At 40.8% G+C, this 47000-nt stretch carries 48 protein-coding genes, 10 pseudogenes and 1 other annotated feature; of the genes and pseudogenes, 34 read left to right on the top strand and 24 right to left on the bottom strand.

Annotated features, from left to right (window positions below; all coding sequences use genetic code 11):
- Window positions 1–634: pseudogene (locus F967_RS13755) on the top strand (IS3-like element ISAcsp5 family transposase); the annotation flags it as partial.
- A gap of 72 nt (window positions 635–706) precedes the next feature.
- Window positions 707–851 (top strand): annotated as a pseudogene (locus F967_RS13750) (DUF2805 domain-containing protein); the annotation flags it as partial.
- Here F967_RS13750 and F967_RS13745 read toward each other — a convergent pair.
- Window positions 848–940, bottom strand: a pseudogene (locus F967_RS13745) (DUF2256 domain-containing protein); the annotation flags it as partial. The pseudogenes F967_RS13750 and F967_RS13745 sit on opposite strands and share 4 nt — an antisense overlap.
- A 174-nt stretch (window positions 941–1114) precedes the next feature.
- On the opposite strand from F967_RS13745, the gene nudC reads away from it, so the two are divergent.
- Window positions 1115–1888 (top strand): NAD(+) diphosphatase, encoded by a 774-nt coding sequence (gene nudC / locus F967_RS07185; protein WP_034431086.1) that lies wholly within the window; start codon window positions 1115–1117, stop codon window positions 1886–1888.
- Window positions 1889–2086: 198 nt separating this feature from the next.
- Here the strand turns inward: nudC and F967_RS07180 are convergent, their stop codons facing one another.
- Both F967_RS07180 and F967_RS07175 read right to left on the bottom strand, forming a co-directional pair.
- Complete coding sequence (locus F967_RS07180) at window positions 2087–2314, bottom strand: hypothetical protein (protein ID WP_004799093.1); 228 nt, start codon at window positions 2312–2314, stop codon at window positions 2087–2089.
- Window positions 2315–2416: 102 nt separating this feature from the next.
- Window positions 2417–2632, bottom strand: a complete 216-nt coding sequence (locus tag F967_RS07175; protein WP_004799092.1) for a cold-shock protein — start codon at window positions 2630–2632, stop codon at window positions 2417–2419.
- A 478-nt stretch (window positions 2633–3110) separates the two neighbouring features.
- On the opposite strand from F967_RS07175, the gene F967_RS07170 reads away from it, so the two are divergent.
- Complete coding sequence (locus F967_RS07170) at window positions 3111–3659, top strand: lipocalin family protein (RefSeq protein ID WP_004799091.1); 549 nt, start codon at window positions 3111–3113, stop codon at window positions 3657–3659.
- A gap of 135 nt (window positions 3660–3794) precedes the next feature.
- Window positions 3795–4196, top strand: a pseudogene (locus F967_RS13740) (acyl-CoA desaturase); the annotation flags it as partial.
- A gap of 4 nt (window positions 4197–4200) precedes the next feature.
- Here the strand turns inward: F967_RS13740 and F967_RS07165 are convergent.
- Complete coding sequence (locus tag F967_RS07165) at window positions 4201–4695, bottom strand: IS630 family transposase (RefSeq protein WP_004760103.1); 495 nt, start codon at window positions 4693–4695, stop codon at window positions 4201–4203.
- A gap of 47 nt (window positions 4696–4742) precedes the next feature.
- Complete coding sequence (locus F967_RS07160) at window positions 4743–5048, bottom strand: IS630 transposase-related protein (protein ID WP_000122230.1); 306 nt, start codon at window positions 5046–5048, stop codon at window positions 4743–4745.
- 27 nt (window positions 5049–5075) lie between these two features.
- Here F967_RS07160 and F967_RS07155 point away from each other — a divergent pair.
- From F967_RS07155 to F967_RS07125, 7 genes and pseudogenes are all read left to right on the top strand, one after another.
- A pseudogene (locus F967_RS07155) lies at window positions 5076–5669 on the top strand (acyl-CoA desaturase); the annotation flags it as partial.
- A complete protein-coding gene (locus F967_RS07150; RefSeq protein WP_004799088.1) occupies window positions 5666–6949 on the top strand; it encodes an NAD(P)/FAD-dependent oxidoreductase in 1284 nt (427 codons plus the stop codon). The pseudogene F967_RS07155 and the gene F967_RS07150, both read left to right, overlap by 4 nt.
- 9 nt (window positions 6950–6958) lie before the next feature.
- Window positions 6959–7747: a DUF1365 domain-containing protein gene (locus F967_RS07145; RefSeq protein ID WP_004799087.1), complete on the top strand. Its 789-nt coding sequence runs from the start codon at window positions 6959–6961 to the stop codon at window positions 7745–7747.
- Window positions 7744–8946 (top strand): SAM-dependent methyltransferase, encoded by a 1203-nt coding sequence (locus tag F967_RS07140; protein WP_004799086.1) that lies wholly within the window; start codon window positions 7744–7746, stop codon window positions 8944–8946. The genes F967_RS07145 and F967_RS07140 overlap by 4 nt, the downstream gene beginning before the upstream one ends.
- Window positions 8947–8969: 23 nt before the next feature.
- A complete protein-coding gene (locus tag F967_RS07135) occupies window positions 8970–9749 on the top strand; it encodes a DUF1295 domain-containing protein (RefSeq protein WP_004799085.1) in 780 nt (259 codons plus the stop codon).
- An 8-nt stretch (window positions 9750–9757) separates the two neighbouring features.
- A pseudogene (locus F967_RS07130) lies at window positions 9758–10608 on the top strand (class I SAM-dependent methyltransferase).
- Between the two features lie 35 nt (window positions 10609–10643).
- Entirely contained in the window at window positions 10644–11966 is a 1323-nt protein-coding gene (locus F967_RS07125) for a sensor histidine kinase (protein ID WP_034431228.1), read from the top strand.
- On the opposite strand, the gene F967_RS07120 is transcribed toward F967_RS07125, so the two are convergent.
- The 4 genes and pseudogenes from F967_RS07120 to F967_RS14170 form a co-directional block, all read right to left on the bottom strand.
- Window positions 11963–12655, bottom strand: coding sequence for a response regulator transcription factor (locus F967_RS07120; RefSeq protein WP_004799081.1), 693 nt, complete (start codon window positions 12653–12655; stop codon window positions 11963–11965). The two genes, F967_RS07125 and F967_RS07120, sit on opposite strands and share 4 nt — an antisense overlap.
- Before the next feature lie 11 nt (window positions 12656–12666).
- Entirely contained in the window at window positions 12667–13167 is a 501-nt protein-coding gene (locus tag F967_RS07115) for a chalcone isomerase family protein (protein ID WP_004799080.1), read from the bottom strand.
- Window positions 13143–13715, bottom strand: a complete 573-nt coding sequence (locus tag F967_RS07110; RefSeq protein ID WP_004799079.1) for a nuclear transport factor 2 family protein — start codon at window positions 13713–13715, stop codon at window positions 13143–13145. Before F967_RS07110 ends, F967_RS07115 begins: the two co-directional genes overlap by 25 nt.
- Window positions 13716–13839: 124 nt before the next feature.
- Window positions 13840–14465: pseudogene (locus tag F967_RS14170) on the bottom strand (hypothetical protein).
- Window positions 14152–14268: a sequence feature (AL1L pseudoknot), on the bottom strand. It overlaps the preceding pseudogene by 117 nt.
- Between F967_RS14170 and F967_RS14515 the strand changes: the two are divergent.
- The 4 genes and pseudogenes from F967_RS14515 to F967_RS07080 form a co-directional block, all read left to right on the top strand.
- Window positions 14413–14559, top strand: a pseudogene (locus tag F967_RS14515) (LysR family transcriptional regulator); the annotation flags it as partial. The pseudogenes F967_RS14170 and F967_RS14515 overlap by 53 nt on opposite strands.
- Window positions 14560–14739: 180 nt before the next feature.
- On the top strand, window positions 14740–16566 hold the full coding sequence (gene atzF, locus F967_RS07090) for an allophanate hydrolase (RefSeq protein ID WP_004799078.1): 1827 nt from the start codon (window positions 14740–14742) through the stop codon (window positions 16564–16566).
- A 15-nt stretch (window positions 16567–16581) separates the two neighbouring features.
- Window positions 16582–20187, top strand: coding sequence for an urea carboxylase (gene uca, locus F967_RS07085; RefSeq protein ID WP_004799077.1), 3606 nt, complete (start codon window positions 16582–16584; stop codon window positions 20185–20187).
- Between the two features lie 6 nt (window positions 20188–20193).
- Window positions 20194–20886: a GntR family transcriptional regulator gene (locus F967_RS07080; protein WP_004799076.1), complete on the top strand. Its 693-nt coding sequence runs from the start codon at window positions 20194–20196 to the stop codon at window positions 20884–20886.
- Between the two features lie 106 nt (window positions 20887–20992).
- On the opposite strand, the gene F967_RS07075 is transcribed toward F967_RS07080, so the two are convergent.
- Window positions 20993–22084, bottom strand: a complete 1092-nt coding sequence (locus F967_RS07075; protein WP_004677392.1) for a 3-deoxy-7-phosphoheptulonate synthase — start codon at window positions 22082–22084, stop codon at window positions 20993–20995.
- 117 nt (window positions 22085–22201) lie between these two features.
- The gene (locus F967_RS07070) at window positions 22202–23089 is read right to left on the bottom strand and encodes a sulfite exporter TauE/SafE family protein (protein WP_004682016.1); all 888 of its coding nucleotides are present in this window, start codon (window positions 23087–23089) and stop codon (window positions 22202–22204) included.
- 215 nt (window positions 23090–23304) lie between these two features.
- Here F967_RS07070 and lpxB point away from each other — a divergent pair, with 215 nt between their 5' ends.
- Window positions 23305–24489, top strand: a complete 1185-nt coding sequence (lpxB, locus tag F967_RS07065) for a lipid-A-disaccharide synthase (RefSeq protein ID WP_004799075.1) — start codon at window positions 23305–23307, stop codon at window positions 24487–24489.
- 29 nt (window positions 24490–24518) lie between these two features.
- Here lpxB and F967_RS07060 read toward each other — a convergent pair whose 3' ends face one another.
- Window positions 24519–25388 (bottom strand): DUF2797 domain-containing protein, encoded by an 870-nt coding sequence (locus F967_RS07060; protein ID WP_034431078.1) that lies wholly within the window; start codon window positions 25386–25388, stop codon window positions 24519–24521.
- Between the two features lie 30 nt (window positions 25389–25418).
- On the opposite strand from F967_RS07060, the gene F967_RS07055 reads away from it, so the two are divergent.
- Together F967_RS07055 and F967_RS07050 are read left to right on the top strand one after the other, a co-directional pair.
- Window positions 25419–25880 carry a DUF6231 family protein gene (locus F967_RS07055; protein WP_004681990.1) on the top strand — a complete coding sequence of 154 codons (462 nt, stop codon included), beginning with the start codon at window positions 25419–25421 and terminating at the stop codon, window positions 25878–25880.
- A gap of 165 nt (window positions 25881–26045) precedes the next feature.
- Entirely contained in the window at window positions 26046–26666 is a 621-nt protein-coding gene (locus F967_RS07050; protein WP_004799073.1) for a YidB family protein, read from the top strand.
- Window positions 26667–26727: 61 nt separating this feature from the next.
- Here the strand turns inward: F967_RS07050 and F967_RS07045 are convergent, their stop codons facing one another.
- The 3 genes from F967_RS07045 to F967_RS07035 form a co-directional block, all read right to left on the bottom strand.
- Window positions 26728–27867: a porin gene (locus F967_RS07045; protein ID WP_004799072.1), complete on the bottom strand. Its 1140-nt coding sequence runs from the start codon at window positions 27865–27867 to the stop codon at window positions 26728–26730.
- Between the two features lie 252 nt (window positions 27868–28119).
- Window positions 28120–28533 carry an HIT family protein gene (locus tag F967_RS07040; protein ID WP_004799071.1) on the bottom strand — a complete coding sequence of 138 codons (414 nt, stop codon included), beginning with the start codon at window positions 28531–28533 and terminating at the stop codon, window positions 28120–28122.
- Window positions 28534–28612: 79 nt separating this feature from the next.
- Window positions 28613–28882 carry a YARHG domain-containing protein gene (locus F967_RS07035; RefSeq protein WP_004758066.1) on the bottom strand — a complete coding sequence of 90 codons (270 nt, stop codon included), beginning with the start codon at window positions 28880–28882 and terminating at the stop codon, window positions 28613–28615.
- A gap of 375 nt (window positions 28883–29257) precedes the next feature.
- Here F967_RS07035 and F967_RS07030 point away from each other — a divergent pair, with 375 nt between their 5' ends.
- Window positions 29258–29461, top strand: coding sequence for a hypothetical protein (locus F967_RS07030; protein ID WP_004677436.1), 204 nt, complete (start codon window positions 29258–29260; stop codon window positions 29459–29461).
- An 88-nt stretch (window positions 29462–29549) separates the two neighbouring features.
- Window positions 29550–29750 (top strand): hypothetical protein, encoded by a 201-nt coding sequence (locus tag F967_RS07025; RefSeq protein WP_004799070.1) that lies wholly within the window; start codon window positions 29550–29552, stop codon window positions 29748–29750.
- Between the two features lie 79 nt (window positions 29751–29829).
- On the opposite strand, the gene F967_RS07020 is transcribed toward F967_RS07025, so the two are convergent.
- Together F967_RS07020 and F967_RS07015 are read right to left on the bottom strand one after the other, a co-directional pair.
- On the bottom strand, window positions 29830–30702 hold the full coding sequence (locus F967_RS07020; RefSeq protein WP_004760066.1) for an NAD(P)-dependent oxidoreductase: 873 nt from the start codon (window positions 30700–30702) through the stop codon (window positions 29830–29832).
- 3 nt (window positions 30703–30705) lie between these two features.
- Window positions 30706–31791, bottom strand: a complete 1086-nt coding sequence (locus F967_RS07015; RefSeq protein ID WP_004799069.1) for an alpha/beta fold hydrolase — start codon at window positions 31789–31791, stop codon at window positions 30706–30708.
- Window positions 31792–31926: 135 nt separating this feature from the next.
- Here F967_RS07015 and F967_RS07010 point away from each other — a divergent pair, with 135 nt between their 5' ends.
- The 8 genes from F967_RS07010 to F967_RS06975 all read left to right on the top strand — a co-directional run bounded on the left by F967_RS07010 (window position 31927) and on the right by F967_RS06975 (window position 38425).
- Window positions 31927–33114, top strand: a complete 1188-nt coding sequence (locus F967_RS07010) for an O-succinylhomoserine sulfhydrylase (RefSeq protein WP_004758072.1) — start codon at window positions 31927–31929, stop codon at window positions 33112–33114.
- Window positions 33115–33125: 11 nt separating this feature from the next.
- Window positions 33126–33455, top strand: coding sequence for a YbaB/EbfC family nucleoid-associated protein (locus F967_RS07005; RefSeq protein ID WP_004677441.1), 330 nt, complete (start codon window positions 33126–33128; stop codon window positions 33453–33455).
- A gap of 67 nt (window positions 33456–33522) precedes the next feature.
- Window positions 33523–34119 carry a recombination mediator RecR gene (recR, locus tag F967_RS07000; RefSeq protein ID WP_004677443.1) on the top strand — a complete coding sequence of 199 codons (597 nt, stop codon included), beginning with the start codon at window positions 33523–33525 and terminating at the stop codon, window positions 34117–34119.
- Between the two features lie 293 nt (window positions 34120–34412).
- Window positions 34413–35555, top strand: coding sequence for a ribonuclease D (locus F967_RS06995; protein WP_004799067.1), 1143 nt, complete (start codon window positions 34413–34415; stop codon window positions 35553–35555).
- 91 nt (window positions 35556–35646) lie between these two features.
- Window positions 35647–35952, top strand: a complete 306-nt coding sequence (locus F967_RS06990; RefSeq protein WP_004799065.1) for a YcgL domain-containing protein — start codon at window positions 35647–35649, stop codon at window positions 35950–35952.
- The gene (locus F967_RS06985; protein WP_004677448.1) at window positions 35945–36331 is read left to right on the top strand and encodes a hypothetical protein; all 387 of its coding nucleotides are present in this window, start codon (window positions 35945–35947) and stop codon (window positions 36329–36331) included. The genes F967_RS06990 and F967_RS06985 overlap by 8 nt, the downstream gene beginning before the upstream one ends.
- A 42-nt stretch (window positions 36332–36373) precedes the next feature.
- Entirely contained in the window at window positions 36374–37225 is an 852-nt protein-coding gene (locus F967_RS06980) for an AAA family ATPase (protein ID WP_004799062.1), read from the top strand.
- Window positions 37226–37237: 12 nt separating this feature from the next.
- Window positions 37238–38425, top strand: coding sequence for a vWA domain-containing protein (locus F967_RS06975; protein WP_004681972.1), 1188 nt, complete (start codon window positions 37238–37240; stop codon window positions 38423–38425).
- A gap of 16 nt (window positions 38426–38441) precedes the next feature.
- Here F967_RS06975 and F967_RS06970 read toward each other — a convergent pair whose 3' ends face one another.
- Together F967_RS06970 and F967_RS06965 are read right to left on the bottom strand one after the other, a co-directional pair.
- Window positions 38442–38855, bottom strand: coding sequence for a type II toxin-antitoxin system VapC family toxin (locus F967_RS06970; protein ID WP_004681970.1), 414 nt, complete (start codon window positions 38853–38855; stop codon window positions 38442–38444).
- Complete coding sequence (locus F967_RS06965) at window positions 38852–39118, bottom strand: antitoxin (protein ID WP_004681968.1); 267 nt, start codon at window positions 39116–39118, stop codon at window positions 38852–38854. Before F967_RS06965 ends, F967_RS06970 begins: the two co-directional genes overlap by 4 nt.
- A 185-nt stretch (window positions 39119–39303) precedes the next feature.
- Between F967_RS06965 and prmB the strand changes: the two genes are divergently transcribed.
- The 5 genes and pseudogenes from prmB to F967_RS13725 all read left to right on the top strand — a co-directional run.
- The gene (gene prmB / locus F967_RS06960) at window positions 39304–40314 is read left to right on the top strand and encodes a 50S ribosomal protein L3 N(5)-glutamine methyltransferase (protein ID WP_004799060.1); all 1011 of its coding nucleotides are present in this window, start codon (window positions 39304–39306) and stop codon (window positions 40312–40314) included.
- 10 nt (window positions 40315–40324) lie between these two features.
- A complete protein-coding gene (gene aroC / locus F967_RS06955) occupies window positions 40325–41416 on the top strand; it encodes a chorismate synthase (RefSeq protein ID WP_004799059.1) in 1092 nt (363 codons plus the stop codon).
- Between the two features lie 158 nt (window positions 41417–41574).
- Window positions 41575–41847: pseudogene (locus F967_RS06950) on the top strand (iron-containing redox enzyme family protein); the annotation flags it as partial.
- A gap of 104 nt (window positions 41848–41951) precedes the next feature.
- Window positions 41952–42774, top strand: a protein-coding gene (locus F967_RS13730) for an IS5 family transposase (RefSeq protein ID WP_155756405.1) whose coding sequence is annotated in 2 segments (ribosomal slippage) — window positions 41952–42329 and window positions 42331–42774 — 822 coding nt in all. Because the reading frame shifts where the segments join, the coding sequence is not laid out codon by codon here.
- Window positions 42775–42876: 102 nt separating this feature from the next.
- Window positions 42877–43109, top strand: a pseudogene (locus F967_RS13725) (helix-turn-helix transcriptional regulator); the annotation flags it as partial.
- A gap of 218 nt (window positions 43110–43327) precedes the next feature.
- On the opposite strand, the gene F967_RS06935 reads toward F967_RS13725, so the two are convergent.
- Genes F967_RS06935 through F967_RS06915 form a run of 5 tightly spaced genes read right to left on the bottom strand, consistent with a single transcriptional unit; the run spans window position 43328 to window position 46882 of the window.
- Complete coding sequence (locus F967_RS06935; protein ID WP_004799057.1) at window positions 43328–44071, bottom strand: adenosylcobinamide-GDP ribazoletransferase; 744 nt, start codon at window positions 44069–44071, stop codon at window positions 43328–43330.
- The gene (locus F967_RS06930) at window positions 44071–44676 is read right to left on the bottom strand and encodes a histidine phosphatase family protein (protein ID WP_004799056.1); all 606 of its coding nucleotides are present in this window, start codon (window positions 44674–44676) and stop codon (window positions 44071–44073) included. The genes F967_RS06935 and F967_RS06930 overlap by 1 nt, the downstream gene beginning before the upstream one ends.
- Window positions 44669–45736 carry a nicotinate-nucleotide--dimethylbenzimidazole phosphoribosyltransferase gene (gene cobT, locus F967_RS06925; RefSeq protein WP_004683802.1) on the bottom strand — a complete coding sequence of 356 codons (1068 nt, stop codon included), beginning with the start codon at window positions 45734–45736 and terminating at the stop codon, window positions 44669–44671. Before cobT ends, F967_RS06930 begins: the two co-directional genes overlap by 8 nt.
- 1 nt (window position 45737) lies before the next feature.
- Window positions 45738–46256, bottom strand: coding sequence for a bifunctional adenosylcobinamide kinase/adenosylcobinamide-phosphate guanylyltransferase (gene cobU / locus F967_RS06920; protein WP_004683800.1), 519 nt, complete (start codon window positions 46254–46256; stop codon window positions 45738–45740).
- A 2-nt stretch (window positions 46257–46258) separates the two neighbouring features.
- Window positions 46259–46882: a 2'-5' RNA ligase family protein gene (locus F967_RS06915; RefSeq protein WP_010589527.1), complete on the bottom strand. Its 624-nt coding sequence runs from the start codon at window positions 46880–46882 to the stop codon at window positions 46259–46261.
- Between the last annotated feature and the right edge of the window lie 118 nt (window positions 46883–47000).

Raw genomic sequence — 47000 nt, 5'->3', positions numbered from 1 at the left:
ATCAAATAGGTCGGCGTAAAGTCCGACGTTTAATGCGCTTGATGGGAATACATGCCTTGTATCCAAAACCCAATACCAGTAAGCCTAATCTTGCACACCGTATTTTCCCATATCTGTTGAAAAACATGGTCATCGATCACTCTAATCAAGTCTGGTGTACAGATATAACGTACATTCCTATGGCTAAAGGCTTTGTCTATCTGTGTGCAATTATAGATTGGCATAGTCGTAAAGTACTGGCTCATCGTGTATCGATCAGTATGGAAACAGACTTTTGCATAGATGCGTTGCAAGAAGCAATTGTGAAATATGGTTGTCCAGAGGTGTTTAATACAGACCAAGGCAGTCAATTCACAAGCGAGGCATTTTTTGAATGAGTTAAAATTGCGAAATATCCGTATCAGTATGGATGGGAAAGGACGATGGATGGATAATGTAATGATTGAGCGTTTATGGCGCAGCTTGAAGCATGAGGAAGTCTATTTGAAGGCTTACGATACGGTTACACAAGCGAAACAATCAATTGCTGAATATTTGGATTTTTTATAACATGATACGTCCTCATTCAAGTTTGAATAAGGCAACACCAAATGAATTTTATGATCAACATTTACTAAAAGTAATGGCAGCATAATTTAAATATTTAGAGCGGATTTATCACTTATAAAACTGAATTGAGTGGTCTAATTAACGGAACCACCTCAGTGTCCGCTTGATGCGGCAAAATATGAAAGCATCGAGTTTTTAAAATGTGGCGTGAACGCGTCACTGGCCGAAAAACCAAACATCTGCAACTGCGTTCACCCGACGTGATACGGGCCTATTGTTCACGCCAATACAAGCGTTTCTAAGCGTTTGATTTTGAAAGCTGCCTGGACTCACGTTTACATCGTTCAGAACAATATTGTACTTCCTCCCAGCAGCGGTGCCATTTCTTGCGCCAAGTAAAAAGTGGTGTGAAAGTTGTGTGATTTTAATCAAAAATATACAAATTATTATGGTTGTAATTTCATTAGTTGGCCCCTAGTATTTTGTTTAAAGTTACTCTATGTAAGCTTCCTTAGTTTTGTCCCATACACCTCTATGTATGGGATTTTTTTAATCAGTGGATGTCATGAGTATGCATTCAAAAGCGTATATTTTTAGACACCAGCAATTACTGGTGGATGAACATTTTCAGTTGCCGCAGGTAGAAAAACTGCAGCACGACTTAGATCTGTCGGAAAATGGCCAAGTCATTGCACGGGATCTAAAAGAAAATGAATCACTACCCGAAGGTTATCAACTGGTCCCGATCCGGCAACTGGTGCAGGTCTGGAGCAGGCCGCAATTTGAACAGGCCAGCCGTGCTGTGCAGTTACTGGAGTGGCGTCGTAACCACCGCTTCTGCAGCAAATGTGGCCATGCTACCCAGCAGCATGTCAGCCAGTATGCCATGATCTGTCCATCCTGTGGCTATAACCAGTATCCGCGGGTGAATCCTTGTGTGATTACTATCATCACCCGCGGCGAAGATGAAATTCTGCTGGCAAAAAATGCTCGCAACAAAACCCAGATGTACAGCCTAATTGCTGGATTTGTTGAAGTTGGAGAAACCCTGGAAGAGGCAGTAAGCCGTGAGACACTGGAAGAAGTTGGGCTGCAGATCAAGAATATTCAATATCTGGCTAGCCAGCCTTGGCCGTTTCCTAGCAACCTGATGATGGCTTTCAGAGCGGAGTATCACTCGGGTGAGATTCAGATTCAGGAAGATGAGCTCAGCGATGCGCAATTTTTTAAATTTGATCAGTTACCCGAGATTCCGTTTAAGGGCAGTATCGCCTATGCAATGATTCAGCATGTGATGCACGGTACTCCTGTAGCAGATGACAGCAAAGAGTGGCTTTGAAATTTTAAAAAGAGCAGGGTTTGAAAGTTTAGATGAGAATTTCTGGCTGAAATAAGAACGGCAATCTAGCTCATCTAGAAAAGGAACTCTCTATAAACAGACACCATTCTGAATAGGCAGGGAATACTTAGATGTACCTTGAATAACAGCAGGAAAGAGAAACCATTACATGGCTTCATCATTCAGAAGTTTTTTTATTTAAATCACTTTATGATTTAGCTTAAATAATTGATTTAAAGACGTATAAAATGTACGACCATCTAAATTTAAATCTACATCAATTCCAGATTCCAGCAGAACTCTTTTACCCACTTCAATTTCTTTAAAACCTTGACGTGTATTCTGCATTTTATTTAAGGGAATTAAAGAAACGATAATTTCAGTACCATTTTTAGATTTTGCAATTAATTCATTAACTTTTAACAATTTATATCCTATTTTTATGATTTTTTCCAATATGGAACAACAACTTTTTCTTTAAAATTAAAAAAGCACTGAGTAGTGCTTTTTCAACTCGTATTTTAGTGCTTATATAGCAACAATATTGACCGCATTCGGTCCTTTTTGACCTTGAGCGATGCTGAATTCAACTTGTTGACCTTCAAATAAGGTTTTAAAACCTGAGTTGGCAATTTCACTGAAGTGAGCAAAAACGTCTGGGCCAGATTCTTGTTGAATAAAACCAAAACCTTTAGTTTCATTGAACCACTTAACCGTACCTTTAACAACATTTGAGTTTGACATAATAAATCCTACTGATTTTTTAATAATTTTAGCCATTTTATTGACTGCTGATAACTTGGAAAATAATAATGAACGAGACTTAAAATCTAAAAAAACGAAGAATTATGAATAAAACGACGATAGTTAACAGAGATTTAATGAAACAAGACTTTTTTCTAGTTGAGTTAACTATACCTTAAAAATAAAATTAATCAAGTTTTTTTATATGTATATTTAATTATCTTATAAAAAAATGACTGGATCAGGAGTTAATATGTTGATCTAGTTGATTTTTTTTAAAAAGTCTATCGACAGCATTGATACATTGAAACAGAAAAAACTAATTTACCGCGTTAAAAGGGGGTCCAAGAATAAATGATTTTCTCCATTTTCTCAGGCTTTAAGATTGAAATTTCGCCTACATTCATCCTGCATTTAATCTTCACACTTTGTTCACATCCACCTGTATCTTAGTCCTGAAATTATTCAAGGCTTAAAAATGAATACTCTATTCAAGTCAGTTTTTGCGGTTACGGCACTGACCCTCATGAGCTTAAGCATGCTGACTCGAGCGGAAACGGTTGCGCCTCAGACAGTCGATCAGGTAGATATCAAGCAGTATGCAGGCAAGTGGTATGAAATTGCGCATTTACCGATGTATTTTCAGCGTAAATGTATAGCTAATATCACGGCAAAATATAGCGTCAATGCCGATCAAACTATCGGGGTATTGAATAGCTGCCGAATTGCCAATGGCGAAATAATTAGCTCTGAAGGTGTTGCGTATTCGCAAAATCAGGGGAACAGCAAACTGAAGGTCAGCTTTTTGCCTACAGGTTTAAGATGGATACCATTTAGCAAAGGTGATTACTGGGTATTGCGAGTAGATCCAGAATATAAAGTGGCACTTGTGGGGGGACCAAGTCATAAATACCTATGGATTTTGTCACGTGAACCGCAACTAGATGAAGCAACTTATCAGTCATATATAGACACTGCGAAAGATTATGGCTATGACGTGACAAAACTTATCAAATTGCCTCATTAATCTGCTAACCTTTTGCCGAACTGATAAATCTCTCTACAGTTCGGTTTTTTTTATTTACTTCACATAAAATTCATATCTGACTGATTAAACTCATCAAATAGAATAAATATAGTTGCAAAAATTTAGGGTGAGTCGATGTTGAAAAGTCTGATGCGATGGGTAGATAGTTGGTCTACACCTTCAGCGCTCAAAACCCAGACTGCTGAAAATAGTAAAATTCAGTGGCTCAGGATCTTACCATTTATCTTATTGCATCTCGCCTGCCTTGCAGTATTTTGGGTTGGAGTGTCATGGTTTGCAATTGGTTTTATGTTGGCATTCTACCTGGTCCGCATGTTTTCAATTACTGCTTTTTTTCATCGTTATTTATCGCATAAAACTTTTCAGACTTCGCGTCCAGTACAGTTTCTGTTTGTGCTGATTGGCACCATGAGCGCGCAGCGTGGTCCGCTCTGGTGGGCAGCGCATCACCGTTATCACCATCGCTATACTGATACCTTGAAAGACCCGCATTCCTCGACGCATGGTTTTTGGTATATAGTCAAACTACTTTATTATTCATACAGGATTCGAAAAAAACTCGAAATAACTCATCGACTGAGTCGATCAACCATTCTTTACGCTTACGTTTAACCCATGCCCACATCTGTTCTATAGGATTTAAATCAGGGCTGTATGCAGGAAGCCAAAGAATTTTATGCCCTTGTTGTTCCAATAATTCCTGAATATCTGCTCTTTTATGAAATGCTGCATTATCCATAACCACTACACTATTTTCAGGTAATGCTGGTATCAGGAATTGCTCAATCCAAAAATGAAAAACATCTGAATTGATTTTGCAATCAAATAAACCGACTGAAAATAAATCCCCTTTATGGATTGCTCCAATGGCATTGGTCTGATTCTTTAATTGCCAATTATATTGCCCTAAACAGGGTACTCCTTTTCGTGAATAGCCATGAGGTCTATAATCATGTGACTTAAAACCACTTTCATCCAGATAAATAATCGGGTGGTTTTTTTCTAATTCTTTCACTTGCTGAATAAATTTATCCCTAAGCCTTGTATCTGCTTTAGGATGGCTTAACGTCTTTTTTTAACTGTAATATTTAAGCGCTTTAATGCAGCACCAATAGATGAAACACCACAATTAAAACGTGCAGCACGTTCATATTGATAAGCATCAGGATACTTTTCAACATCTTCACGTAAAGCATCATCGTTAATTTTAGAAGGTTTACGTACACGAGTTTTTTTAATCTCTATACGTTTCTTCCATTCAACAATGGTATTTTTATTAATTTCAAATTGTGCAGCTACCGCTCGAATAGAATAACCTTCCTCAAGCTTAGCTAAAATTTTACGTCTAAAATGTTCTGAATAACTCATTGCACCATTGTATTAGTTTTATAATGATTTGACTATAGCCATGTTGGTTGGTTTCTGAATGAATATAATTTTGCTACACGTAAAGAAGTCATCAAGGACTGGCTGAAATATCCAGAGCTGATCTGGCTAGACCGTTTCAGTTTGATTGTTGTGCTGCTGACTGCCGGCGGGATTTATGTACTAGGTGAATGGTTGGCAATCACTTGGCCACAACTTGGGACCTCCGGCTTGCAACTTTTGGTCTGGGGTTTTGTGGTTTCCACGGTGTTGTTGATCCATGCGACCTTATGTATCAATTCACTGGCGCATCATTACGGTAGCCGTGATTTTGACACTGATGATCAAAGCCGTAACAACTTATTCCTGTCCATCATTACCTTGGGCGAAGGTTGGCACAACAACCATCATTACTATGCTGGCAGTACCCGGCAGGGTTTTTACTGGTGGCAGATTGATGTGACCTATTACCTTCTAAAAATTATGTCTTGGCTCGGGATAGTCTGGGGCTTAAAGCCAATTCCAGCGCGGGTCTATGACGTCAGTAAAATTGCACAAGCTCGAAAACAGAGAAAACCAGCCAAAACAGGCGCACCTACTATTCATTCTAAGGAATCACCATGAAAATTGCGATTATTGGTTCAGGTATTTCTGGTTTGTATGCAGCTTGGAAACTCAGTAAAGTGTATGACGTTACCATCTTTGAAAAGAATAACTACTTTGGTGGTCATACTGATACTCATCAGCTAAATATCGATGGTGAAAAGGTTGCGGTAGACAGTGGCTTTATCGTGTTTAATGAGCATAACTATCCGCTGTTCTGCTCGATGCTAAAAGAGCTTGGAATTCAATCGCAAAGCAGTGACATGGGCTTTTCGGTGAATAATCAGGTCAGTGGCTTACAGTACAATCCTTCAAAAAAATTCTCGCTGTTATTCCGACCGCAAAACTTTTTTAATGCGGATTTTCGCGCGATGTTGTCGGATCTGTTCCGTTTCTATGCGGCGAATAAAGATCTGGATGTGGAACAGGTCGATGCACAGCTCAGTATTGATGAGTATTTAAATCAACATGGATATAGCACAGCTTTTCGTCATGAACATCTCTATCCGATGTGCGGAGCGCTATGGTCCTGTCCAGTAGAGCAAGCTGGACAGATTCCCTATAAATTTGTGGTGAGCTTTTTTCAGCACCATCGTATGTTGCAGCTGAAAGAACGACCTTCGTGGCTTACGGTCAAGGGTGGATCAGTTCGTTACGTTCGTGCCATTCAGGCCCAATCGAATATGACTTTCCGCAAGACAGGTGTGCTTCATGTATCCCGTAGTGCCAATGATGTAGTGATTGAAACTGGACAGGGCAGTGAACGTTTTGACTGGGTCATTTTTGCCAGCCATGCTGATGATAGTCTGAAATTACTGAAAGACCCTTCTGCTCAGGAGTTGGACGTACTCGGTAAGTTTCGCTATCAGGATAACCGCATGGTGGTGCATTCCGATACTAGTATTATGCCCAAATCTCGTCGCCAATGGGCGAGTTGGCATGTGCATGTAACTTCGAGTCAAGGATCTGAACAGACGCCATTCCAGCATAGTGGCATGCACTATGGTTTTAGCTATTGGATGAACCAGTTGCAAAACCTGAATTGTAAAACCCAAATCTTTGCCACACTCAATCCTAACTTTAACCTCGATCCGAAAAAAATATGGGTAGAACGATATTACCGTCATCCAGTATTTGATGCTGCCGCGATTGAGGCACAACAACGTTGGGCTGAGGTTAATGGCCAGAACCGGACGTCATACTGTGGTGCCTACTGGGGCTGGGGCTTTCATGAAGATGGAGCGCGTAGTGCTTCATGGGTTGTAAATCAGTTGCTGCAACACACTGAGCAAGCGGCTTAGGAGTACAGAATGCAAATGTATCCACTGGCTATGGCTTCTACCGAAATTAGGCATCGTCGCTATTTGCCCAAATCACATGCTTTTGAGGTGAAGCTTAACTATTTATGCTTTGATCCAGATCAACTGGCAAATTTTACCCAAAAGTCTTGGTTCTGGTCTTCTAGTCGCTGGAATTTATTGACCTTGGATGAACGTGACTTTCTAAACATGGAATATGGCTCGATTCGGCAGAAAGTTGCACGGTTACTGATCAAACACGAAAACTATCATTTACCACATGCTGCATCTATTCGTGTACTGGCTTTACCACGCACACTGGGTTTTCGTTTTAATTCTGTGGTGTTTTATTTGATCTTTGATACGACCGATCAACTGATTTTTATACTGAGTGAAATCACCAATACACCGTGGAATGAACGTCAGGTGTACATTCACGATTGTCGGCACAATGAAACTAAACATACGCCTTACCAGAGCCATCAGTTTGACTTTAAAAAGGCCTTTCATGTGTCGCCATTCATGCCAATGTCACTGGATTACCGTTGGCGTTTTAGCTTTTCAGAACAGCAAAATATGATTCATATGCAGTTGTTTGAACAAGAAATATTGCAATTTGATGCCACCATGAAATTTAAGCTGCAAGCCATCACACTTCCTTCACAGCAACATCGATATGCTGTATTAAAAGTTCTTGAGCCCTTTAGGATGGTGAGCGGGATTTATCTACATGCTTTGCGCTTATGGAAAAAGAAAATTCCGTTTTATCGGCATCCTAAAAAAGAAAAAGGAAAGACATGACTATGAAAACACTGTTAATGGGAGAGCATACCGAACTGCCCGTGGTGCTGCGCCACCTGTTGAAATTACGCCATGGTCAGCTGATTTTTAAAGGCCTCTGGAACGGGACAGTTGGTGAAAACAGTGATCTGCAGGCGGTGATACAGGTTCATGATACCCGTCTGATGGATTTGCTGTTCCGTAATGGTGTATTGGGGGCAGCAGAAAGCTTTATTCGTGGTTACTGGAGCAGTGAAGATCTGGTCAATGTAATTCGTATTCTAGCGCGTAATCGTGATGTGCTTGATCGGATGAATCAAAATGTAGTGGCAAAAGCTAGCCAGTTGGTACTTAAGGCTTGGTATAAATCCCGCAAGAATTCAATTGATGGTAGTCGTCAGAATATTGCTGAGCATTATGACTTGAGCAATGATTTTTTTAAATTGTTCTTAGATTCCAGCATGATGTATTCCAGTGCGGTGTTTAAAGAACCCTGTATGAGCTTGGAACAAGCTTCAGATTATAAAAAAGAACTGATCTGCCAAAAACTTCAATTGCAACCGATGGACCATTTGGTTGAAATTGGCAGCGGCTGGGGAGGCTTTGCCATTTATGCGGCTCAGCATTATGGCTGTAAGGTGACCACCATTACCATTTCCAAAGCTCAGTACGATGAAGCACTCGCCCGAGTTGCTGAAGCAGGGCTGTCTCATCGGGTGTCTGTACAGCTTCAGGACTACCGTTTACTCGAAGGTAAATACGACAAATTGGTGTCCATTGAAATGATTGAAGCAGTGGGTGAGCAATATTTACCAACTTATTTCCGAAAATGCCGCGAGCTCCTCAAGCCGAATGGTCTAGCCTTGATACAGGCGATTACCATTGAAGATGCACGCTATGTTAAAGCTTTAAATACGGTGGATTACATTAAGCGTTATATTTTCCCCGGTAGTTTTATTCCATGTATCAGTGTGATGACGCAAACGGCTTCTGAGCAAAAACTTCGTCTCAAACATCTGGAAGATATTGGTCAAAGCTATGCACAAACCTTGAAGTGTTGGCGTCAGCGTTTTCTGGAGCAACGTGATCAGGTGCTGCAACTTGGTTTTGATGAGCGCTTTATCCGCATGTGGGATTTTTATCTGTGTTATTGCGAAGGTGGTTTTAGGGAAGGCGTGATCAGTGATGTTCATTTGCTGTTTGAAGCCAGTGCTTACTAAGCAGAATTAAACAGGAGGGCGACATGCTGCTAGATTTATTTTTGCTCAATGTCTTCATCATGCTCTGTAGCTGGGTGTTGGTGACCTATAACCGCAGAGCAGGGCTGGTCGATGTCGCTTGGAGTTTCAGTATTGCTCTTAATGTGATTATTGCCGCTTGGGCGATTGACAGTGCACCGATGTTGGTTCGGTTATTTCTGGGACTCGCGGGTGGGATCTGGTTTTCACGGCTGACCTGGCATCTGTTACGGCGCTATGCCAATGAAACCCAAGAAGACACGCGTTATGCCAACATGCGCCGAGCGATGGGGGATTATCAGCATCTTGGTTTTCTGGTGTTTTTTATATTTCAGGCAGGTTTGGCGCTACTGTTTTCCTACCCAATGCTGAAGTTGTTAAGTATCTCGACCGAGCAATGGAATGACTGGACTTTGGTCACTGTGATTGTGGCGGGTATGATCATGCTTTTGGCTTTGATAGGTGAAAGCACTGCCGATCAGCAACTTTACCGTTTTAAGCTAGATCCACAGAATCAAGGTAAAACCATGGATCAGGGCTTGTGGAAATACTCGCGCCATCCGAATTATTTTTTTGAATGGTTGCATTGGTTTGCCTATCCAGTGCTCGGTCTGGCACCAGGATGCTATGAATTATGGATTTATCCACTGCTGATGTGGCTATTCCTGTACTACTTTACAGGTATTCCCTTTAGTGAAAAACAGGCGCTCGCCCACCGTGGTGACAACTATAAAGACTATCAACGACGAACTTCAATGTTTATTCCGTGGCCACCCAAAGAGTAGGTAAATACATGGACTTTATGATTCAAAAAACCTTAGAACTGATCGAAAATGGCAAGGTGCCAGACCCAGTGATTCGTGCAGGCATTCGTACTTTAAGCAAAAAACGTTTGGCACAAGAAGGTCGGTTTGACCCCGCATTGGCAGCGCAGCGCTATATGGATGTGCTGACCATGCTGAAAAACAGCGAAATTGCCATTGAGACAGACAAAGCCAATGAGCAGCATTATGAACTGCCGACCGCATTTTTTCAGGCAGTACTCGGTAAGCGTTTGAAATATAGCGCGAGTATATTCAGGAACAAGCCCGTTTAAAAAAACTGGATAACCTGACGGTGATCACTTGTGATGTCAATGTGTTGCAATTTGAACCTGCGTCATTTGACCGTGTGGTATCGGTGGAGATGTTTGAGCACGTGCGTAACTATCAAAAACTATTTGAAAATATCAGTATTTGGCTCAAACCAGATGGCTTATTGTGGTGTCATATTTTCTGTCATCGTTTCTTGCATTATCCGTTTGAAGTCAAAAATGAGTTTGACTGGATGTCGCAATATTTCTTTAGTGGTGGTTTGATGCCAGCAGCCTCAACTTTTCTACATTTTCAGCAGCATTTACAGCTAGAACAGCACTGGCAATGGGCGGGCACGCAGTATGAACGTACCGCAAATGCTTGGCTAGACAATATGGATGCTAAACAGGCCGAGCTAAAGCCCTTATTTGAACAAACTTATGGCGCGGATGCCGCAATCTGGTGGCAGCGCTGGCGGATTTTCTTTATGGCCTGTGCCGAACTGTTTGGTTATGACCATGGACGCGAGTGGGTGATTGGACACTTTCTGTTGAAGAAGAAAGCCGTATAACTGAACAGTGGGATGGGCCAGCGGGGAATGCATCAATGTTAAAGCTGTTTAAGGATAAACGTGATCATCCTCTGGGTGAGGTGTTTAACCGATACTACTGGCTGCAAATCGGATTCATTGCCCTGTCCGTGGTGATTGGGATTGGCTTCAGTGCTTGGGTGATTAAAGGGTCTTTGCTCAGAACAGCGCTAGAACAGGAAATGTCACACTACTGGCAACGATTAGAACGTAATCCTGCCGCAGAATTGCCCGACACCAAAAATCTGTATGGTTATCGCTGGAGCGATGTACCGCCAGTCCAATTTCGCCACATACAGCTTGAGCAAGGGGTGAACCGGCATTTTGTCGATGGCAAGGAGCGCATGACCGTGTATGGTGAAAAAGACGGACAGCATGTGCTGCTGGTGTTTGGCGAAAGCAACGTCAACAAGCTGGTGTGGCTATTTGGTCTGGCACCGCTGATGGTCAGCTTGTTTGTGCTATATAGTGTGCTGTGGTGGTGGAACCGTCGGGCCCGACGCTATTTTTCCCCGATTACCCGCCTGGCCAATGCGCTGGAATATATCGACTGGGAACATCAGAAAAATCAGGCTTCGCCATTTCAGGACATCCGCACCGACTCTAATCTGGAAGCTGAATACCTCAAGCAGGCGCTGGAAAAATATCATGAGGTATTAAGCGAATTTATTCAGCGTGAGCGTGAATTTACCGGAGATGTCAGCCATGAGCTACGCACGCCACTGACCATTTTAAAAGGCAATGTGCAGCTGTGTCAGGCACGCTATGGCGACAACAAGTCCTTTACCCGCCTGCATAACACCATTGAAGACATGCAGCTGCTGGTCGATACCTTGCTGGCCATTGCCCGCAATACCACCAACACTTTAACTGCTGAACCGACCATGCTTTCAGAATGTCTGGACAATCTGGTGCAGGATCTGGAGAGTGTTAGTCATAACAAAGGCATGCAGATAGACCTGCAAAAAGACCTCGATGAACAGCCGCGTAAACTTTATCCATCTATGACCAAAATGGTGTTTGGCAATATTCTGCGCAATGCGCTGAACTATTCACAGGGCACAGAAATTGATGTGATTCTGGAAAAAAATAAAGTGCTGATTGCTGACAATGGGGTCGGCATGCCTTTACCTAACAATTCTAAAGTTCAGGAACTGTCTGGTCAGCAGCTACAACTGGAAATCAAAGGGCATGGTATTGGATTGCAATTGGTGCAAAAGCTATGTAAACAGCTAGGTTGGCGTGTGGAGCTGTTTGACAGGCAATATTATCTTTGCACTCATCAGAATGTTGATCTAGCAATGACCACTGGACTGATTGTCGTTGTGTACCTAAATTAGGCTTCATCTTCGAAAGCAATCTTTAAACCAATCCCAGATATGGTGTGAATCAGCTTTTGTTCAAAGGGTTTATCGACCATTTTGCGTAAATTATAGATATGACTGCGCAGGGCATCACTTTCTGGCTCTTCGTCACCCCAAAGCTGCATCATGATTTCCTGTTTGGTCAGTACTTTAGGAGAATGACGCATCAGTAGCTTCAAAAGTTTAAACTGAATTGGAGGCAATTCAATGTTCTGCCCAGCTCGAGTTAGCTGCTGTGTTGCGGGGTCCAAAATTAGGTCATGAATTTGCAGACGACTGCTGGATACTTCACCCAGGGAGCGTTTAATCAGGGCCTTGACCCGAACCACCAGCTCGTTAAAGTCAAAGGGCTTGACCAGATAATCATCCGTGCCGGAATTGAAGCCTTTGAGTTTGTCATTCAACGTATCGCGTGCGGTGAGCATCAGCACAGGGAGGTCCATACCTTCTTTATTTCGTAGCCATTCACATAGTTCATAACCCGAACCATCAGGTAAGTTAATATCTAAAAGTAAAATATGATAGCGTTGCTGCTTGAGCAATTGGCGTGCAGCATTTAGATTTCGAGCATGATCGACCACAAAACCATGCTCTTCTAGAAACTCGCATAAGGTAGATGCCAGTTCGTAATGATCTTCAACCATCAAAATAAAATGTTTAGACATAACTGTAGAGACTACTTTATTAATTGCTGTTTTAATTTAGCACTAAATGGCTGAGGACCTAGCCATATATTAAAATATTGCTGGGCTAATGGGTTCTGGAGTTGTCCCTGTAGTTTCTGGTTTAAGTATAGGCTTAATGTGTGTGTGGCATGGCTATATTTTAGTTGGTATAGATCTCCTGAGTTCACTGGACGATACAGATCGGTGATTGGATTGAAAACAGCATGCATTTTTTGATCTTTAATATTACGTTTGAGTAGATATGTAGCTGCACGTTTGAATGCCCATTCTGGAATATTCTGCGTATAGGTAAAATCCATCTGCATGTTTTGACCTTGCCAAGGCAGATTACAGTTTTGCGCAAAGTAACTGGCCACACCGACCTGTTTTTGTCCAACCATTAGAGGGCCTTGGCCACAAGCGTTTAAGCTTTGGGCCTGCACCCATGGACTGAAGCCACATGCTATTAGTAACGCCGTACTGATTCCTACTTTTTGAAAGGCAGTACCCATGAATAAGATCCTCCTACATAAGGTAAAGAACGATACAAACCATTAGCGGGATCCCAGAAGTCTTGTTGGAAAATAATCTGATGGTTTGGGTTGACCTTTATTTCACTGATGCCATAGGAATCCATTGTTCGTGTCTTCCCGAACATTTTAAAATCATAAACCATATGCCAATGCACATAGGCTGAGTCTTGATGATAAGAGGTGTTTAACAACGTGACGCTGACCTTGCTGACCCGCTGGTTCATGCCCTGAAAATGTTCAAGCAGTTTTTTACGCGATGAGAATTGCGACAGGGTATCGTTAATGAACAGCTGATCTGCATACAGTGCTCCAGCATTTTCAACGAATTTAGGTGTGCCCAAGGTATTAAATGCCGAAGTGAAGCGGCTACCGATTTCTAGTGCTTTTGCATCATCTAAGGGTATTCCCTGAATACTTGCTCTGGCATTTGCATAATCAGAGGAATAACGAGGAACACTTTTACATCCTGACAGGAAAATCACGGGTAAGGATAAGGCAATTGCCATTAACGTTTTGACTTGATTCATGTTTACTGTCCATCTTCACAGTTTATTTTTACACTTTAGGTGAGTTAAGGTGAACAGAATGTGAAGATAGATGCTAAAGACAGTACTGAACCGTACCGGGTTTGTCGGAGACTTTTTATTTAAGTTAGGCCACCTGACCTAACGGGTTAATATTATCATAGTACATTGCTTCAAACTCAAAAGGTGATACATAACCCAGTGCGTACAGGCTTTTTATTGAACCAATCTACCCAGTTTAGTGTCGCAAGTTGCACATCTGCTAAACCTTGCCAATCTGCTTTTAAATATTCAATCATCTCTATCGACCTGAACTTTCTTTCCAAATTCGTTTAATTTGTTCAGCATGATGAAAGTCATGCAGATCCCGTTTCGCTCGATGTTCCCTTGCGAAGCAATGCTTCTCAACTGTGAGATCTAAAGTCCGGTAATAGGTTGAAAGTGCGATTGGTAAAATTCTACAAATCGCCTCAACACCATATAACGCCTTATTGTTATGGATAAAATCCACCATTATTTGTGTGGGCGGTCGAGCTCCGCCTAGGCGAAAAAAGCAGCTGCTTTACGTAGAATTTCATTCGCACGCTTTAATTCTTTGATTTCACGTTCCATTTGCTTCATTTTTTCTTGATCAGATATCTGTTGTACTTTGACAGGATTTTGTTGATCTAAGTATTTTTGATACCAAACACCTAGAGTTTCAGGTGGAACACATGGTGGTGGTGCGGTTATCACTGAATTGAGGCAAGTGATTCTGAAAAAATTTAGGGCAATGGAACAGCAGGCAGCCAAAGCACTTGAACATAATTTTCAAGAATTATCCAGCTATTTAAAATCACCTAAATAATCTTATGCTGATTTATGGAGCATAGGTATTAAAATGAAGCCATTTTGGCACCAAAACTAAATCTATTCATCAAAAATCAATTAAATAAAAAAATAAGTTATTAATTTATAATAAAAAATATATCTGGCACATTTTCTGCATTGATTCATCCAAACTTGTATACAAGATAGGATTCATAAAATGCATGAAATAAAAACTTTAGGCTGGACAATTTCAGAATGGCAAACGGCGTATTTAAACAATCAGATTCAGCTCGATACTTTAAAGGATTTGGTTGCAGCAATTGATCCTCAAGATAATGCGTGGATTTCGATTGCCACAGTAGCGCAGATTGAACAGCAAATTCAATTTCTCTATGAATTAACTAAGGAAGCTGAGAGTTTAGTAAAACAATTTCCACTCTACGGCGTTCCATTTGCAGTTAAGGACAATATTGATGTGTCTGGTTTTGCAACCACAGCCGCTTGTAATGCTTTAACCACAATTGCAGAGCAAGATGCTGAAACAGTACGTTTGTTGAAGCAAGCTGGTGCAATCGTGATTGGTAAAACCAACCTTGATCAGTTTGCAACGGGTTTGGTGGGAACGCGTTCACCTTTTGGTGCAGTACCAAACAGTTTTAAACCTGAATATATCAGTGGCGGTTCAAGTTCAGGTTCAGCAAGTGTGGTTGCTCGTGGATTTGTTCCATTTGCTTTAGGTACAGACACCGCAGGTTCAGGGCGTGTACCAGCAGCATTTAACAATATTGTTGGGCTCAAACCAACCAAAGGGCGGTTTTCAAATCGCGGGTTATTGCCAGCATGTAAAAGTCTGGATTGTATTTCGATCTTTGCTTTAACCGTTATAGACGCAGATTTGGTTGCAAATGTTTTAGAAGCATATGATCCATTGGACAGCTATTCACGTAAGCATACAAAGAATGTGCCAGCGCATTTCTCTAGCAAATTAAAATTTGCCATTCCAGAGAAACTAAATTTCTTTGGCGATCAACTGGCTGAAAAAGCATTTCAGCAAACAGTTCAATTACTGCAAAGTTTAAATGCTGAAATTATCCAGATTAATTTTTCAGACTTTGAGCAACTGGCGGTGCAACTCTATCAAGGTTCTTGGGTGGCAGAACGTACCGCAGCCGTTGAATATTTACTGCAAACTAATCCTGATGCATTTGATCCAACGGTATTAGAAATTATTAAAAACGGCGAAAAATATTCAGCGGTGGATGCCTACAATGCAGAGTATTTAAAACAAGATTTAGCTCGAAAAATCCAACAAAGACTGGCTGACTTTGATGCCTTAATTGTTCCAACCGCACCTACAATTTATTCCATTGAGCAGCTTCAACAAAATCCGATTGAATATAACGCTCGTTTAGGAACCTACACTAACTTTACCAACTTGGCAGATTTGAGCGCTTTAGCTTTACCAGCAGGATTTAGGGCTGACCATTTACCATTTGGAATCACTCTAATTGCGCCAGCTTGGCACGATGCGGCATTGGTGCATTTTGGTAAGGCATGGCAAAACTATCTTGCTCTCAAATTGGGCGCATTGGATAAAAGTCTGCCTTTAAGTTCTGTAACATCTGTTTCTCCGCATCATATTCGTGTTGCAGTCGTTGGTGCTCATCTAACTGGTATGCCGTTGAATTTTCAGCTTACCACACGTGATGCTGTGCATATCGAAACCACCAAAACCTCTAAAAATTATGCGCTTTATGCATTGAACGGTACCGTCCCGCCGAAACCCGGTTTAGCACGGCAGCAAGATGGACAAAGCATTATTGTAGAACTTTGGGATGTTCCAACTGCTCGATTTGGTGAATTTGTGGCTGAAATTCCGACACCTTTAGGCATGGGCAATGTCGAACTGGAAGATGGGCGCTGGGTGAAAGGTTTTATCTGTGAGCCTTATGGCATAGATGATGCAGAGAATATTAGTCATTTTGGTGGATGGAGAGCCTATATCCAGCATCGTAACAGCCAAGCAGCAAACACAGCGAATTAATTGGGGGAAATCATCATGTTTAAAACTGTACTTATTGCAAACCGTGGTGAAATTGCTGTTCGAGCGATTCGCACACTTAAAAAATTAGGTGTAACCAGTGTTGCTGTGTATTCGGATAGTGATCGTTATGCGCAACATGTTGAAGATGCTGATATTGCAATTGCATTAGACGGTTTAAAGCCTGCCGATACTTATTTGAGTATCGAAAAATTAATTCAGGCAGCTAAACAAACTGGTGCTGAGGCAATCTTTCCTGGTTATGGCTTTCTTTCTGAAAGTGCTGATTTTTCTCGCGCTTGTGAAGAAAATAATATTGCTTTTATGGGACCAACGGCTGAGCAAATTCTAGAATTTGGTTTAAAACACCGTGCTCGTGAATTGGCTGCTGCTGCTGATGTGCCGATGACTCCAGGAACAGGATTGCTGGATAGTTTAGAAGAGGCACTGACTGCCGCAGATCGTATTGGCTATCCAATTATGCTGAAAAGCACCGCTGGCGGTGGGGGTATTGGTTTGACCCGTTGTGATACGCCACAAGCGTTAACCGATGCTTACGAAAGTGTAAAACGTTTGGGCGAGCAGTTTTTCAAGGATGCAGGTGTATTTATTGAATGCTTTATTGATAAAGCACGTCATGTTGAAGTACAAATCTTTGGTGATGGAAAAGGGCAAGTCGTTGCCTTTGGTGAGCGTGATTGCTCTTTGCAACGTCGTAACCAAAAAGTCGTAGAGGAAACACCTGCGGCAAATTTACCTGAAGCGACACGTAAAAAACTACATCAAGCAGCGATAGAACTGGGGAAATCCGTTAATTATCGTAGTGCGGGAACAGTAGAGTTTATTTACGATGCCAATCGAGATGAGTTTTATTTTCTTGAAGTGAATACTCGTTTACAGGTCGAACATCCTGTCACGGAAATGGTCACTGGCTTAGATTTAATTGAATGTATGCTGAAAGTGGCAGCAGGTGACGAACTGGACTGGGACTATTTAAGTAATATTCAGCCGAAGGGTGCAGCGATTGAAGTACGAGTCTATGCCGAAGATCCTGTGAAGAATTTCCAACCGAGTCCAGGTGTATTAACTGAAGTTAGTTTTCCAGAGGGAACTCGTGTCGATACTTGGGTCAACACAGGCACCGAAATTTCACAATACTTTGATCCGATGATTGCCAAGATTATTGTGCATGCTGATGATCGTGCGGCTGCGATTGAAAAACTCAAAACGGTATTGGCGGAAACTCGCTTAAATGGCATTAGTACCAACTTGGATTATGCACGTGCCATCGTTTCAGATCAGCGTTTTGAATCTATGCAAATTTGGACAAGAATGTTGGATGATTTCAACTACACGCCAAATGTGATTGAAGTGATTCAGGCTGGCACTCTCAGCTCGATTCAAGATTATCCAGGTCGTACAGGTTACTGGGATATTGGTGTACCGCCATCAGGTCCAATGGATGATTATGCATTTCAGCTTGCCAATCGTATTGTTGGAAATGATGCTAAAGCCGCAGGTTTTGAGTTTACCTTAGTTGGACCAACCTTAAAATTTCATACAGATACGATTATTGCTTTGGCGGGAGCACGCTGTACTGCGTTGTTAGATGATCAGGTAATTGATTTTTGGCAACCTGTTGAAGTTAAAGCAGGACAAATTCTAAAAATCGGTCAAGTTGAATCAGGTTGCCGTACATATTTAGCGGTACGAAATGGTTTGGATGTTCCAGTATATTTGGGCAGTCGCTCTACCTTTGCGCTTGGTAATTTTGGTGGTCATGCAGGTCGTACTTTACGTGTCGGCGACATGATTAAAATGGTTGATCCAGCATTTGCTAGTGCAGAATTGCCACTTGCACATGACGAACCGCAAGCGTTGTCGGCTGACTTGATTCCTGAATATAGTAATGTATGGGAAATTGCGGTTTTATATGGCCCGCACGGCGCACCAGATTTCTTTAAACCTGAGTATGTAGAAGAGTTTTTTGCATCAGAGTGGACAGTTCACTTTAACTCAAATCGTTTAGGTGTGCGTTTATCAGGACCAACACCAAGCTGGGCACGAGAAAATGGTGGTGAAGCAGGTTTACATCCATCCAATGTCCATGATTGTGAATATGCGATTGGCGCAATTAACTTTACAGGCGATTTCCCTGTAATTCTGGCAAAAGATGGTCCAAGTTTAGGTGGTTTTGTTTGTCCTGTGACGATTGCCAAAGCAGAACTTTGGAAAGTGGGACAGCTAAAAGCCGATGATAAAATTCGTTTTTATCCAATTACGGTTGAACAAGCCAATGAACTTGAACGTCAGCAAATTGAAAATATCCAAAACTTTGCAGAAGCAAGCAAAGTTGTAGAAACGATTGAGCCAATTCAAGAGCTTGTCAGTACGATTTTGGCACAACGTGAACCAACTGAATTGTCGCCAAAAACAGTGTATCGCCAAGCAGGTGATAGTTATATTCTCTTAGAATACGGCGAAAATGTTTTAGATTTGGCTTTACGTTTAAGAGTGCATCAACTGATTCAAATGATCCGTGATGCAAAAATCGCAGGCGTATTAGAACTGTCACCAGGTGTTCGTTCACTACAGATTAAATACGATGGATTAGTGATTCCACAATCACAATTGATTGCTCAATTACTTCAACTCGAAAAAGAGATGGGCGATTTGAGCCAATTAAAAATCCCATCTCGTATCGTACATTTGCCGATGGCATTTGAAGACAGTGCCACTTTAGGCGCTGTTGAACGCTATCAAGAAAGTGTTTGCTCTAAAGCACCGTGGTTGCCAAATAACGTTGATTTTATCCAACGCATTAATGGCTTAGCAGATCGAAATGAAGTCAAAGATATTATTTTTGATGCAAACTATTTAATTCTTGGATTGGGTGATGTGTATTTAACAGCACCTTGTGCCGTACCGATTGACCCACGTCATCGTTTACTCAGTTCTAAATATAATCCAGCTCGTACCTTTACCGCAGAGGGAACGGTTGGGATTGGTGGTATGTACATGTGTATCTACGGCATGGATTCACCGGGCGGCTATCAATTGATTGGGCGTACTTTACCAATTTGGAACAAGTTTAAGAAAAACAAACAATTTGGTGATAAACAATGGTTCTTACAATTCTTTGATCAAATTAAATATTTTGAGGTGACAGAAGAAGAACTGAATCAATGGCGCGCTGACTTTGAAAATGGTCGTGCTGAGATCAAGATTGAAGAAACAGAGTTCGATTATGCGGATTATGTAAAATTCCTAGAGAATGAAGCTAAAAGTATTGCCGAGTTTAAAGCTAAGCAACAACAAGCATTCACAACTGAAGTGGATCGCTGGAAAGAGGAGTTTGCAGCTCAACCTGAAGAACAGATTCAAGAAAATAATCACTCTGATTACAGTCATTTAGCATCATTAAATGCATCGATGACAGGTAATATCTGGAAAATTTTTGTTGAACATGGTCAAGAGGTTAAAAAAGGTGAAACTATTGCTATTATTGAAGCAATGAAAATGGAACTTCCTGTTTATGCAGAAGAAGATGGCATTGTAAAAGCTATTATTTGTAGAGCAGGGCAAACCGTACATAGTGGTGAACCATTGGTGTATATGGAATAGGGTGTAATGAAAGAAATAAAAATAACAACAAAAAGCTCAGACAATTTGTCTGAACTGGTTTACCAACGCATCAAGAATGATATCTTTGATTTTAAGCTGATGCCAGGTGAACGTTTCACTGAATCCGAAGTTGCAAAAGCTTATGATGTAAGTCGTACCCCAATCCGACAAGCATTATATCGTTTGCAACAAGAGGGTTATGTTGATGTGAGTTTTCGTAGCGGTTGGCAGATTCGACCGCTCAATTTTCGTTATTATGAAGAACTTTATGATGTGCGGATCGTATTAGAAAAGGATTCCATTCGTAAACTTTGCCAGATTGATCATCAAAATTCGGTTGAATTATCCGTTTTAAAAGATTTATGGCTGCTTGAACCTCATCAATACCTAAAAGACATTAAACAACTCTCACAACAAGATGAAGATTTCCATTGCGCTCTGGTCCGCGCCTCAGGAAATAATGAAATGGCAAGGATTCATCGTGACTTGAGCGAGCGAATCCGTATTATTCGGCGTTTAGACTTCTCTAAAGATTATCGTGTTGAAGCGACTTATCAGGAGCATCAGAAAATATTGGGTTATATTTTTAATCGTAAAGTTGATGAAGCCATTCAGGCGATTGAAGCACATATTATGCAAAGTCGTGATGAAGTGAAAAAAATTACTTTACAGATGTTGGATTCGAGTCAGTTTTATTAGGCGATTGCATAGATTGTTTTTCGGTAAACCAGATTCTCAATCCATTATTATTTCAACTTCCAAATAAAAACAGGCTCATAAGAGCCTGTTTTTATCTATTTAAAGATTAGCGGTTTGGCAAAACATCTTTTAAAGCCGCATCCATTTCCAACAGGGCTTTTTCAGTAGTATCCCAGTCGATACAGCCATCTGTCACAGATTGACCATAGACGAGGTCACAAAGATTTTCAGGAATATCCTGACGGCCGCCTTTTAAATGGCTTTCCACCATGATTCCCACGATTGACTTATTCCCATCCAGAATTTGCTCCGTGATGTTCTTTAAAACCAAAGGTTGCAGGTACGGGTCTTTGTTTGAGTTGGCATGACTGGTATCAATCATGATCTTGTTGCTGACTTTGGCTTTTGCCAAAGCTGCTTCTGCTTCCGCAACAGAAGAAGCATCGTAGTTTGGCTTGCCATTACCGCCACGTAGTACCACATGCGCATAAGGGTTGCCTTTGGTATTGATAATTGCCACCTGACCATTTTCATTTAGGCCCAGGAAGCTGTGGCCATGCTTAACCGACTGCATTGCGTTGGTTGCAACAGTTAAGCCGCCGTCTGTACCGTTCTTAAAGCCAACTGGGGAAGATAAGCCTGAAGACATTTCACGATGCGTCTGGCTTTCAGTGGTACGTGCGCCAATCGCAGACCATGAAATCAGGTCTTGATAATATTGTGGTGAGTTCGGGTCAAGCGCCTCAGTGGCACATGGCAGACCTTTTTCATTAATATCAAGCAAAAGCTGACGGCCAATATGCAAACCCTTTTCAATATTGAATGAATCATTCATATCTGGGTCATTGATCAGGCCTTTCCAGCCAACAGTGGTACGTGGTTTCTCAAAATAAACACGCATCACCAGATATAAAGTATCTTTGACCTTTTCACTCAGTTCTTTTAAACGGTCGGCATATTCATGCGCCGCTTTTGGGTCGTGGATGGAGCAAGGACCAATCACCACGAACAGACGCTTGTCTTTACCATCTAAAATATTACGTACAGTTTCACGACCTTGCAGTACCGTTTGAGAGGCGATGTCAGACAAAGGCAGGTCTGCTTTGAGTTCCGCTGGAGTAATTAAAGTTTGAATGCTTTTAATATTAACGTCATTGATATCTGGCTGAGAAACTGGATTTGGCTGTAGAGTATTCATTGCTGTCACAAATTCAATCGAAAGAAGAGGTTATTTTGTCTACGAATATAGCATGAAAAGCCGATTGATTAACTAGTGAATCGCATGATTTGTGCAGAATCAATCGGCAATTGGGTTTTAAACGCTGCTTGTTGCTGAACTAGTCTGTTGGATCACCATCGCCTGATGCGTTTCAACTGGTTTTGGCTTGGCTTTAATTGGATTGACCATAAAGTTGATCCCCAATGCAAATAATGTGATACCCAAAATTTTACGAATTAGTCTTTCAGGCATACGGGAGCTAATTAAAGTGCCCACAATAATGGCAGGAATTGAACCAACCAATAGCCACATCAATAATGTAAAATCGACATTACCTGATGACATATGGCTTAAACCAGCGACAGCAGTCAGTAAAACGGCGTGAACCACATCTGATCCAATAATACGAATCATAGGCAAATTTGGAAACATAATCACCAGGGCCATGATACCAAAAGCACCAGCACCTACTGAAGATAGTGTAACAAACACGCCTAGTACAATCCCCATAATAACGATATAAAAACGTTTATGTTGCAGTGCATGTTGCTCGCTTTCCATGTTGACTTGTTCACGATTTCTAAATCGATCAAAGAACTTTTCAATTTGGGCGCGGAAGACAATTGAAATCCCTGTTAAGGTCAACATAAAGCCCAAAACCATAGTCAAAACAGCTTTATAGTGTGTTGACTGGCTTAAGTAATGCTCCAGTACCCAGGAGGTTGCAAAAGAAGCGGGAATACTTCCCAATGCAAGCCAGAGCACGATGGGCCATACAATATTCAGCTTTTTGGCGTGAACAACTGAACCACAGAATTTTGAGATTGAGGCATAAAGTAAATCTGTACCAATTGCGATATGGGGTTCAATTTTAAATAAACTGATCAGGATAGGGGTCATCAATGAACCGCCCCCAACACCTGTAATTCCCACACAGAAGCCAACTAAAACACCAGCTAAAATGAACTCAATAGGACCAAACATCAACAATATGCCTAATTATGCTAAAACTCGCATATCTTATGCTTTTTTTAGATAACTCGTTGTGATGAATAGTGATTTACTTATGCAAAAAAAAGCTAAAGAATTTTAGTGAGAAACGATTTTTACTGCACATGAACAATTTACATAATTTGTTATGATTCAATTTAAAATCATTTTGTTAGAATACCTTTAAATACTGGCAAGGGGCTTAGGTCTTGTTAAAGCAAAAACTAAAAATTGGCATTGTTGTGGGTGAAGTCTCTGGAGACACTTTAGGGGCAAAGCTCATGCGTAGTTTTCGCGAACAAGGAATTGATGCTGAATTTGAGGGGATTGGTGGTCCACAAATGATTGCTGAGGGTTTCCATAGTTATTACCCAATGGAAATTCTATCCATCATGGGGATTGTTGAAGTATTAAAGGACCTGAAAAAATTATTTGCAGTCCGCGATGGTCTGGTTGAGCGCTGGACTGAACATCCAGTCGATATTTTTATTGGGATTGATGCACCTGATTTTAATTTACGTTTATCCAAAAGCATCAAGGAAAACAATCTACCCATTAAAACCGTTCAGTATGTCAGCCCATCGGTCTGGGCATGGCGGCAAGGACGGGTACATGGCATTAAACAAAGTATTGATTTAGTACTGTGCTTATTTCCCTTTGAAAAAACCTTTTATCAAAACTATGATGTCCCTGCGGCATTTGTCGGGCATCCACTGGCAAAGCAATTGCCCTTAAAAAATCCAATTACCGAAGCAAAACACCAGCTTGGACTGTCTGCCCATAAAACCCATATTGCGTTGCTCCCTGGTAGCCGTCGGGGTGAAATCGAGCGTTTACTGCCTTTATTAATCGGTACAGCCGAAATTTTGCATAAGAAATATCCCGATCTTGAGTTTTTAATCCCTGCAATTAATGACGCACGTAAGCAGCAGATTGAGCAAGGAATTCAGAATATGGATACCGAACTAAAGGTAAAAATCCATATTCTGGAAAATACTGATGCAGAATCCAAAATTGGTCGTATGGTGATGAATGCCAGCGATATTGTGGCACTTGCCTCTGGTACGGCGACGCTTGAGGCCATGTTGTTGCATCGTCCAATGGTGACGTTCTATAAACTGAACTGGCTGACTTATATTATTGCCAAGTTTCTGGTTAAAATTCCTTATTACTCATTGCCGAATATTATCGCAGGCAAAAAAGTGATTGAGGAACTGATTCAGGCAGATGCCACACCACAGCATTTGGCAGCAGAAATTGAACGATTGATGGATTACGAAACCGCACATATTCAAATGATGCAACACCTGAGTATGCATAAACAGTTAATCTCAGGAAATACCGAAGACCCCGTACAGGCAATTTTGAGTTGCTTAAAAACAGAAGAAGTATAGAAAAGGTGGCTTAAATGCCACCTTTTTATTTATGCACGTAGGATTAATTCATAACCCGTATATTTACGGATATTGATCACCCCAATATCAAGTAATAAATACTGACCTTTAATGCCCTGCAAGACACCACGAATTGTGGGTGTCTTGTCCAGATTCAACGATTTAATCTTTTCTGGATATTGCTCAACTGGATAAATAAATTCTCTGGGTAATTCATTTTCCAGAAACTCCAGATTTTCATTAAACTCAAGGTTTTGACTAAATTCATCACGAATTGTTTGAATTTTAGGAGCAAATTCCTCAAGAATCTGATCGCGCTGTTCAATCAGGTTTAAAGGTTCAGCTTCACCTTTGAGTAATTTACGCCAATCTGTTTTATCGGCAATCTGAGTACCAATTAATGTTTCCAGATGCCCAGACAAGCGGCGTGAACCCACTTTCAGGATGGGAAGCGCCTGCGTTGCGCCTTGGTCCAGCCAACGGGTTGGCATGTTCATAATACGGGTAATCCCGATTTTTAAAGCACTGGAATTGGCCAAATAAACAATATGCGGCTGGAAACAGACACTATGTGCAAACTCATCTTCACGGCATGTATCCAGATGGTAATGGCAGGTTTCGGGTTTCATAATACACAAATCACATTCCGCCTTGGTTTTAAAACATTTAAAACAATGACCCTGTGAATATGACTTTGGGGTTTTGGCACCGCATGAGGTACAGAAAATATTACCTGTCCATTCAATCTCCAACTCCTGACCCAAGACAAAGGGTAGGTCGATTTCTGAACGATCCAGTATAAATTTATATTCAACATTTGCCTTGTGTATTGCCTGATCAGGTACACTATGCGTCTTGAGCGCTGCGTGCATTTTATGGCAAATGCCTTGTAGTTCCATCATCCTCTCTCTTTTCAACTTAGGTGGCTTATGGCTGGACAAAATGTCATCACTTCGATGCTAGACGATTTATCTAAGGAACAGCCCATTGCTACCGCACTGTGTATTGGTCAAAACATTGACCATCATGCTTCAATTCAATGGCATTATTTTAACGTAACTGACTTTTTAAATCTGCCATTTACACAGCGTTATGATTTAGGTTTTGTATTATTTGATACTGAAGAAATGCAGGACATCAATCAAACGCAAAAGGCACAGTTATTGGTGAAGTTGCGTGACCTCATGGCAAAACGAATTGTTGTGGTCAGTAAACTGGATGATGAAAAGCTGTTGCGGTCGCTGGGTTTTACCCAGCTCATTGACAAGACCACACATGATAGTAATTTTGCTTTATGGCAGTTTAATATCTTGACCTATAAGCATGTACCAGACTGGTTTAACTCCAAGTTCTGGGCCAATCCTGAAAACTGGAATAAATTCCGCTGGTAAATCTCAGCAATGGTTTAATTTCTGTGGAACTTCAACCATTCAACAGGCAAGATTGAATAGAGATTTATCGCAAGCTCTTGCAAAATTTAACAATTCAATTTTGTTTTGTGTATTCAAAGCAGCGTATTCTTTTGGATAAATAATTCCAAAAGGAACATATAAGTCATGACAGATTTAACCAACATTGTTGAAATTTTAGCAAAACAGGCTTTAGGCGGTCAGCAGCAATCAGGTCAGGGTGGTGGTTTAGGCGGAATTTTAGGTTCGGTATTGGGACAGCTTGGTGGACAACAGCAACAAAATACCCAAAACCAGCAACAAGGTGGTCTAGGCGGAATTTTGGGTTCTGTACTGGGTCAATTAGGTGCTGGTAATACTTCAACACAAAGTAATGCAGCAGGTGGTAACACAGCACAAACATTGTTAATCGCCGTTTTGCCTTTAATTCTTGCATGGATTCAAAAACAGGGCGGTTTGCAAGGTGCATTGGATAAACTGAAAAATGCAGGTTTGGCAAATCAGGTACAAAGCTGGGTCGATCCACACCAGCAAAATGCACAGGATATTCCAGCACAAAATATTCAAAGCCTATTCGATGATCAAGATATCGAACAGGTTGCTCAACAAGCACAAGCTCCAAAGCAAGAAATTTACAGTGCGATTGCTTCAGTCTTGCCCCAAGTGATTGATTCCTTAACTCCACAAGGTGGAAACACTAATCCACAGGAAGCCAACAATGATATTCAACAAGTATTGAATTTGGTGAGTGGTTTCTTAAAGAAATAAAATGGATAAAACAAAAGGGCATATCGCCCTTTTGTTTCTTTATTTAGAACTGAACTTCAAATTAGAAGTTATATTCCATACCTAAACCAATATTGGTTTTCTTATCATCTTTAGTTAACCAGTCACGTTTTTGCTGAGCAACAATACCGTAGAAACGAGCTTGTTTATTGATTTGATAGTCAGCACCTACACCGTAAAGGTCTTGTTTAAGTTCCTTTTTCCCCGCGATAATAGCTGCATCTGTTTCACTTTTAGCAGAAATATATTGTGCTTTTAACTTGATTGGTGTAGATGGAATGGCGTATGCAGCAGTCACACCATAAGCATTTTCTTGCAAACCTTTATAAGATTTCGTGGTTGCCGTTGTACCAGAACCAGTAACCACTGCAACAGTATCATCAGATGGTTTTGCAGTTTGCCATAAAGCACCCAATACTAAACCACTAGCACCCATTGCGCCCAAGTCTAAAGAACCTGTTACACGCACAGCATCGGTATAAATACCTGACAAATCATAAGCATTGAATTTTGAAGCGATCGCACGGTTTGCAGCAACTGCAGCAGCTAAGCCCATATCTTTGTTTTCATACGTAAGAGATGCTGAAACACCATCACCAAATCCATTACGACTACCTTTTTGACCACTTGCAGAGTTATCTACAGGTATTGTTTTACCGTTTTTATCCTTAGTAGTTTCATTCTGTTCACCTTGTTGGAACATAATGTTAAATGCTAAGCCACCCAGTAATTTTTTATCAGTTTCAAAACCAATTACGTTAGTTAAGCGATCTTCACCAACAAGAACTTTAGTCATATCCAGTTCATTGTGATCGTTAAAAATATCTTGGTTATTACCAGCTGCAGTTTTGAAGTAAGAATCGTATTGACCAACTTTTAAAGTTGCAACGCCGTTAGATTTAATACCGACAAAACGGTTACGGTTTTTAAAAACATCATCGCCATCTGCCCAAATTTCCCATTCGGCTAAATAAACTGCTGATAAGTTATCAGTCAATTTTTCTTCACCTTTCACACCCAAACGTGAAGCGTTTGAGTTTACTTTCACTACGCTTTCGTCTTTAAAACCGTTGTTGTCAATATTGTCCAAAGTCACACTGAGCTTACCATACAATGTTGGTGCTGCTTGCGCTGCATTCATGGCTAAAGTTGCTACAGTAGCAGCAAGAAGCAATTTTTTCATTGAGATTTCTCCAAAACACTTTTTTGTAAATGGCATATGCCTTAGTTACTGTAATAAGCTTGCTTATGTACAAAAAGTTACACAGCTCACTGACTTGTATGCAGTATCGGCAAACTTTATGACAGAGAAGTGAAAGGAAAATGACAATTTAATGACAGTTTATATTTGGTAATAATTCTATTTGTTATTGATTATTAAATAGTTATAAAATAAAAAACGGAGTAACAACTCCGTTTACGAAAAAATTATCAGTTACAGGGCTGCCTTAATCTTTTCAGCAAGCGCCTTAATCTTCTCCTGATCACCCATTTGAGCCGCATGACGACCTAGATGATGAATTGAGCCTGGAATCAAATGAAAGTGTACATGCGGCACAGTTTGACCCGCAGCTTCGCCAGAAAGTTGCATGAGTACAATACCCTTAACATCCAATGCAGACTCAATCGCACGGGCAATCTTTTGAACGATCTGGATGGTGTAGGCGGCTGCATCGGCAGGTAGGTCTAACAATGTCACTGCGGGAGTCTTTGGAATCACTAAAGTGTGACCCTCTGCCTGAGGCATGATATCCATAAAGGCAAGAACCTGATCATCTTCATAAATTTTAATCGCGGGCAATTCGCCACGAAGAATTCGGGCAAAAATATTTTGGTCATCGTAGGCCATGATGAGTCCCTTAATATGAATAATTCAAGTTTCCTCTCCTAAAGGCTAAAAGGAGAGGACAAAATCTAATAATCAGTTTCTATTTACAGTTTAGCTCTTTTTGGCGAGCTTTAATCTCATCGAGACGTTGTTGCTCTTTGTCAGAAAACTTTGGTTTGGTGGTATGGCAGTTTTCATTGCCGTACTTGGCTTTAGCATCTGCATCCTTGAAACAGAAACCCTTAGACGCATAAATGAGGTTATAGTCATCCTGCAACTTTTTACAGTCTTGTTCTGGGGCTGCGGCTTGAACACTAAACCCTGTAAGAGTTATTAATCCAGCAAAAACCGCAACTGTAAACTTCTTCATGAGGTGATCCTCTAATTTAAAAGGTATAAACCAAAAGTCTTGTGGAATAGAAATATTCTACATGCTTTGGTCGCAACGTTAGTACTAATATAAGGCGTATTAATGAAAATTCAATAGTGTATTTGAATATCTAATAAGCTTTTTCAACTTGATCTTATGCCAGACCAAGATCATTTATCAATGGGATGAATACACTGACGATTGCAGAGTTGGTTTTGCATCTGCCTTTTACTGAAGAAGAAATCAATGTTCGGAAATCGGTATTGGGACTTTATAGACGTAACAGGCAAATGAGAAACAAATGCATGACAGTGCTCTCACGAAGCGTTACATATGCTTGTGATATATATTTCTCCAATAATTAAGGAGATAAGTATGTTAGTCAAAATTGATTCTGAAAATTATTTGAATACTCAGCACATTGTGGCGGTTTCTACTTTTACTTCACCAGATGGCAATGTAAAGATAACGATTGATACAGTTACCGCAGCAAGCGGTCATGGTTCATACGTGGTAAACCAGAGTAATGAGGAAGAAGCGTCCAGACTGCTTAATTTATTAATAGACTCATTCAAATAATTACAAAAATGATGACTGTTCACTGTTGAATCTGTCTGGCAATTATTTAAGCATGAAGTGACATAGCTTGATTAAGGAATAAAACAACATGATAGATCAGAATAAGCCTTTAAATTTTCAAGATGATGATGAACCTCTGGATTTTGAAGATGAGGAATTTATGGATGATAAGAAAGAGGATGAGTTATACAACAGCATTACCAAAGATGGTTCCAGTGTTGACCCAGCCGATGATGGTGAACGGCATATTCGCCCAAAAGATGGTGATCCAATAGAAATTGAGCAATAAACAAGACCCGCTTTATTAAGCGGGCTTTTTTAGACTGGTATCTTAATTAGATATAAAATATTGTTTTTAAAGGGTAATTCTATTCCAGTGTAATTTTACTCCATGATTCATACAGTTTAACTGCTGCGGAGAAATCACTATTCGCTTCGGCAGTTAAACTTGCAGCCTGAATCAAGCTTTGGGTCAGGGCAAGTATAGGCGCTGGAAGTTTCGCGTTATGTACTAAATCTAGCGCAATTCCTGTATCTTTTGCCAATAAAGGCAAGGCAAAGGTGCAGGGAAACTCACGACTCAGTACGCGTTGAGGAAAAATATTTTCGGTGACTAGACTTTTGCCACTGGAAGCATTAATACAGTTGAGTGCCGCGTCCAGATTGACACCATGTGCCTTTAATGTGGTAAATCCCTCGGCAACTGACCATAAATTGACGGCAAGCAACATATTGTTGATGGCTTTTACTGCAAAGCCTGCACCTGAATCACCAACATGCTGAATCAATTTTCCAACGGCTGCCATCGCAGAATAAGCACGCTCAAAAGCACTAACATCGCCACCTACCATTACGGTTAAAGTCGCATTTTCTGCACCGATGGTTTGTCCACTCACAGGTGCATCGAGAAAATCGACGTTCTGTACTTTTAGCTTTTCGGCCAGACGGCGAGCTGTCTCGGGCACACCACTGGTACAGTCAATCCAGATTGCCCCTGATTTAATATTCACACCATCAATCAAGGCTTCAACATCTGCACTTGTTGGCAGGCATGAAAAGATAATATCTGCCTGTACTGCCTGAGCCAGTTCAACCGCTATAGTTCCATATTCTGTTGCATGTTGTTCAGCTTTACTAAAGTTTCGATTCCAGACATAAACTTCCTCGAAATGCTTTGGTAGATGGGCTGCCATACGATAGCCCATAGCGCCTAAACCGATAAATGCAACAGATTGACTCATAGTTTACCTTTTGATAGGAGTTGATCGTTCGGCCAACCAGTTGGTCAGTGTTGGCCAGAACTCAATAGAACTGTTTTGACTGGACATTAAACCTAAGTGTCCGCCAGGGATTAAAGTAAAGGTGACATCCTGACTGCTTGTCAACTGGGTCAGTGGAAAAGCGGCATCGGAAGTCACCAGTTGATCACTTTTACCCGCACCAACCAAGAGCGAACAATTGATATTCTTCAGTTCAATCGTCTCATTCTTGAGTTTGATTGCACCATGCTTCAATGGATTTTGTAGCCATACATTAAACAGCATGTCCTGATTGATACCACCTGGATAGTCAATCATGTTATTCAGGAAATGGCTCAATGTGGCATCTTCCTGAACCAGCTTGAGATTATCCAGATTTTTGAGTAACTGGATATTGCCATCAATCCAGCCTTTTGGATCAAGTAGTTTAAACCCTAAAGAGTTTAGGAAGCCTGGTGAATGAATCATCAGCTTTGGCAAACGGTTATAGGCATAATCTTTAATGGTTGGGTTACGCGTCGTAATATATGCCAGTGTTTTATATAATTTTCCGATATAACCCGATGCATAACTATCAATCGGGCTACCGAGTACGACCAAATTTTTAACTGGATTGGATGGATGGCGGGCTGTGTAAAGTGTGACAAAAATGCCAGCCATACTCCAGCCATGTAGAGAAATTTTTTCAGATTTAGAATGTTTTTGAATCGCTTCAATGCATTTTGGAATAAATTTATCAATAAATGATAAAAAGTTAACCTGATAGTTTTTATAGGTCAGTTTACCCCAGTCAATCAGGTACACATCAAAACCACTGTCCTGGAAATGTTTGACTAAAGAGCGATATGGATATAGGTCATAAATATCCATATTAATCGCAAGCGGCGCAACAAAGACCAGTGGCTCTTTATAACGTTTGTTTTCTGAGCCATAAAAACGAACACGGGTTTGTTTAAACTCGGCAATCACTTGATAGGCGGTTGATTGAGACAGCACCAGCCGATCTGTGTCAAATACACGCATGGCTAAATGTTTAAAGTTTATTTTTTGCTGTTCCACAAGCGATTTCATCTTTGAAAGTCTCATCATGAGTCAAGATTGCACGAAGTCTAAGCGATAATTTCATCTTACGCCTTGACCTTAAATACCCTGGACGCTCAAAATGTTGGCATATTGAAGCATGATGATCATAAGGCATACAAAACCATGAATCCAAGCGATGATTTAGAATATCAACTCGACACTCTGGCAATTCGCACAGGGCATGATCGCACCTTTGAGGGCGAACATAGTGAACCTATCTTTTTAACCTCATCGTTTGTTTGCGAAAGTGCAGCTGATGCTGCCGCAAAATTTTCTGGGCAAATCGCAGGAAATACCTATTCACGTTATACCAATCCAACAGTGCAAGCTTTTGAAAAACGTTTAGCTGTTCTGGATGGCGCAGAGCGTGCGGTAGCAACCAGTTCAGGGATGGCAGCAGTACATGCCATGTGTATGGCGTATTTAAAAGCGGGCGATCATGTGATTTGTTCACGCGCCGTTTTTGGTTCAATCATTGCCTTATTTGAAAAGTACGTTGCAAAATTTGCTGTTGAAGTGACTTTTGTTGATTTAGATGATCTTGAAGGCTGGAAACAGGCAATTCGTCCAAATACACGTATTCTCTTTATTGAAACACCCTCGAATCCTTTGGCACAGGTGGGCGATATGCAGGCAATTGCAAATATTGCCCACGCGCATGGTGCTTTATTTGCAGTGGATAACTGTTTCTGTACACCTGTGTTACAGCAGCCGATTAAGTTTGGTGCCGATTTGGTTCTTTATTCAGCAACTAAATATATTGATGGCCAGGGACGGGCTTTAGGTGGTGCAGTTGTTGGTAAGAACGATTTGGTTGAAGAAATTAACGGCGTTGTGCGTACCCTTGGTAATTCAATGAGTCCATTCAATGCATGGATTTTCCTAAAAGGCTTGGAAACGCTCAGTATCCGTATGAAAGCGCACTGTGAAAATGCACAAAAACTGGCTGAATGGTTGCATCAACATGACAAGGTTGAAAAAGTGTATTACGCAGGTTTGCCTGACCATCCTGGGCACGAGCTTGCTAAAAAACAGCAAAAAGGTTTTGGTGGTGTGGTTTCATTTGTTGTAAGAGGTGAGCGTCAAGGCGCATGGACGGTGATTGACAACACGCGTTTCCTATCGATTACCAGTAATCTGGGCGATGTAAAATCAACAATTACCCATCCAGCAACCACCTCGCATGGTAGAATGTCTGCCGAAGCCAAACAAGCCGCAGGGATTGAAGAAGGATTGATCCGTGTATCTGTTGGCTTGGAAGATATTAATGATATTATTCGTGACTTATCACGCGGTTTAGATTTGATTTAAGAGAGAGACTTATGAATATCAATATGCTCATGCAGCAAGCCCAGCGCATGCAAAAGGATATGGAATCCAATATTAAAAAAGCCAAAGAAGAGCTTGCCAAAACCGAAGTTCACGCTGAGGCGGGTGGTGGTTTGGTTAAAGTGACCATGACCTGCCGCAATGTTGTAAAGCGTATCGAAATTAGTCCAGAGCTGTTACAGGACGAAGCGGACATGATCGAAGACTTGATCGCTGCTGCAATCAATGATGCGGTACGTCAGGCCGAAGTCATTTCTGAAGAAAAGCTTCAAGGTGCCAACTCAGGTATGGGCTTGCCACCAGGTTTATCTGGTTTATTCTAATTCAAGAAAATCTCCAGCCCTTTTATAAAAGGCTGGAGAAGCTTTTCTAAAACAATCGAGTCTATTTGTGTTTAGTGAACGATTTGAACAATTGGTTCAGGCATTACGTATATTACCCAGTGTTGGTCCAAAATCAGCACAACGTATGGCATTGCATTTGCTGATGAAAAACCGTGAGGGTGCATTTGCTTTATCACACGCCTTACATGAGGCATCAAGCCATATCCATGAGTGCCGCATTTGTCATTCCTTAACTGAAAACGAAATTTGTGACATTTGTGCCTCTGTGGAACGGGATGAACAACTTCTCTGTGTGGTTGAATCACCTGCGGATGTAATGGCAATTGAACAAAGCGGCAGTTTTCGTGGCAAGTACCATGTACTCGGTGGGCATTTGTCACCGTTGGATGGGATAGGCCCTGAGGAAATTGGAATTCCCTATCTGGTTCAACGCCTAAGTGAGGGGAAAATTGAAGAGGTGATTCTTGCCACCAATGCGACAGTTGAGGGGCAGGCAACGGCGCATTATCTGGTTGAGGCAACTAAACATTTGCCAATTCACATGACCCGAATTGCTCAAGGTGTACCTCAGGGTGGTGAACTTGAGTATGTGGATAGCCATACACTTAGTCAGGCTGTACATAACCGTATGAAGATGAAATAGGATGTTTATCCATTATTATTTTATCTATTTTAAATTTATGCTGTTAATTTAAACAAATAATTAAGTTTTACATTTTGTCTAACATTATCGTTGATATATTTGCTGTAATTTGTGGCACTATGGACAGGCGAAAAGGATTTTCGTTTTTTTGATGATAGGGAAAAAGGAGTAATTTCATGTATTGCATGTGGAACACTGATTAAATTTATTTTTGCATTTGATTTCGCTTGAGCAATGACTGCAATTTGGCAGTGCCATTGCTAATGGTTCTTTATTATTTTACTTGAGCAAATATGTTTCAGTTTATCCAGCAGCAACAAGATTTAGCTGTTCTCCTTACTCAAATGGAACAATGTTCCATCTATGCACTTGATACTGAGTTTATTAAGGTTGATACCTTATATCCAAAACTTGGGGTGTGCCAAATCAATTTAAATGGCCAGGTTTCCTTGTTGGATGGGACTGCACTGGATTTGGCACACTTCTGGCAAAAAATATTTGATGCACAACAGAACATTTTCCATGCCTGTGGGGAAGATATTGACCTGATCTATCACTATGCAGACCAGAAACCACTTGGCAATGTCTTTGATACTCAAGTGGCAATGGCTTTTTTGGGACATGGCCTACAAGTCAGCTACCAGAATGCCTTAAAAACTCGTTTGAATATTGATATAGAGAAAGACCAGACACGTTCAGACTGGCTGGCCCGACCGCTTACTCAGCAGCAAATGAGCTATGCAGCCAATGATGTGTTGTACTTAACTAAACTCGCTGATGTATTGAAGAATGACCTGAAGCTGAAAGGTCTTTATCAATATGTATTGGAGGATTGCCAGAATCTTACCAAAGAAATTGCACTGGAAACGCCACTTGCAGCGCTTTATACCGATATTGGTAATTACCGCCATTCACGCAGGGAGCTAATGCAGTTACAGCAACTTAGCATCTGGCGCGAACAAATCACCAAGGCACTCAATCAACCACGCAGTTTTATCCTTAAAAATGCCACCATGATTGATTTGGTGGAGAAAAATCCACGTAATAATTTCCAGCTTGCTCAGGTGAAAGGCATACGTCCGAATATTGTGCGTGAACATGGTAAAACCATTTTAGATTTATTGAAGTTTTTGCCCCCTGAAAATGAGTGGCCATTAAGAATGGCTCGGCCTGTAAAAAGTAATTCTAAGGAAGTGGCACCACAAATAGAGATTTTAATAGAGCGTGTGGTTCTTGAAACAGCCGTTCCCAAAGAAGTTTTGCTGCGAAAAAAATGGCTGAACGCGATTTATGAGCATGTGGTTTTTCATCTGGATGAGCAGGATTTACCCAACTATTTATTGGGCTGGCGTTATGAAATCTTAACCAGACCATTGATTGAACTGTTGCGGCAGGATATTGAATATTTGGGCACACAGATGAAGATTTCCCAGTAAACAAAACACGACTGCTGCGTTAACATTCCTTGATGTACCTGTTATTTTTTTCATGTATGCTGTTTTTGATTGATAAGAGTTGTGAGTAAACATGCACTGCGATATTTATAGATCGAGCAAAAAAGACGAAATGTATATGTATATTGCTCGTCCAAACTATCCTGATGACAAGGAACCAGAAAATCTGTTTGATGGTATTCCTGAAGCCGTGTTGCAAGCATTTGGCAAGGCGACTTTTGTCATGCATCTGGAGCTGCACAGTGAGCGCAAGCTTGCCCGTGTGAACGTTCTTCATGTTTTGGACTCACTACACAGCAAGGGGTTTTTTATCCAGATGCCGCCTGAGGGATTAATTAATCCAAATGCGGTGGAACCAGAGGGTTTGCGCGGTGCTTGAAACTTTAACAGCGATCTGGTCCAACATCCTGTCAGTGCTGGATCAATTCCCTGAAGAGAATGTTGCGATCATTGTTTATGTGACAGGAACACTCATTGCATTATGGTGCTGGTATCGCCTGATGTCGCGTTTACCCAATCCAGTCGGTGGAATCCTATGGATTATTGTATTTGCCATTCTGGCAACGCCTACGATTTCCGAGGGCCCTAATTCGGCATTAGCACCAGCAGTCTTTGGCCTGATTTTTGGTATATTGACCAAAGAGCATATTTTAATCTGGTCAAACCTGTCATTAATCCTGTTTGTCATTGGTGTAGGTCTACTGGTTGGATTTTGCTGGTCAAAGTATTCCGCAAATAAAACTGTACGTTCCGCTTAAATATTCACACTAAAGTAAAGATAGAAAAATAAGGTTGTTTAAATGTCTGCTGATACTCAACACTTCACTGGTACAGATCAATATATTGCAACTGAAAGCCTTAAACTGGCAGTAAAAGCTGCGCGTGCTTTGCAAAAACCACTTTTGGTCAAAGGTGAGCCAGGCACAGGTAAAACCTTGCTTGCAGAACAGGTGGCTGAAAGTCTAGGTTTAAAGCTGATTACCTGGCATATCAAGTCAACCACCAAAGCCCAGCAAGGCCTGTATGAATATGACGCTGTTTCACGTTTACGTGACAGTCAGTTGGGTGATGATCGTGTTTATGACATCAAGAACTATATTAAACCAGGTAAATTATGGGAAGCCTTTACCAGCGAAGAACGTTGTGTATTGCTGATTGATGAAATTGACAAGGCTGATATTGAGTTTCCAAATGACTTGTTACATGAACTCGATAAAATGTCGTTCTATGTCTATGAAACAGGTGAAACCATCACTGCGACCCAACGTCCAATTGTGATCATCACCTCAAATAATGAGAAAGAACTTCCAGACGCGTTTTTACGCCGTTGTTTCTTCCACTATATTGAGTTCCCAGATGAAGCCACCATGCGTGACATCATCGCGGTTCATTTCCCGAATATCTCAAATACTTTGGTCAGTGAAGCCCTACAGGTGTTCTTTAAGTTACGTGAAATTCCAAACTTGAAGAAACCCCCATCAACCTCTGAATTGATCGACTGGTTAAGTCTACTCATGGCAGATGATATGCCTGAGGATGTGTTGCGTAATCGCGATAAGTCAAAAGCGATTCCGCCGTTGTATGGCGCGTTAATCAAGAATGAACAAGATGTGCAACTGCTTGAACGTTTAGCATTTATGTCACGCCGCTAAGAGTGTTTACCAATGTTTGTACGATTGTTTTACACCTTGCGCAAATATGGTGTACCTGTAACAACTCGTGAGCTGATTGATCTCAATCAGGCGGTGGCATCAGGTCTGGTTTTTGCAGATCAGGAAGAATTCTATCAATTGGCTAAAACCATTTTGGTCAAGGATGAGCGTTTCTTTGACAAGTTTGACCGTGCCATGAAAGACTATTTTGATGGCATTGAAACTTTTGATCTTGATGAATTACTTAAACAAGTTCACAAATTGCCAAAAGACTGGTTTGATCTTGAGCTATTGGAGAAACATCTCACTCCTGAACAACGTGCAGAACTACTCAAAGCAGGTTCGCTTGAAGAACTGATGAAAATGCTGGAAGAACGCTTGCGGGAACAGCATAAAAAACATCAGGGTGGCAATCGTATGATTGGTACAGGTGGAACTTCACCTTTTGGTGCTTTTGGTGATCATCCAGAAGGTGTCCGAATAGGTGGGCCAGGGCGTAAACGTTCAGCGGTAAAGGTGTGGGAACAGCGCAAATACCAGAATCTTGATGACGATCAAGTGTTGGGAACACGCCAGATGCAAATTGCGTTGCGTCGTTTACGTAAGTTTGCCCGTCAGGGTGCAGCCGAAGAACTCGATGTCGATGGTACCATCCGTGAAACGGCCAAACAGGGTATTCTGGATGTACAACTCGTGCCTGAGCGCCGTAACCGCATTAAAGTGCTGATGCTGTTTGATGTGGGCGGTTCAATGGATGCTTATATCGCTGAATGTGAGAAGTTGTTTAGCGCCGCAAAATCAGAATTCAAAACGCTGGAATATTTCTACTTCCATAACTGTCTTTATGACTATGTATGGAAAGACAACCATCGCCGTAGTTCAACACGCATGAATACATGGGATCTATTCCATACCTATGGACGTGATTACCGTGTGATTGTGGTGGGTGATGCCAGTATGGCACCATACGAACTCAAGTCGGCAGGTGGTTCAGTTGAATATATGAATGATGAGTCGGGCGAAGTATGGCTTAGACGTTTACGTCAGCATTTTGACAAAACCGCTTGGTTAAATCCTGAAATGGAAGGTTACTGGCATTACACCCAGACCATTAACTGGATCAAAGAAATTTTTGAAAATCATATGTATCCAATGACACTAAAAGGCATTGAAGATATGACCAAATATTTATCTCGTTAAACTTCATAAGGCTGATTCATGTTGGATCAGCCCAGTTTTCCAGTGTTAAATCTGTAATGCGATTAAATTCCTTACAATTGTTGCTCACCAAAATACATTTTTCGGCAAGTGCATGACTTGCAATCCATAAATCATTATTACCAATCGGTGTTCCAGCTTGTTTGAGTAATAGTGCATGATGAGCATAGTACTCACAAAGTTGTTGTTGAGTACTATAAAGGACAGGGATTCGCAGAATCAGGTTTTCAAGCTGTTTTAAAACAACAGTCTTTCGCTGACTGCCGTAGGCTCCTTTTAATAATTCCGCATAACTGATAAATGACATACACAATTCATCATCCTGTGAGAGTTGATTGACTCGTTCAATCACACTCAGGGGTTTATTCTTCATGAAATAGATCAGAATATTGGTATCCAGCATATATTTCATAAAGCATCACGCTCTTGTACTTGGTTATCCTCTAAACGATTTTTTTCTAGAGCCTCAACAAAGTCATCATCAAATTCATTTAAGGCTTGCCATAATGCTTCACCTCGATTTTCATTTAAATCTGCAATAGGATGAATGACCAAATCTCCATTCTGATTCAAAAAAATTTCTACCCGCTTGGTATTTAAACGAAATTCTTGTGGAATACGAACGGCTTGACTATTGCCATTCATAAATACACGAGATGTAATTGATGTGCTCATCATAGCCTCCAATGTATGTACACATAGTGTGTACATTAAAGCATTAAATCAAAATATTGAATAGTATTTAATCAATCCAATTGATCTATTTTTTGTTTTCAGTGGATTAATGATGAAACATTAAAAAATAGTTGAAAAACACGATAGAATAAGCCGTTTTGCAATCCTTGCCTGTGGAGACCTACGTGGATCGACCAACCATTCCCCCTGAACATTTACAAGAAGCGTCTGAGCATTTATCAACAATTCGGGATTTTATCCGTTTTGGGGTGAGCGCATTACGCCAATACGATGCACATTTGGGGCAAGGTACAGAAGATTATTTTGCAGAAAGTTCAGCTCTGGTTTTGCAAACATTGTCACTGGAATGGTCTGCTGATGCAGAGATTCTAGATGCTAAACTTTTACCAAGTGAAAAAGCTGAATTTTTAAGTTTATTGGAACGCCGTATTAATGAACGTGTTCCGACCTCATATTTATTGAATCTTGCATATTTCTTTAATAAGCCTTTTTATGTGGATGAGCGTGTACTGATTCCACGTTCACCAATTGCAGAGGCGATTGAACAACGTTTTGCGCCATATTGTCTGGATGAAAATGGGAAAATGCGTGAAGCCTTGAATAATTTACCTGAGAATCCAGCAGCAAAAACGCCGCAACGTATTCTGGATATGTGTACAGGTTCGGGATGTATTGCAGTGGCCTTGGCTTATGCTTTCCCAGACTCGGAAGTGGATGCAACCGATATTTCCAAAGAAGCTCTCGAAGTCGCTTCAATCAATGTGGAGCATCATAACAAGCAATATCAAATTGCGTTGCTTGAATCTGATCTATTTGCAAAAATTCCTACTGAAAATCAATATGATCTTATCGTGAGCAATCCTCCTTATGTTGATGCAGAAGATATGGCGGACTTACCTGATGAATTCCTGCATGAACCTGAGTTAGCCTTGGCTGCGGGTCAGGATGGTTTGGACCTTGTTCGTAAAATGCTGGCTCAGGCGGCTGACTATCTTACAGAGGATGGCCTGATTGTGATTGAAGTGGGCAACTCTGAATGGGCAATGCGTCAGAACTTTAATACAGTGGACTTCCATTGGCTGACATTCCAGAAAGGTGGTACAGGTATTTTTGCACTCACTGCTGAACAATGCCGCCGCTATAAAGATATATTCCAGCAATCTATTCAAAATTAAGGGGCTGAAAATGGCAGGCAATAGTATTGGTCAACTTTTTCGGGTAACCACCTGTGGCGAGTCGCACGGTGTTGGATTAATGGCGATTGTTGACGGTGTACCACCAGGTTTGGAACTATGCGAAGATGATTTACAAAAGGACCTGGATCGCCGTAAACCAGGAACCTCAAAGTTTGCGACCCAGCGTAAAGAACCTGATCAGGTTGAAATTATTTCAGGTGTTTTTGAGGGTAAAACCACAGGTACGCCGATTGGCCTGTTGATTCGCAATACAGATCAGAAATCTAAAGACTACGGTAATATCGCGCAGACATTCCGCCCTGGACATGCTGATTATACCTATACACAGAAATATGGCTTCCGTGACTATCGTGGTGGTGGCCGTTCAAGTGCGCGTGAAACGGCAATGCGAGTTGCCGCTGGTGCAATTGCCAAGAAATATCTTGCTGAAAAATTTGGTATTGATATTCGCGGCCATGTCACCCAAATTGGTAATGAAGTTGCTGAGAAGCTGGATTGGTTGGAAGTACCGAACAACCCATTTTTCTGTGGGGATGTTGATGCAGTGCCGCGTTTTGAACAGCTTGTAACCTCATTACGTGAACAAGGAACCAGTTGTGGTGCAAAACTGGAAATTCTTGCTGAAAAAGTACCAGTGGGCTGGGGTGAACCTGTTTTTGATCGTCTGGATGCGGATATTGCCCATGCCATGATGAGCATTAATGCCGTTAAAGGTGTCGAAATCGGTGATGGCTTTGCTGTTGCAGGGCAGTTTGGTCACGAAACCCGTGATGAACTGACCACAGATGGTTTCCTCGCCAATCATGCTGGCGGCATTTTAGGGGGGATTTCAAGTGGTCAAACCATTCGTGTTGCGATTGCCTTAAAACCAACTGCAAGTATTACCACCCCAGGAAAAACCATTACAATTGAGCGGGAAAATACGGATGTGTTAACCAAAGGTCGTCATGACCCATGTGTGGGTGTGCGTGCCACGCCAATTGCCGAAGCCATGCTGGCGATTGTGTTAATGGATCATTTCCTACGCCATCGCGCACAGAACGCAGATGTGATTTCACCATTTCAGCCAATCGAACCTTAATTTAATATAAGCTTATAATTAGGCCACACATAGAATGAATCATATGTGTGGCTTTAATAGTATTTTAAATATATCTTTAAAACTTTTTAAGTATTATTAAATTCAACAACAAAATTATAGTGCTTCAGAAATAACATTATCTGAAGTGGAAATATAATTGGGCAACAGGGGACTGGACTATACAGGTGTATAAGGGAATTCAAACCTACACCCAACATCCAGAAGTCAATATTAATAAACGATCACTTGCCTGGTTAAGAGCACATGCACATTATGATGACCTACATCCTTATGAGGCTATGGAACTGATCAAGCGACTGTGTGACAAAGATCCAGTTTTGCAGAGAAAGGCTTTTTTAGCTGCCAAAGAAGGATTGGCCTATTATGAGCTTGCTCTTGATGAGTGCTATAAGTTGCAGCATAAAAATTAAAATCCATAAGACAGCTATTTAGTTAATACTAAATAGCTGTCTGGTTTTTATATTTTGATCAATAGACCTCTTGCGAAAGTAAAAACTGCCTCAATATAGATTCCATGAAATATCAGAAATTAAACCGTTTTTCAGATTCTGAATTCAAGCGCTTGGTTGGCGTACCTCGACCAGTTTTTAGTGAAATGGTCGAAGTTTTAAAAGAAGCAGAATCACTTAAAAAGAAATCTGGGCGTCCTCATACTTTAGCTATAGAGGATCAATTATTATTAACACTCAATTACTTACGGAATTACAGCACTCAATTGGAATTGGCTGCAAATTACCATATCGCTGAAAGTAATGTGAATCGAACCATTAAAAAGGTTGAAGATGCATTAATGAAATCAAGGCGTTTTACCCTGCCAAAACGAAGCATTACAACAGCAGACGAACAATTTAACTGGGTCATTATTGATGCTACAGAATGTTCAATAGAACGTCCCAAAAAAAAATCAGAGTAAGTTCTACAGTGGTAAAAAGAAGAAACATACGCTAAAAGCCCAAGTGATCTATCATCCGAAGAGCAAACAAATCATAGGAGTAGATATATCTTCTTGCAGTCAGCATGATATTAAATTGGCAAGAAAAACAGTTAAGAAATTCAAACATTGTGAATATGTTATGACCGATTTAGGGTATTACGGATTAGAGCAAGATGGCTTTAAATTGTTGATGCCAATCAAAAAAAAGAAAAAATTTCCATTATTTAAAGTTGAGAAAAAGTACAATAAAATGATTGAAAAAATACGAGTTGTGATCGAACACATTAATAGTCAATTGAAAAGATTTAGAATACTCAGTGAACGCTATCGAAATAGACGGAAAAGATTCGGTTTGCGCATTAACTTAATTGCCGCACTGGTAAACCGGATGAACTTGCAATAACGACTTTCGCAAGAGGTCTAATTTAATAGTTGCATTTTTTCATCAAAGTTTTCTAGAACAAGACATTTTAAATGTTGCAATTCATCAAAACAGGTAGCGTAAAAACCACATACATCAGAAAGGACCTTGCAGCGCCAGCTCACGAATGAGTAAACATCTTTTCAAAGAATTATTTTTGCAGGCAGTAAGCAGAAAATCTTTTAAGAGAAAACCAGTTATCAATTAAAGAAATTTCAGAACGTTTAGGTTATGCAGACATTTCACATTTTTCACGCGCTTTTAAAAAATGGACAAGTGTTACACCAAAATTTTATAGAGAGATTTCTACAAACTAAGGGCTGAAGTTATTGAAGCGAAAAAGTCTGATCGTTTACAGTGATACCTAAATGATCCAGAGCATCATGCAAATTATCCTAAAAATTAAGATGGAAAAATATTTGGTTTTTATTTCGCATAATGTATATTATGTTAAATAAGCAATACAAAAATCATAGATATCATAGTGAACATTTCAAGATTTTTTAAGCATTCTTTCAACCCGTCTTTTTATATTTTAAGCAATATAAAAATAAGCAACCACAAATGCAATGAGTACATTCATTTCGCTTAATTCAATACCTGCGCCAATGGTATCGCCTGTAATTCCACCAATTCTTTTGATAAATAGTGAACGCAAATAAAAAAGTAACAGTAAAAAGCTAATAAGTACGACTAAGCCATACCATTTGAACAGATAAAGCAATGATAATGTAATGACAAATACTATCCATGAAATAGCTTTGGGAAGAAAATCCGTCATTGAACGTCCCAAACCTTTATCTCTGACATAGGTTGTGGTTAAAAACAAAAATAAGGCGACATTACGTCCAAGCATAGGAACCAGAATAAAAAATGCATTCAAATGCTGTTCAATTAACACATAAAGTGCTGTAAATTTTAACAAGCACACTATGATAAGGCTGAGCACACCAATTGGACCACATGCTGGGTCTTTCATAATCTGTAAGGTACGTTCTCGATCTCCAAAACCGCCTACCCATGCATCTGCGGTATCGGCAAGACCATCCAAATGTAGGCCACCAGTAAGCCAAATCCAGATGACCAAGACAATACTGGCTAACAGAATGGCGGGTAACTCGATCAGAGCAACAGATAATCCAAATAAAATCAACCCAATCAATAAACCAATTACAGGATAAAATAATAGGGATTGTGCATTTTGCCTTGCCGTGGGAATTTGCTTTAATTGCACAGGAACAATGGTGAGAAATTGCAAGGCAATCAAAAATGGCAACATTACTCAACCTTTTCAAAAGATAATTGTGCTGGTTGATGAGACAACCTAAAGGAATGTAATTGCCCAGGTTCAGCAGACATTTTGAGCAGATCATCTAAGCCCTGTTGTTGTGCCAAACAACTTAATAATTTAATCACACCGCCATGTGTGACTACCAATGCAGACTGATAGTGATGTTGCCGCATATATTCGGCAATCTGCTGAAAACCATTGAAGACACGTTGATGAAACTCGACTAAAGATTCCCCGTTTGGCGCATGATATTGGGTTGGAAATTGCCAGAAATTTGCCAATAACTCAGGTAATGTTTCATAGATGGTTTGAGTTGAAATGCCCTCCCAATCACCGAAATACATTTCCTTGAGATATTCATTTATAAATAAGGGTCGCTGTAAATCATTTGATAATTTTTCGGCAAATAATCGGCAACGCTGTAAGGGTGAACTAACAACTACATCCCAATTCTTTTGATTAAGATGATGTTGAACGGTCGCCTGCATTTGTGACCAGCCCTGTTCTGTCAGTTCGTCATCCAGCCAGCCACGCAAGGTATGACCTAAAGTTGTCTCACCATGACGCAACAAGTCCAGCCGTAACTTAGCCAACTTTATCACCTGAAACCACCGCTTCTGCAAAGGTTGCCATTTGATTATGCAACGCACAGGCAAGTTGAAGCATGGATAATGCTGCGCCTGCACCACTACCTTCACCTAAACGCAGGTTCATGTTTAAAATTGCTTGGGCATTCAGTTCTTTTAAAATACGTTGATGACCATATTCAGCCGATTGATGACCAAATAACATCCATTCTCTGGCCTGTGGCTGAATACGAACCGCACATAAGGCAGCAACCGAGCTAATAAAACCATCAACAACGATTGGCAACCCCATTTGTGCGCAACGCAGATATGCTCCTGTCATGGCGGCAATTTCCAGTCCACCGACCGCTGCCAAAATTTTCAAAGGATTATTCTCAACATCTGCTTGATGCAGCTTTATGGCCTGATCAATAACTTGAATCTTGTGTTGTAATTGTTCAATATTAATCCCCGTGCCCACACCTGTAAGCTGTTGCGCTGATTCATCTAGCAGTAAACAGGCAAGTGCCGAAGCTGAACAGGTATTGCCAATCCCCATTTCACCTGCAATAAAAATATCAGCCCCTTTCGATTTCGCTAGGTCTACGCTGTTTTTACCCAATTGTAATGCAGCCTGACACTCTTGTTCAGTCATTGCAGCCTGTTTGGCAAAGTTTGCTGTACCTGCACGAATACAGTGGCGTTCAACGCCTGCATACTCATAAGCATCACCAACAGTTCCACAATCAATCACCTGTAAATGAGCCTGATGATGCTTGGCAATCACACTGATCGCTGCGCCACCTGATGCAAAATTTTGCAGCATTTGGCGGGTTACGGCTTGCGGATAGGCAGAAATATTTTCTTCCACCACGCCATGATCGCCTGCAAAAATGCTAATCCACGGTTTATTGATTTTTGGAAAAACTGTACCCTGTAAACTTGCCAAGGTAATTGCAATCTGTTCTAAATCACCCAATGCGCCTGTCGGTTTGGTCAGTTGTAATTGACGTTGCTCAGCCTGCAATTTTGCATCCAGATCAGGATGCTGAACTGGTGCTAAATACCAATGAGTTTGTTCAGCCATATTATTTTTCACCTTTTAAAATCATTGGAAATCCTGCCACACAAAACACCACTTTATCCGCCAATTGGCCTAATGCCTGATGTAAACGCCCTGCCTCATCCACAAAACGTCGGCTGATTTCACCCATCGGCACAACACCAAGCCCTGTTTCATTACTCACTAAAATGATGTCTGATTTCAATTGGGGCAATACTTTCATTAATTTTTCGGTTTGTTGCTGCTGTAATGCTGTATCTTCAGCCAATAATAAATTGGTCAGCCATAAGGTCAGGCAATCCACCAAAATGAGTTGATTTTCCTGATCAAGTTGCAGTAATTGATCTGCCAGAAAAATGGGTTCTTCACAGAGTTGCCAATGACTTGGACGTTGTTGCTGATGATGTTGAATGCGTTGCTGCATTTCTTCATCCAATGCCTGCGCCGTTGCAATATAGACAACTGATAATCCGCTTTCTTTGGCTGTTTGTTCAGCCAGACGGCTTTTACCTGAACGTGCGCCACCTAAAATCAGTTGCAACATATTTAACCTAATTGAATTTGATGATAAGGATAAAGTAATCCTTGTAAAATCTGGGCTTTATAATAGCCGAAAGTGAGTTGGTTCACCTGAATTTTCATGTTCTTTCGTGGCAGTTTTTGAATACGTTGCAGAACCAAATCACTGGCCCAAGTATCACCATAAAGCCCCAATGTGATATGTGGACAATAATCAACTGCTGCAATCTCTGTTGAACTTTGTGCAAGTTGTTTACGGATTTTGCCTAGGATGTTGTTCTGATCATGGATATGCAGGAATAATGCACTACTAAAGCTATCAATCTGGGTCATTTCCAGCTCAAAAGGTTCTAGCCGTAGTTGTTGAAGTAATTCAATTTGGTGATTTAAGGTCTTAATTTCAAAATCATCATCAAAATTGGGATGATGAGAAGTTAGAAAACCACAAACAAACAGTGTGATATGATATTGGCGCTGGTTAGACTTGATCAGTAAATCTGAAAATTGTGCCCTGATACCATCTAAATAGCTGATGAATTCAGGTTGGTAAATCTCAATATACCACACCCCATAATCCGAACGCCCACGATGCCATTCAGGATAGTCTCGGATTTCAGTGGCCATCAGTTGACTGGATGCTTGTAATAACACAACATTTAGAATGACTTTAAAGTTGTGCTATTCAAACATAATGATGTGGTTCTAGGATTTTAGACCACGTCTATAAGTGATAATCTACTCCCCAATAAGCATGGGAAATGCTTGTTTT

It is taken from the genome of Acinetobacter sp. CIP 102637, assembly GCF_000368425.1.
Classification (GTDB): Bacteria; Pseudomonadota; Gammaproteobacteria; order Pseudomonadales; family Moraxellaceae; genus Acinetobacter; species Acinetobacter parvus.
Note: the sequence above shows the minus strand (reverse complement) of the source record. Positions and strands in the feature narration are given on the sequence as shown.

Coding starts and splice junctions, on each gene's coding strand:
- F967_RS07145 (WP_004799087.1), top strand. CDS start 6,959: ATGCAAATGTATCCACTGGCTATGGCTTCTACCGAAATTAGGCATCGT.
- F967_RS06975 (WP_004681972.1), top strand. CDS start 37,238: ATGTTTGTACGATTGTTTTACACCTTGCGCAAATATGGTGTACCTGTA.
- F967_RS07045 (WP_004799072.1), bottom strand. CDS start 27,867: ATGAAAAAATTGCTTCTTGCTGCTACTGTAGCAACTTTAGCCATGAAT.
- F967_RS07110 (WP_004799079.1), bottom strand. CDS start 13,715: ATGAATCAAGTCAAAACGTTAATGGCAATTGCCTTATCCTTACCCGTG.
- F967_RS07140 (WP_004799086.1), top strand. CDS start 7,744: ATGACTATGAAAACACTGTTAATGGGAGAGCATACCGAACTGCCCGTG.
- F967_RS07060 (WP_034431078.1), bottom strand. CDS start 25,388: ATGGAACTACAAGGCATTTGCCATAAAATGCACGCAGCGCTCAAGACG.
- F967_RS07005 (WP_004677441.1), top strand. CDS start 33,126: ATGAATATCAATATGCTCATGCAGCAAGCCCAGCGCATGCAAAAGGAT.
- F967_RS07175 (WP_004799092.1), bottom strand. CDS start 2,632: ATGTCAAACTCAAATGTTGTTAAAGGTACGGTTAAGTGGTTCAATGAA.
- F967_RS07040 (WP_004799071.1), bottom strand. CDS start 28,533: ATGGCCTACGATGACCAAAATATTTTTGCCCGAATTCTTCGTGGCGAA.
- F967_RS07025 (WP_004799070.1), top strand. CDS start 29,550: ATGATAGATCAGAATAAGCCTTTAAATTTTCAAGATGATGATGAACCT.
- F967_RS06965 (WP_004681968.1), bottom strand. CDS start 39,118: ATGAGCACATCAATTACATCTCGTGTATTTATGAATGGCAATAGTCAA.
- F967_RS07070 (WP_004682016.1), bottom strand. CDS start 23,089: ATGTTTGGTCCTATTGAGTTCATTTTAGCTGGTGTTTTAGTTGGCTTC.
- aroC (WP_004799059.1), top strand. CDS start 40,325: ATGGCAGGCAATAGTATTGGTCAACTTTTTCGGGTAACCACCTGTGGC.
- F967_RS07035 (WP_004758066.1), bottom strand. CDS start 28,882: ATGAAGAAGTTTACAGTTGCGGTTTTTGCTGGATTAATAACTCTTACA.
- F967_RS07125 (WP_034431228.1), top strand. CDS start 10,644: ATGTTAAAGCTGTTTAAGGATAAACGTGATCATCCTCTGGGTGAGGTG.
- F967_RS07055 (WP_004681990.1), top strand. CDS start 25,419: ATGGCTGGACAAAATGTCATCACTTCGATGCTAGACGATTTATCTAAG.
- F967_RS07015 (WP_004799069.1), bottom strand. CDS start 31,791: ATGAAATCGCTTGTGGAACAGCAAAAAATAAACTTTAAACATTTAGCC.
- F967_RS07020 (WP_004760066.1), bottom strand. CDS start 30,702: ATGAGTCAATCTGTTGCATTTATCGGTTTAGGCGCTATGGGCTATCGT.
- F967_RS07115 (WP_004799080.1), bottom strand. CDS start 13,167: ATGGGTACTGCCTTTCAAAAAGTAGGAATCAGTACGGCGTTACTAATA.
- uca (WP_004799077.1), top strand. CDS start 16,582: ATGTTTAAAACTGTACTTATTGCAAACCGTGGTGAAATTGCTGTTCGA.
- F967_RS06990 (WP_004799065.1), top strand. CDS start 35,647: ATGCACTGCGATATTTATAGATCGAGCAAAAAAGACGAAATGTATATG.
- F967_RS07075 (WP_004677392.1), bottom strand. CDS start 22,084: ATGAATACTCTACAGCCAAATCCAGTTTCTCAGCCAGATATCAATGAC.
- F967_RS07050 (WP_004799073.1), top strand. CDS start 26,046: ATGACAGATTTAACCAACATTGTTGAAATTTTAGCAAAACAGGCTTTA.
- F967_RS06980 (WP_004799062.1), top strand. CDS start 36,374: ATGTCTGCTGATACTCAACACTTCACTGGTACAGATCAATATATTGCA.
- F967_RS07080 (WP_004799076.1), top strand. CDS start 20,194: ATGAAAGAAATAAAAATAACAACAAAAAGCTCAGACAATTTGTCTGAA.
- F967_RS07150 (WP_004799088.1), top strand. CDS start 5,666: ATGAAAATTGCGATTATTGGTTCAGGTATTTCTGGTTTGTATGCAGCT.
- F967_RS07120 (WP_004799081.1), bottom strand. CDS start 12,655: ATGTCTAAACATTTTATTTTGATGGTTGAAGATCATTACGAACTGGCA.
- F967_RS06970 (WP_004681970.1), bottom strand. CDS start 38,855: ATGAAATATATGCTGGATACCAATATTCTGATCTATTTCATGAAGAAT.
- F967_RS07030 (WP_004677436.1), top strand. CDS start 29,258: ATGTTAGTCAAAATTGATTCTGAAAATTATTTGAATACTCAGCACATT.
- F967_RS07010 (WP_004758072.1), top strand. CDS start 31,927: ATGAATCCAAGCGATGATTTAGAATATCAACTCGACACTCTGGCAATT.
- cobU (WP_004683800.1), bottom strand. CDS start 46,256: ATGTTGCAACTGATTTTAGGTGGCGCACGTTCAGGTAAAAGCCGTCTG.
- F967_RS06935 (WP_004799057.1), bottom strand. CDS start 44,071: ATGTTGCCATTTTTGATTGCCTTGCAATTTCTCACCATTGTTCCTGTG.
- F967_RS07170 (WP_004799091.1), top strand. CDS start 3,111: ATGAATACTCTATTCAAGTCAGTTTTTGCGGTTACGGCACTGACCCTC.
- cobT (WP_004683802.1), bottom strand. CDS start 45,736: ATGGCTGAACAAACTCATTGGTATTTAGCACCAGTTCAGCATCCTGAT.
- F967_RS07160 (WP_000122230.1), bottom strand. CDS start 5,048: ATGAGTTATTCAGAACATTTTAGACGTAAAATTTTAGCTAAGCTTGAG.
- F967_RS06995 (WP_004799067.1), top strand. CDS start 34,413: ATGTTTCAGTTTATCCAGCAGCAACAAGATTTAGCTGTTCTCCTTACT.
- F967_RS07135 (WP_004799085.1), top strand. CDS start 8,970: ATGCTGCTAGATTTATTTTTGCTCAATGTCTTCATCATGCTCTGTAGC.
- nudC (WP_034431086.1), top strand. CDS start 1,115: ATGAGTATGCATTCAAAAGCGTATATTTTTAGACACCAGCAATTACTG.
- atzF (WP_004799078.1), top strand. CDS start 14,740: ATGCATGAAATAAAAACTTTAGGCTGGACAATTTCAGAATGGCAAACG.